The sequence below is a fragment of the Allobosea robiniae genome (assembly GCF_900102525.1).
Taxonomy (GTDB): Bacteria; Pseudomonadota; Alphaproteobacteria; order Rhizobiales; family Beijerinckiaceae; genus Allobosea; species Allobosea robiniae.
This window is the reverse complement of sequence record NZ_FNBZ01000009.1, coordinates 55,547-110,624: the sequence shown is the minus strand read 5'-3', so window position 1 is coordinate 110,624 and position 55,078 is coordinate 55,547. Positions and strand designations below refer to the sequence as shown.

Below are 55,078 nucleotides of genomic sequence, written 5' to 3'. Positions count from 1 at the left end.
GATCCTGTCGATGATGCCGAATTTCAGCAGGTCCTGCGCCGTGATCTTCATGCCGGTTGCGGCGTCCTGGGCGCGTGCGGTGTCACGCCAGAGGATCGAGGCCGCGCCTTCCGGCGAGATCACCGAATAGATCGCATGCTCCATCATCATGACGCGGCTGGCGGCGGCGATCGCGATCGCTCCGCCCGAGCCGCCCTCGCCGATGACGAGCGCGACGCTGGGGGTCCGCAGGCCGAGCCAGGCCTCGGTCGAGCGGGCGATGGCCTCGGCCTGGCCGCGCTCCTCCGCCTCGATGCCGGGATAGGCGCCGGCGGTGTCGACGAAGCTCAGGACCGGCAGGCCGAAGCGGTCTGCCAGTTCGGTCAGGCGCACCGCCTTGCGATAGCCCTCGGGCTTGGGCATGCCGAAATTGTGCCGGATGCGGGTCTCGGTCGAATCGCCCTTCTCCTGGCCGATGACGCAGACCGGCTCGCCCCGGAAGCGGCCGAAGCCGCCGACGATGGCCTCGTCCTCGCCGAAGGCGCGGTCACCGGCCAGCGGGGTGAATTCGGTGATCAGCCCGGCGCAGTAATCCTTGAAATGCGGACGCTGCGGATGGCGCGCGACCAGCGTCTTCTGCCAGGGCGTCAGCGCGGCGTAGAGGTCCTTGAGCACCTGGTTGGCGCGGGCGTCGAGCTTGCCGATCTCCTCCGACAGGGAGATGCCGTCGCCGCGTGCCTCCAAGGCCCGCAGCTCGTCCGCCTTCGCCTCCAGCTCGGCGACCGGTTTCTCGAAATCCAGATAGCTACGCATCGTGATCCAGTTCAGATTCCGCGCCAAAAGCGGGCGGAGCGGCGGTTTTACAGCAAACCGGGCTTGAAAAGCGGCGGACCTTGGCCGCGACCCGGCGAAATTGTCAACCCGTTCCTGGCCTCGCAGGCGGGTTTGCCGCACGCGGCGTCGGCGAGGCCTGCGGCAGGAGGACGGGTCTCAGCGCGAAACTGCGCCGCGTCGCGCGCAGGGGTGCGCGCCGGTAGAACTGCTTGGTGGCGTCGATGATATGGACGCCGGCGAAGGGCAGCGACAAGCCCGCACCGATCTGCTCCCACGCCCGGGCCGATCGCATCAGCAGCCGCTTTTGCAGAGGCGGGACATAGAGCGCCTCGGTCCAATGCTCGGGCGAGAATTCGGCGCCGCGCATCAGGGCGGAGAGCTGGCGGCGGCTGAAGGGGCGACCCTGGCCGAAGGGCGTGCCGTCCATGCGGGCCCAGAGCCCGCGCCGGTTGGGCACGACGAGAATCATCCGCCCGCCGGGATTGAGCACGCGCGAGACCTCTTCCAGCAGGTCGTCGGGGCTTTCGGTCTCCTCCAGCGCATGGACCAGCACGACCCGGTCGATCGAGGCGGTCGGCAAGGGCAGGAGCGTCGGCTCGACCAGTGCGGAGGCGGAGAGGCCGGGCGAGGGCCAGTTCACCACGCCCTGGGCTGCCGGCATGAAGGCGATGGTTCGCTCGGCCTGCATGCCGAGCACGGAGAGATAAGGCGTCGAATAGCCGAGGCCGAGCAGGCGCTGGCGCGCGCAATCCGGCCAGAATCGCAGCATCGCCCGGCCGATGAAGCGCCGGGCCACGTGGCCAAGCGGGCTCGCATAGAAGGCGCGCAGGTCGACGACGTCGAGAGGCATGGCGCCTGACATGGAACGCATGAGGCCCGAGCGCAAGGGCTGCCCCGAGACGATGCCGGGTTGATCGGCGGCCGGGCATGGCCCATGCAGGGCGCATGACCGCTCGCCGTTCCGGTGGGCCGACCCTGCCGGAGGAAGCCATGCCGCTCGACCTTCACGTCTTCCGCACGCTCAGCGACAATGCGGGCGCGCTGCTTCATGACCCCGCCAGCGGTGCCTGCGCCGCCATCGACGTGCCCGATGCCGGCGAGACGCTGGCCGCCGCGAAGGCGAAGGGCTGGACGATCAGCGACATCTTCATCACCCATGCCCATCACGATCACACGCAAGGCGTCGCCGAGGTGAAGCAGGCAACCGGCGCGAATGTCGTCGGCCCGGCCGATGCGCGGACCAGCGCGCCGCTCGACCGGGTCGTCGGCGAAGGCGATACCGTGGCCTTCGGCGGCGAGAATTTCGAGATCTGGCACACGCCGGGCCATTCAGACGGGCATCTCAGCTTCGTCGGGCGCGGCGCGAAACTGGCGCTGGTCGGCGACGTCGTCTTCGTGATGGGCTGCGGGCGGGTCCAGCCCGGCCAGATGGAGCGGATGTGGACCTCGCTCTCGCGCCTGATGGCTTTGCCCGGCGATACCCGCCTGCTCGGCGGGCATGACTACACCCTTGCGAACGCCCGCTTCGCCCGGTCGGTCGATCCGGCGAACGAGGCGCTCAAGGCGCGCTTCGCCGAGGCCGAGAAGGCCAAGGCCGAAGGCCGGTTCTGGGCGTTGACCACGGTCGCCGAGGAAAAGGCGACCAATCCGTTCTTCCGGGCCGGCGAGCCGGCGCTGGCCGCGGCCGTCGGGTTGGCCGGCGCTGCGCCGGGCGCGGTCTTCGCGGCGCTGCGTGACGCCAAGAACCGGTTCTGATCATGGCGATGCAGCTCGACGGACTGACGGCGGCGGAGGTCATTCGACTGCTCGACCTCAAGCCCCATCCCGAAGGCGGGCATTATCGCGAGACCTTTCGCGATCCGGCCGGGCCGGAGGGGCGGGGCTTCTCGACCGCGATCTACTATCTGCTTGATACGGGCGAGACCTCGGAATGGCATCGCGTCGATGCCGCCGAGATCTGGCACCATTATGCCGGGGCGCCACTGGTGATCACAGTTTCGCCTAACGGCCATGACGCTTCGGCCCATCATCTCGGTACCGAGCTTGCTGCCGGCCAGCGCCCGCAATTCGTGGTGCCGGCCGGCTGGTGGCAGAGCGCGACCTCGCTCGGCGCCTGGACGCTGGTCGGCTGCACGGTCGCGCCGGGCTTTGAATTCAAGGGCTTCGAGATGGCGCCGCCGGGCTGGCGGCCGACACCGCGGAAGCCATCCGGGGGATAGAATGCTGACAAAGACGGAAGACAGCGAAATCGTGCTCGGCTGCGAGCGGCGCATCATCAATGCCTGGCCGGCGCTGTCGACGCTCGTCGTCGGCGACTGGGTGCTGCGTTTCGCCAATGGCTATTCGGGCCGGGCCAATTCGGCGACGCCGCTGAGCTATGGCGCGGAACTCGACGGCGCGATGCTCGACCTGATCGAGGAGCTTTATCGTGCGGACGGGCTGACCCCCGCCATCCGCCTGACGCCGCTGGTGGCGGAGGCGACGCGCGCGGCGGTGCTGGAGCGCGGCTACCGGGTCAAGGACAAGTCCTTCGGCCAGATCTCACCGCTCGCCGGCTTTACGGCTTCGGAGGAGGCGGAATTGCAGATCGAGGCGCGGCCGAGCCAGGAATGGACGGCCGGCGCTGCTGCGCTGCAGAGCGGCAACAAGACCCATGCCGGCAATCTCGCGGCCGTCATCGAGCGGGTGAAGATGCCGGCCGCCTTCGGAACCTGGCTGGTCGAGGGCGAGGCGGTCGCCTTCGGCATGAGCGTCGCCGAGCGTGGCATGGCCGAGATCGGCCTGATTTGCGTCCATCCAGACCATCGCGGCCATGGCTATGGCCGCAGGATCGTGCAGGGGTTGATGGGCTGGGCCGGGGCGATGGGCTGCCACAGCGCCTATCTGCAGGTCGAACAGAGCAATGCGGTCGCGATCAGCCTCTATGGCAGTCTCGGCTTCCGCACACTCTACCAGTATGAGACGCGCATTCTCGATTGAAGCGCTTCAACGCGTCAGCAGCGCCGTGCCGTAGAGCCCGAGGCCGAAGATGGTGTGGCTGACGAAGTTCAGCAGCCGGATCTGGCCGGCATTCGGCTTCTTCGAGGCGGCGACGCCCATGCCCATTCCCGGCTGCAGGATGAACCAGCCGCAGCCGATCGTGACCCAGCCGACGATCAGCGCCGGCAGCAGGGTCGGGTTGCGAGCCCAATCGGCACCAGCTATTGCCAATACGATGCCGGCGAAGGCGATGCCGACGAGATAATGACAGATCCAGCCGATCACGAGCTCGCCGGCAACGGGCTCCGACCTCGCGATGTCGTCGTGCCGGATGCGGCCGCGCGGCAGATGCGCGAACCAGCGGCCGGGCATCGCCCAGTTCGGCTTGGGGAAGCCGAAGAGGCGTAGGAATTGAGCCCAGATATCGGTGAGCGCGGTCGCCCCCGCTCCGATGATCACCATCCGTAAAATCAGATCCGACACGTTCCATCCCCCAGGCCGCATCGAGGCAGCTTCCCTCCTGTTGGAGCGGCGTTCGCCCCGGCGGTCAACCGCCGGGGCGAGCCCGCTGCGCGCAGGCGGGCTGCATGCGGCGCATCGCCCCGCCGGCGGAACCCGGGCAGGCTCCGGCGGGTTGCCTCCGCTGATCCGCATCGACCGAGGGGGGAAGGACATGGCCACGGCGACCGCCGAGACGTCACGCAATGCGGCCAAGGCCGCAACAGGGCCGCATGGCGCGAGCGAGCTGCCTTCGGTGGTGGTCACCAGCTATAATCTGGAGGTGCGCGACGATGACGGCTTCGTCGGCGACAAGGCGAGCCGCGGCGCCTTCATCGAGCATCTCGACGCGCTGCGCAGTCATCTCAAGCGCAACGGCGACGATCCGCTCGAGGGCAAGACGGCCGACATCAGCAAGAAGGAACTCGACGCCCTGATCAAGGAGGGCGATGCGAGAGAGGCTGCACTGGTGCTCAGTGCCGTCGAAGGCTTTGCCCAGTCGCTCGCCTTTGTCATTCGCCGCTTCGCGCGGCTGAAGAGCTGGGCGGATATCGAGCGCATCGTTGTGGGCGGAGGTTTCCGCGAGAGCCGCGTCGGCGAGCTCGCCATCGCGCGTGCCGCCATCATCCTGCGGACCGACGGACGCGATCTCGATCTCGTCCCGGTCAGCCATCATCCCGACGAGGCCGGACTGGTCGGCAGCGCCCATCTCGCGCCGAAATGGATATTCGAGGCCTATGACAGCCTCGTCGCCGTCGATATCGGCGGTTCGAACATCCGCGCGGGGATCGTCGAGCTCAGGCAGAAGAAGGCGCCCGACCTGAGCAAGGCGCGGGTCTGGAAATCGGATCTCTGGCGCCATGCCGAGGAGGAACCGAGCCGCGACGAGGCGATCGAGCGGCTGGGCGAGATGCTGCGCGAGCAGATCGGCAACGCCGAGAAGGAGGGGTTGCGGGTCGCACCGTTCATCGGCGTCGGCTGCCCCGGCCTGATCCAGCCGGACGGCGCGATCGATCGCGGTGCGCAGAACCTGCCCGGCAACTGGGAAAGCAGCCGCTTCAATCTCGTCGACAGCATCCGCGCGCTTGTTCCGGAGATCGGCGAGCATGAGACCGAGGTCGTCATGCACAACGACGCGGTGATCCAGGGCCTGAGCGAGATGCCGGCGATGCAGGATGTCGAGAACTGGGCCGTGCTGACGATCGGCACCGGCCTCGGCAATGCGAGCTACCACAATCGTGTCAAGGCGAAGGGCAAGGGACGCGACTAACGGGCAAGCCGACAAAAGCGCTGCTTTCGCCATCTTCAGGTCGTGTTTTGCGGCGAAGAGGCGGCGGGGTCCGTCTCCCCACCCCGTTCCATCCGCAAGCTCGGAAGTCCTTCGTGCCGGTCGAATTCCGCTCTTCATCTTGCCTTGCGCGCATGGCTGTGCCGAGGGTCGAGTCGGAGCCGAATCATTCGGCCGGACAGGGCCTCACCACCATGGCAGCGCATAGGGCGCACGCATCGTTCAGGGGTCTGCAAGGCCTGCTGACGGCTTGCCTCGTTCTTCTGGTCTTGACGCTCTCTGTGGCGGGCCCGTCCTTCGCGCAGGCGCCGGCGGAGCCGGGCAGCCTTCGCGCCCGGCTGGACATCGTTCGCGCGGATCTCGCCCAGATCGAGGCGACGCTGGCCTCGCCCGATCCGAGCGACGCCGAATTGCAGCGGCAGCGTCTGCGGCTGCAACCCTCGCTCGACCAGCTGCGCCTGATCGTCGACGAGCAGACGCCGAAGGTCGACCAGGCCAAGCTCAGGCTCGACCAGCTCGGCCCCAAGCCGGAGGCGAGTGCGCCGGCCGAGAGCGCCGAGATCGTCCGGGACCGCGAGGCGCGCGCCAAGGCCTATGCCGACGCCGACGAGACGCTGAAGATCGCCAGGGCCTCGCTGCTCCAGGCCGAGCAATTGCAGAGCAGCATCGGCGACAAGCGCCGGGACATCTTCGCAAAGCAGCTGTTCGCCGCCGGCCCTTCCGTGGCGAACCCCGAGGTCTGGGGCAACGCGATCGCGACGGCGCCGGAAGACCTGCGCGCCTCCGGCTATATCTTCGGCGGCTGGCTGGAGGGCGTGAGCGATGCCTTTTCCGGCACGCGCGGCACCGTGGTCGCGCTCGCCCTGATGGGCGCTCTCCTGCTCTATCTGGCGCGGGCGCGCTATCTGCCGCGCTTCAAGGCGCGCTTCAGCAACACGCAGGACACCGGCAACCTGCACTGCCTCTATATCGCGCTCGCTCATATCATCGCCGGCGCGGCGCCCCCGGTGCTGGCGAGCTGGCTGATCTACAAGGCCCTGAACACGACCGGGCTTTTGCCGCCCCGCATCCAGCCGGTGATCTGGGCCGTCGTCGTGGGCCTGGCCTTCTTCGCCTTCGTGCAGGCGCTGGCCGATGCGCTGTTCGCACCGTCCAGCCCGCAGCGGCGCCTCGTCAAGGTGATGGATACGACGGCGCGCAGCGTCGTCTGGATCGCCGGTTCGCTTGCGGCCGTCATGTCCATCGGCAAGGTCTTCGAGGCCTGGCTGCAGGCCATCGCCGCCGGTCTGGCCGTCTCGATCATCGTCAAGGCGTTCTTCGCCATCCTGTTCGCGCTCGCCCTGATTGCCGGGCTCTACCGGATTCGCGACGATGACGACGTCGAGCAGGAAGCCTGCCTCGGTCCTTACGTCCCGGTCGATGGCGCGAGTCTGGGGCCGGTACGCATTCTCGGCTGGATCATCGGCTTCGGCATCATCGCGGCGGCACTCGGCGGCTATGTCATCTTCGCCGCCTTCCTGGCCGAGCAGGCGCTCTGGGTCGGCATCGTCGCCTGCCTGTTCCTGCTGGTCTTCCAGTTCATCGACCTCGGCATTCCGCGCCTGCTCAGCGGCAAGGGCCGCTTCGCCCTGACGCTGAAGGCGGGCATGGGCCTGCGCGCCGCCACGCTCGACAAGATCTCGGTCGTCAGCGTCGGCGTGCTGAAGCTGCTGCTGATCGCGGTGACGGTGCTGCTCGTCCTGGCGCCCTGGGGGTTGGAATCGAGCGATTTCCTCGTTTCGTTGCGCGCCGCCTTCTTCGGCTTCCAGGTCGGCGGCGTCACGGTCTCGCTTTCGACGATCGTCGTCGGCGCGATCGTCTTCGCGATGGGCATCGGTGCGACGCGGGCGATGCAGCGCTGGCTCGAGAACCAGTTCCTGCCGACGACCACGCTCGATCCGGGCCTGCGCAACTCGATCACCACGGCGTCCGGCTATATCGGCTATATCGCGGCTGCGGCGATCACCGTCACGGCTGTCGGCCTCAGTCTGGAGCGCTTGACGCTGGTGGCGTCGGCGCTTTCGGTCGGTATCGGTTTCGGCCTGCAATCGGTGGTGTCGAATTTCGTTTCGGGCCTGATCCTGCTCTGGGAGCGGCCGATCCGGGTCGGCGATCAGGTGCTGGTCGGCGACGTCGAGGGCATCGTCAAGCGCATCAATGTCCGCTCGACGGAGATCGCGACCTTCGACCGGGCGACCGTGATCGTCCCGAACTCGAACCTGATCTCCGGCGTGGTGCGCAACCGCGTCCGCAACGACCGGACCGGGCGCGTGCTGATCGCGCTCACCGTGCCGCGCTCGCTGGATGCCGGCCAGGTGCGGGCGATGCTGTCCGAGGTTGCGTCGAACCATGGCGATGTCATGCAGAAGCCGCCGCCGGCCGTGATGTTCAAGAAGTTGGGCACCACGACGATGGATTTCGAGCTCGTCTGCGTGGTCGGCGATGTCGAGATCACCGGCCGGGTCAACAGCGACCTGAACTTCGCGATCCACAAGCGCCTTGCCGAGATGGAGCCGGCCGCCTCCGTGCCCGAATTGATGGTGCGCGGTCTCGAGGGCGTCGAGCACTCGCTTGGCAGCATCGCCGCGGCGGTCGGCCGGGGAGATGGTCCGCGCAGCCGCGCGAAACGGGAAGCGCCCGCTCCGGTACGCCGCTCGCGCAAGCCGGTAGTGGCGGAGGAGCCCGAGGACGAGGAGGCCGAGGCTGCCACGCCTGCTCCCGCGCCCGAGCCCGCCAAGGACGACAGCAAGGAATGATCGGATGCCCAGCTTTCTGCGCCACATCGCGGCTTCGCGCGCGATGACCTGCCCGGCGGCGCTTGCCGGCGCGCTTGCTCTCCTCGGCGTGGCCGGCTGTGCCGAGCCGCAGCGCCAGGGCCAGCCGGCCTTCTATCGCGATCTCGGCTCGGCCTCGGCCCGTGTCGATACCGAGCAGGCGCGGGCGATGATCTCGGCCTACCGCCTCAATGCGGGCCTCGGCGCGCTGACGCTCGACCCGGCCCTCGTCGAGGCCGCCCAGCGCGAAGCGACCGTGATGGCCGGATCGGACAAGCCGGCCCAGGCCGATGCGGTCAAGGCGCGCCTCGCGCGGGAAGGCCAGGCCGGCGCCGAAGCCAATCTCTCGGCCGGCTACCGCCGTCTCGCCGAGGCCTTCTCGGGCTGGCGCGATTCGCCCCAGCATGATCGCGTCATGAAGGACGCGAAGGCCAAGCGCATGGGCATCGCCACGGCCTATGCGCCGGGCTCGAAATATCAGGTCTACTGGGCGCTGATCGTCGCGCCATAGCCGGCAGCAGCTCTGGTGGCGTCCGCCTTTGCCTGAGCAGCAAGCCTATGGACCGAGCGCGTATCAAGCCCGCAGCTTCATCCGCGACGCTCCCGCCAGTGGCTGTCAGCTGCGAAGCCCTCGGGGCCTTACCGAATGGTGCGGGTGCGGCTAGCCTGCTTCCCATGCCTCCGCGATCCCGCAAGCCGACCTCCCTTTCCGTCGAACAGGCCCGCCGCCTCTGGCTTCATGCCCAGCGGCTCGACCGGCGCGACCCTTTCGGGGCCGGGCCGGACGCCGCGTGCGCCGCGATCGAGCATCTCGGCTATGTCCAGATCGACACGATCAACGTGATCGAGCGCTGCCACCATCATATCCTCTATGCCCGCCTCCCCGCCTATCGCCGGGCCGACCTCGCCCATCTGCAATCAGTCGGGAAGAGCGTCTTCGAGTACTGGACGCATGCGCTGGCCTACGTGCCCACCCGTGACATCCGTTATTTCCTGCCGGCGATGAAGGCGCATCGCGAGGAGCCGAAGCGCTGGTCGGCGGTCGGCGCCCGTGAGGAGACGCGCAAGCTGCTCCGCCGCATCCGCAAGGACGGCGCGTTGTCGATCCGCGACATCGAGGAGGACCTGATCGAGAAGGCGCATCTCTGGGCCAGCAAGAAGCCGTCCAAGGGGCTGCTGGAACGGGCCTTCTACGATGGCGAGCTCGCGATTTCGGCGCGCGCCGGCATGGTCAAGACCTATGAACTGTTCGATCGGCATTTCCAGTGGGAGAAGAAACCGACCCCGGCGAGCGAGCGGCAGATCACAGCCTATCTGCTCGACCGGGCGCTCCGGGCGCAGGGGCTGGTCAGCCTCGATTCGATCTGCCATCTCGACGCGCCCTCGAAGAAGGCCGTGGCCGAACTGATCGCCGCCCGCGTCAAGCGCCGGGACCTCGTTCCGGTCGCCGTGGAAGGTGCCGGCAAGACGCAGCACTGGGCCTCTCCGGCCGCGCTGGAACCGCTTGCTGCGCCGGACGAAACGCTGATCCATATCCTCTCGCCCTTCGATCCGCTGATGATCCAGCGCAAGCGGGCGAAGCTCCTGCTCGACTATGCCCATGTCTTCGAGGCCTATCTGCCGAAGGAGAAGCGCGCCTATGGCTATTTCGGCCTGCCGGTCCTGGCGGGGGAACGGGTCGTCGCGGTGCTCGATCTGAAGACCGACCGGGCCGCCGGCAAGCTCCTGATGCAGCAATGGACCTGGCTCGAAGGCTGCGAGGCGTCCGCACTGAAGACGGCGATCGAGGAGGAACTGCAGCGTTTCGAGCGCTTCCAGCTCGGGCAGAACGAGGCCGTGGCCGAGCCATTGCCCGAGATCACAAAAATGCCGGCTTGATCGTCGCTGTTGCCCGACAAGGGAGCAGGGGCACAAGGCCGGATGACGAGGATAGCGCGATCGGCGGCGGCTGCCCGCGACAGGGCCGCGGTCTGAGCCATGGAGGTCGCGCTCCCGGCACGGCCCTCGATGCCCGCTCCCGGCCTGCCGGTCGCCGTGATCCTGCATGCGGGGCTCCTCGCGTGGCTGGCTGCTTTCGCGGTTCAGAGCTTCGATCTGGCGCCGGTCACCGAGCAAAGCATCGAGGTCGAGTTGCAGACTCCCGAGGAGTTCGAAGCGCTGACCCGACCCAGGCGGCCGCCGATCGTTGCCATTCCCGCCCCGGCAGCACCGGTGCTGCCGGACGCTCTCCCGAAGCCGGATGAGCCTGCTCCAAATGCCTTGTCTGCTCCAAGTGCCTCGCCTGCTCCGGTCGAAGCAGATGGCATGATCCATCCGCCGCGCATGCTGTCGCAGCGGGTTCTGGCCGATCCGCGCAGCCGCGAGACCGTCGCGCTGCTGCCGCGGCTCGCGCCGGACGAGCGCGTCGAACAGCTCTGCGGCCTGGAAGCGATGGGCCAGATCCATGACTGGCAGCGCAGCTTCGAGCCGGATCGCGTCACCGCCTATGCGCAGGCGAGCACGAAGCTCTCAGGCCGGGTCCTGACGGCGGAGGGCGCGGCCTTTCGCAGCAAGCGGAGCTGGTACGGCCTGCGCTTCGCCTGCACCGTCTCGGCCGACCTGAAGCGCGTCACCGCCTTCGCCTTCCATGTCGGCGAGCCGATCCCAAGGGAAAGCTGGGAGGCGCTCGGCCTGCCGGCCGTGCATTGAGTTTCAGGCGCCGAGCAGGTCGATCAGCGGCGGGATCAATGGCTCGTCGGCCGGCGGCATGGCCAGATCGCGCAACTTGCCGGGGCGGACCCATTTCAGCGCCTGGCCTTCGCGGGACATGGCCGTACCCTCCCAGCGCCGGCAGATATAGAGCGGCATCAGCAGATGAAATTCGGGATAGGCATAGCTCGCGAAGGTCAGCGGTGCGAGGCAGTTCTCCTTCACGGTGATGCCGAGTTCCTCGGAGAGCTCGCGGATCAGGGCCGGTTCCGGCCGCTCGCCGGGCTCGAGCTTGCCGCCGGGAAACTCCCACAGGCCCGCCAGCGCCTTGCCTTCGGGCCGCTGGGTGACGAGCACACGGTTATCGGCATCGATCAGGGCGCAGGCGACGACGAGGAGCAGCTTCACAGGAGAACTCAGTTGCCGGAGAGGATGACCTGGACGGGCTCGGTTTCCTTGCCCGTCAGCGTGACGCTGTCATAGACCGAGCCGCCCTCGCGCGAAAAGGCGGCCTCGTCTCCCCAGATCACCTGCGTGGTGAGGAAATAGGTTCCCGGCGCGACCTTCTCGAAGACGAAGCGGCCGTTGGACTCCGCCTTGGTCGTGCGGGTGTACCGCGCATAGGCCGGGTCGACCTCGTCGTCGCGCGGATAGGCGCTATGAGGGATGTATTTCCGCTTGCCGTAGAGATTGGCGAAGCGCTCGCGCGTGAAAGCCGTGGCCGGGATCAGGCGGACGACTTCGCCGGCCGCATTGACCACCGCCCCGCTCGGCTTGGTGCGGAAGGCGTGGCCGGTGACGACGCCGTTGCCCGGCTTGTTGATGAAGGCCGCTTCCTCTGCCGAAAAGGCCATCGTCGCCGGCTGGCGCGTGGCCTGGCAGCCTGCCATGACGGCGCCGGCCAGGGCGGCCGCCGCGAAAGTCCCGATCTTCATGACGTCCCCACCCTGCGTGGCGCCGTCGTGACGAGGAAGACGCCGGCCAGGATGATGCCGCCGCCGAGGACCTGCCGCAACTCCAGCGCCTCGTGCAGCACGACGACGCCGAGGATCACCGCCACGGTCGGGACGAGATAGCCGGTCATCGCCGCCCGGGTCGGGCCCGCGGCCCGGATCAGCCGCATGAACACCGTCACCGGAATGGCCGTGGCGACGACCCCGAGCATCAGCATCGCCGGCAGGTGGTTGCCGAGCGGCAGAAAGGCAGCCGGCCCAAGGATCGCGAGCGTCAGCGTCGTCGCGATCATGCCGGAGAGCATCTGCTGGCCCAGCGCCAGCCGGGCCGGGTCACCGGTGGCGGAGGGAACCGTCCGGACATAGATGTTGGCGGATGCATAGCTCAGCGTCGCCCCGATCATCGCCAAGACGCTGAGCGCGGTACCGCCGCCCTCGAACAGGCGCGGCCCGATCAGCAGAGCGACGCCGGCCATGCCGAGCAGGATGCCGCCGAGCCGACGCCGGCTCAGCCTCTCCTCCGAGAAGGCGAAATGAGCGATGAGCGCGACGACGAGAGGCCCTGCCGCCTGGATCATCGCTGCCGGACCGCTGGCGAGCTGCGTCAGCGCATAGGCGACCAGCACGTTCGGGAGCCAGCCATTGGTGGTGCCGAGGAAGATCCAGGGCAGGATCTCCGCCTTGCGCGGCAGCGGATTGCGCCCGCGCCACAGGCTCCAGAGCGACAGCGAGACCGCGCCGAGGATGCCGCGGCTGGCTGCGATGGTGAGAGCCGAGACGTCCCCGCTCATCAGCTTGATGAACAGATAGCTCGACCCCCACAGCAGGGAGCAGGTCAGCAGGTTGAAGGCGATGAAGCCGCGCCCGGGCTCCTGAGCCGGCGCAGCCTCAGGAGCGGTAGTCGCCATTGATCTCGACATAGGCCTTGGTGAGGTCGCAGGTCCAGACCGTGGCCTTGCCGCGCCCGATGCCGAGATCGGCGGTGATGACGATATTGTCGCCCTTCATATACTCGGATACCGCGTGCTCATCATAAGAAGCAGCACGCGCCCCCTGCCTGGCCACGACGATATCGCCGAAGCCGATATCGAGCCTGTCGCGGTCGGCCGGTTCGCCGGCCTTGCCGACGGCCATGACGACGCGGCCCCAATTGGCGTCCTCGCCGGCGATGGCGGTCTTGACCAGCGGCGAATTGGCGATCGAGAGCGCGACGCGCTTGGCCGAGCGGGCGGACGTCGCGCCGGTGACGCGCACCTCGACGAATTTCCGCGCGCCTTCACCGTCCTTGCAGACGAGATGGGAGAGTTCGAGCAGGATCGAATTCAGCGCGCGCTTGAAGCCGGAGAGCCTGGCGTCGTTGATCTCGGTGATCACCGGCACGCCGCGCGCGGCCGCCTTGCCGGTGGCGAACAGCATCAGCGTGTCCGATGTCGAGGTATCGCTGTCGACGGTGACCGCGTTGAACGAGCCCTTCACGCCCTTGGAGAGCAGCGCCTGCAGCACGGGTGCGGCGATCGGCGCGTCGGTGAAGACAAAGGAGAGCATCGTCGCCATGTCCGGCGCGATCATCCCGGCGCCCTTGGCGATGCCGGCGATGACCACGTCCTTGCCGTCGATCCTGGCCTTGCGGGTCAGCGCCTTCGGGAAGGTGTCGGTGGTCATGATCGCGCGGGCGGCGTCGATCCAGGGGCCATCAGTGGCGCGTTTGGCGCAGTCGTCGAGCACGCCCTTGAATTTGGTCGCGTCGAGCGGCTCGCCGATCACGCCGGTGGAGGCGATGAAGACTTCTTCAGGCTTGCAGCCGGCGGCCTTGGCGGCGATCTCGGCGGTGAGCTTGACGGCATCACGGCCTTTCAACCCGGTGAAGGCGTTGGCATTGCCGGAATTGACGACGACGGCGCGTGCCGAGCCCTGTTTCAGGTTCTCGCGGCACCAGTCGACCGGGGCGGAGGGGCATTTCGAGCGGGTGAAGACGCCGGCGACCTGCGTGCCCTGGTCGAGCAGCGCGAACCAGACGTCCTGGCGACCCTTGTAGCGGATGCCGGCCTCGGCGGTGGCGAAGCGCACGCCCGGCACGGCTGGAACCTTGGGCTGGCGCTTCGGCGCGAGCGGGGAAACGGGGACATCCTTGCCGGCCATCGGGCTTCCTCCAAATGAGGAGGCTGATCTGCCGTAGAGATCGTCAGAAAACAAGAGCGGCAGGCGAATCAAATAGCAGTTGCAACCTTCTTATTAATGCTGCAACTTTAAGTTGCATGAAAGGCATGCTTAGGGGAGGCGACATGTCGGATACTTTGCTGACGCCCGAGATCGCACGAGCACAGAAGAAACTGGAAGAAGCCATCGGCCACGCCGTCGGCGTTCTCGGCAAAGAGAACAAGGACGTTCTGCCGAAGGGGTGCACCTGGCAATGCTGGGTCGAAATCGGGCCAGATGGCAGGCCCGTCGTCAAATGCGGCATCAAATGCGGCTGAATGCTTAAAGACCATGCCGGCCGCGTAGCGGCCGGCATGGGCAAATCAGTTCTTCTTCGGCTCGGCCGGCTTGGCGGCGTCCGGAGCAGGGGGCGCCGGCGCCGCCGGCTTGTCGAGGCGCTCGACCTTGGCCTTCTCGCGCATGGCGAGGACGAGATCCTGCTGGGCCTTGCGCTCGAGATACTGGTCGATCTGCGGCTTCACGGCGGCGAAATCCGGCAGCGGCTTGGAGCGCTTGTCCTCGAGCTTGATGACGTGCCAGCCGAACTGGCTCTTCACCGGCTCGGAAATCTCGCCCTTCTTCAGCTTGAAGGCGGCTTCGGCGAATTCCGGCACCATGCGATCCTTGGTGAACCAGCCGAGATCGCCGCCCTCCTTGCCGGAGCCGGGATCCTTGGAAAGCTCGGCCGCGACCTTGGCGAAATCCTCGCCCTTCTTCAGCCGCTCGACCGCAGCCTTGGCCTGCGCCTCGTCCTCGACCAGGATGTGGCGGGCATGGGCCTCCTCCTCGGGGGTCATGGCCTTGGTGGTGTCGTCGAAGAGCTTCTTCGCGGCATCGGCCGTGACGGCCTTCTTGCCTTCGCGCGTCAGATACTCGTCGAGCAGCACCTTCTCGCGGTAATAGGCGAGGCGGGCGGCGAAATCGGGGGTATCGCCGATCTTGGCCTCGGCCGCGGCCCTGGCGCCGAGCTTGAGGTCGACGAGATAGTTCACGACCTCGTCGCGCTTGCGCTCCTCGGGGAGCTGGGCGAGGCGCTCGCCGAGATCCTCGGTGGCGAGCTGGACGTCCTTCTCGGTGATCGCGATGCCATCGACCTTGGCGACGACCTTGTCCGCCTGGGCGAAGGCCGGTGCCGCCAGCAGCGTGAAGCCGAGGACGGCGATGAAACGGGCTGAGTTCATGAATGACGGCCTTTCGTCGGAAACCCGAGACGCTTTGGCGGCTGCACTGCCCGATGAACGCGGCAAAGGCAAGGCGGTTCAAGCGATTGCGCCGGCCGCTCACGTAGCTTTGCGCTGCCCCCGATGCCGCAGCGGCGGGTGATCTGAGGTGCGGGCTCTTGGAAGCGGAGCGAAAAAACCCCACATCCGGAGCCGAATTCACTTGCCGTTTCGCTGCCAATAGGACGAAACGCACGCTGGACCCTGCCCGCGCTCGCGTCTAAACACGCGGTCGCAATTCGAGAATACCCGAGCTTTCGGTTCGCGCGCGACAACGCTACGCGCCGAGCGGAAGCTTGAAGCATCATCTGAAAGGCCCAACATGCTTGGCGCGCTCGCAAAGAAACTCTTCGGCTCGTCGAACGACCGCCGCGTCAAGGGCTACCAGCCCCGCGTCGCCGCGATCAACGCGCTCGAGACTGAGGTCGCCGCGCTGAGCGACGAGGCGCTCAAGGCGCGTACCGAGGAGTTCAAACAGCAGATCGCCGCCGGCAAGAAGCTCGACGATCTGCTGGTGCCCGCCTTCGCCACGGTGCGCGAGGCGGCCAAGCGCGTGCTCGGCCAGCGGCCCTACGACGTCCAGCTCGTCGGCGGCATGGTGCTGCACGAGGGCGCCATCGCCGAGATGAAGACCGGCGAAGGCAAGACGCTGGTCGCGACGCTGCCGACCTATCTCAACGCGCTCGAAGGCAAGGGCGTCCACGTCGTCACCGTCAACGACTACCTCGCCCGGCGCGATGCCGAGTGGATGGCGAAGCTCTACAACTTCCTCGGCCTGACCGTCGGCATCATCGTGCACGGCCTCGATGACGAGGAGCGCCAGCGCGCCTATGCCTGCGACATCACCTACGGCACGAACAACGAGTTCGGCTTCGACTACCTGCGCGACAACATGAAATACGACGTCGCGCAGATGAGCCAGCGCGGCCACCATTTCGCGATCGTCGACGAGGTCGATTCGATCCTGGTCGACGAAGCCCGCACGCCGCTGATCATCTCCGGCCCGCTCGACGACAAGTCGGACCTCTACGTCTCGATCGACAAGGTTCTGCCGAGTCTCGTCCCGGCCGATTACGAGGTCGACGAGAAGCAGCGCACGGTGGCGCTGACCGAGGCCGGCAACGATCATATCGAGGAGCTGCTGCGCGAGGTCGGCATCCTGACCGAGGGCGATCTCTACGACGCGCATAACGTCACGCTGGTCCATCACGTCAACCAGGCGTTGCGCGCCCATTCGCTGTTCACGCGCGACAAGGACTATATCGTCCGCAACGACGAGGTCGTGATCATCGACGAGTTCACCGGCCGCATGATGCCGGGCCGACGCTACTCGGAAGGCCTGCACCAGGCGCTGGAAGCCAAGGAGCACGTCACCGTCCAGCCCGAGAACGCGACGCTGGCCTCGATCACCTTCCAGAACTATTTCCGCCTCTACGCCAAGCTCGCCGGCATGACCGGCACGGCGGCGACCGAGGCCGACGAATTCTTCCAGATCTACAAGCTCGAGGTTGTCGAGATCCCGACCAACGTCCCGATCTCCCGCAAGGACGAGGACGACGAGGTCTACCGCACCTTCGAGGAGAAGGTGCGCGGCGTCATCCGCGAGATCCAGGCCGCGCAGGCCAACGGCCAGCCGCTGCTGGTCGGCACGACCTCGATCGAGCGCTCGGAGCTCATCGCCGAGATGCTGGAGAAGGAGGGCTACAAGCTTCTCGACTTCACCGATCCGACGGCACTGGAGCCGGTCTATGCCGCGGCTCGCGAAGGCAAGACGGTCAAGGCCTTCGCCGTGCTGAACGCCCGCTTCCACGAGCAGGAAGCCTATATCGTCGCACAGGCCGGCGTGCCCGGCGCGATCACCATCGCCACCAACATGGCCGGCCGCGGCACCGACATCCAGCTCGGCGGCAATGCCGAGATGCGGATCTCCCATGATCTCGCCGGCCTGGAGGAAGGTTCGGAGCGCGACGCGAAGGCCGCCGCCATCCGCGCCGAGGTCGCCGAATTCAAGCAGCGCGTGCTCAAGTCGGGCGGACTCTACATCGTCGGCACCGAGCGCCACGAGAGCCGGCGCATCGACAACCAGCTGCGCGGCCGCGCTGGCCGCCAGGGCGATCCCGGCCGCTCGAAGTTCTTCCTGTCGCTGCAGGACGACCTGATGCGCATCTTCGGTTCCGACCGGATGGACGGTATGCTGACCAAGCTCGGCCTCAAGGAGGACGAGGCGATCGTCCACCCCTGGATCAACAAGGCGGTCGAGAAGGCCCAGGGCAAGGTCGAGGCGCGCAACTTCGACATCCGCAAGAACATCCTGAAATACGACGACGTCATGAACGACCAGCGCAAGGTCGTGTTCGAGCAGCGTCGCGACTTCATGCGCCAGGCGAGCGTGCGCGAGACGATCGACGACATGCGCCATGGCGTCGTCGAGGATGTCGTCGCCCGCCATATCCCGGAGGAGGCCTATCCCGAACAGTGGGACAGCGCCGGCCTCAAGCAGGAGGTGATCCAGCACCTCAACCTCGATCTCCCGATCGAGGACTGGACCAAGGAAGAGGGCATCGCCGACAGCGAGATCCGCGAGCGCATCCGCAAGCTCGCCGACGAGGATTATGCCGGCCGCATCGAGCGCAACACCGAAGAGGTCATGACCTATGTCGAGAAGCAGGTGCTGCTGCAGTCGCTCGACCATCTCTGGCGTGAGCATCTGGTCACGCTCGATCATCTGCGCCAGGTGATCGGCTGGCGTGGCCTTGCCCAGCGCGACCCGCTGCAGGAATACAAGCAGGAGGCCTTCGAGCTGTTCGACGGGCTGATCGGGCATCTGCGCCAGCAGGTCACCGGCCATCTCTCGCGCATCGAGGTGCGTTTCGACCAGCCCGAGGATCAGGCGCCGGGCCAGGTGCAGGACGGCGCCGGCTCGGGCTTCGGGGATTATAGTGGCGGCGGCGTGCAGTTTGCCGCGACGGATGCCGATGTCGCAGTGCTCGACCGCAACCCGGATGATCCCGAAAGCTGGGGCAAGGTCGGCCGCAACGAGCCCTGTCCCTGCGGCTCGGGCAAGAAGTTCAAGCACTGCCACGGCCAGTTCGCCTGAGGCATTACCGCCCTGATACCTCCCGATGCCCGGCCCCGCGCCGGGCATCGTCGTTTTGGGGTTCGCAACGAGGCGTCGATTGCCTCACCCGGTCGCAGATTCCGGTTTCTTCGCTACGCGAAGCCCCGGGACGACAATCGTCCTGCGCCGGATCGACGCACGGATTGTTAGGGTCATGTTTACGCCTCGGTAACACTCTTCTTTCCAATTGGGTCGCGATGAGAGGAGATGAGACCATGTTCAAGACAGCGCTTTCGGCCGCCTGCCTCGCCATTCTGGCGAGCACGGGCGTAGAGGCGGCGAGCCCGAAATCCTTGGGCCAGTTCGGCGACTGGAACGCAGCCACTTACGCGAAGGGCGATCTGGCGCGCTGCTTCATCATGAGCAAGCCTTCGTCCGAAGAGCCATCCAATTTGCGTCACGGCGACGTTTTCTTCTTCGTGCAGACCGGCGAAAAGGCTACCGATACGGAATCGAGCTTCCAGACGGGTTACGACTTCGCCCGGAACTCGGTGGTCACCGTCACGATCGGCGATGACAGCTTCCGCATGCTGACCGAGGGCAGCAATGCCTGGCTCGAACGGCTGGAGCGCGAGCCGGCGCTGCTGGCGGCGATGCGGGGCGGAAGCAGCATGACGCTCGAAGCGCGCTCGCTGCGCGGCAACGTCACCAGCTATACCTTCTCGCTCGCGGGCGTGACCGCGGCCTCGCGCATGCTGGCGCGCTGCGATACCGACGCGACACAGAGCTGACGCCGAATTCGACGGTGAGGCGCCATGGGCGACTCACCGTTGCCGGCGCGGCTTGCATCCAGTCGCCGCAACCGCCAGTTTGACGCCTGCATAGCAGGATGGCGCATCGGCGTCGCTGGGGGACGAGATGGAACTGTCGGGCTTCAACATCGCCGTGATCGTCATCGTGGCGCTGGTCATCCTGACGATCGCGCGCGGCGTCCGCACCGTTCCGCAAGGCTACAACTACACCGTCGAGCGTTTCGGGCGCTATTCGCGGACGCTGAGCGCGGGCCTCGGGCTGATCGTGCCCTATATCGATCGCATCGGCCACAAGGTGAATGTCATGGAGCAGGTGCTCGACATTCCCTCGCAGGAGGCGATCACCAAGGACAATGCCGGCGTGCGCATCGACGCGGCCGCCTTCTACCAGGTACTCGACGCCGCCAAGGCCTGCTACGAGGTGTCGTCGCTCAACGACGCGCTGATGGTCCTGACCATGACCAATATCCGCACCGTCGTCGGCTCGATGGACCTCGACCAGTTGCTGTCGCATCGCGACGAGATCAACGAGCGGCTGCTGCGGGTGATGGATGCCGCCGCCTCGCCCTGGGGCGTCAAGGTCACGCGCATCGAGATCCGGGACATCCTGCCGCCGGCCGATATCGCCGGCGCGATGAACCGGCAGATGAAGGCCGAGCGCGAGAAGCGGGCGGCGATCCTCGAAGCGGAAGGCCTGCGTCAGGCCGAGATCCTCAAGGCCGAGGGTCAGAAGCAGTCGCAGATCCTCGCCGCCGAGGGCCGCAAGGAATCGGCGCTGCGCGACGCCGAGGCGCGCGAAAGGCTGGCGCAGGCCGAGGCAACCGCGACCGCCATGGTCTCGGAGGCGATCAGCCGCGGCGATATCCAGGCCGCCAACTTCCTGATCGCCGAACGCTATACCGACGCGCTGAAATCGATCGCGTCGAGCCCTAACAGCAAGGTCGTGATCGTGCCGATCGAAGCCGCCTCGCTGGCCGGCACGGTCGGCGGTATCGCACAGCTCACCAAGGCGGTATTCGGCGAGGATGCGGCTGCGCAGCGCCGTAGTGGGGCCGGCTCGGTGCCACCCTCCGGCCGCCCGGGCGCCTGACCGGAGGCTGCGATGCTCGACTGGTTCGTGAATCTGGGCGGCTGGAGCTGGGCCATTCTCGGGCTCGTGCTGGTCGGCGGAGAGATGCTGGCGCCCGGCATCTTCCTGATCTGGCTGGGTCTTGCCGCCCTTCTCACCGGCGTGATCGTCGGACTGTTCGGTATCGGCTGGCAGGCGGCGATGCTGGCCTTCGCCGTGCTCGCCGCGGCAAGCGTGCTCGCGGGGCGCCTGCTGACGCGTCGGAAGGGCGAGGAGCCGGACGCGGCGACCGGGCTCAACGACCGCGGCCGCCAGTTGATCGGCCGGGTTTTCCGGCTTGAGGCCACGATGACCGGCGGCGAGGGACGGGTGCGTGTCGGCGATTCGTCCTGGCGGATCGTCGGTCCGGAATTGCTGGCGGGAACCGAGATCAAGGTGGTGCGGGTCGAGGGCTCGACGCTCGTCGTCGAGAAGGCTTGACGCGCGCCATGAGGTTTTTGCATCCGTCGCGACGTTTTTCGCGATAGCGTTGCGTCCAGGGCGTTGGCCTCTGACGCTGCGGGGACTATAGCAACCGCTCCTCCAAGAGCGCGCCGTCATGACCAGCCCCAGCGAACGCCTTTCCCTTCCGAAGGACCGCATCAAGGTCCTGCTGCTGGAAGGTATCAACGATTCCGCCGTCGAACTGCTGCAGCAGGCCGGCTACAGCAATCTGGAACGGCTGCCGAAGGCGCTCGACCGCGAGGGCCTGCTCAAGGCGATCCAGGGCGTCCACGTCCTCGGTATCCGTTCGCGCACCCAGCTCACGCCGGAGATCTTCGCCGGGGCCGACCGGCTCTTCGCCGTCGGCTGCTTCTCGGTGGGGACGAACCAGGTCCATCTCGATGCAGCGCGGCTGCGCGGCGTGCCGGTCTTCAATGCGCCCTTCTCGAACACGCGCAGCGTCGCCGAACTCACCATCGGCGAGATCGTCATGCTGCTGCGCCGGATCCCCGACCGCTCCCGCTCCGCCCATGACGGCGGCTGGGACAAGTCGGCCAACGGCTCCTTCGAGGTGCGCGGCAAGACGCTCGGCATCATCGGCTACGGCAATATCGGCAGCCAGCTTTCGACGCTGGCCGAGGCGATGGGCATGCGTGTGATCTATCATGATCACACCGACCGGCTGCGGCACGGCAACACCGAGCCGACGAAGAGCCTGAACGCCCTGCTCGGCGCGGCCGACATCGTCTCGCTGCACGTGCCGGAGACGCCGCAGACCGCGGGCATGATCGGCGCGGCGCAGGTCGCCAAGATGAAGAAGGGCGCCTATCTCATCAACAATTCGCGCGGCACCGTCGTCGATCTGGACGCGGTCGCGGCGGCGCTGAAGAGCGGCCATCTGGCAGGCGCAGCGGTAGACGTCTTTCCGGTCGAGCCAGCTTCCAATGCCGAGCGTTTCGTCACGCCGCTGCAGGGGCTCTCTAACGTGATCCTCACCCCGCATATCGGCGGCTCGACCGAGGAAGCGCAGGAGCGCATCGGCGCCGAGGTTGCGCGCAAGCTCGTCGATTATTCCGATGTCGGCTCGACGGTGGGCGCGGTCAATTTCCCGCAGGTCCAGTTGCCGGCCCGCGCCATCGGCACGCGCTTCATCCATGTCCAGCGCAACGTGCCGGGCATGCTGCGGCGGCTCAACGACGTCTTCGCCAGCCGGCAGGTCAACATCGCCGCCCAGAACTACCAGACCGACGGCGAGGTCGGCTATGTCGTAATGGAGGCGGACGGCGTCTCGAGCGCCGTGGCGCGGGACATCCTCAAGGATATCCGCGCGCTCGACGGCACGATTCGCGCCCGCCTGCTCCACCAGCGCGATTGAGCCTCAGGCCGGTTTCTTCGCCTTGGCGCCGGGCTTGATCGGCGTCTGGGCCGCGACGGGGTCGCTGGCCGGGAAGGTGTCCTTCAGCGCGCGATTGAGCTCGGCGTCCTTGCCGTGCTCGCGCGCGGCCCGGCGCTGCTCCTTCTGCTCCTTGCGCAGGCTTTCCTTGGCAGGATTGGCGGTGGCGGTCATGGTCGCTCCCTTCGGCATGGCTGGTTCCTGCGATCAACGCGGCAGGGCCGAGCCCGTTCCGCCAGAACGTCAGCGCAGGCGCGCCATGACGAAGCGGGCCGCCCTCTGGACCGGGCGACCCAGCCTTCCCATCTGGTGAAGCCCAAGCCTTCCCCGCCGGCCTCCTTCCGGCGCCAGCCAGCAGGGGCCGTCATGGTCGCGATCTCCGTCCTCGATCTCGTTCCCGTCGTCGAAGGGGAGGGGCCGCGCGAGGCGCTGAAGAAATCCATCGACCTGATCCGCCATGCCGAGCGGCTCGGCTACACCCGCTACTGGGTGGCCGAGCACCACAACATGGTCGGCATCGCCAGCGCCGCGACCTCGGTCGTCATCGGCCAGCTCGCGGCCGCGAGCAGCACGATCCGGGTCGGCGCCGGCGGCATCATGCTGCCGAACCATTCCCCGCTCGTCATCGCCGAACAGTTCGGCACGCTGGAGGCTCTGTTTCCGGGGCGCATCGATCTTGGTCTCGGCCGCGCGCCCGGCACCGATCAGCTCACGCTGAGGGCCCTGCGTCGGAGCCCGATGTCATCGGACAGCTTCCCGCAGGACGTGCTCGAATTGCAGGCGCTGTTCGCGCCGGCAGGGCCTAACCAGGCGATCCGCGCCGTGCCGGGCGAAGGGCTCGAGGTCCCGCTCTGGATTCTCGGATCGAGCCTGTTCGGGGCGCAGCTCGCTGCCGAGCTCGGGCTGCCCTACAGCTTCGCCTCGCATTTCGCACCGGATGCGCTGATGCAGGCGCTCGCCGTCTATCGCGAGCGTTTCAAGCCGTCCGAGCAGCTAGCGACGCCCCATGCGATGCCGGGCATCAATGTCGTGGCGGCGGAGACGGACGAGGAAGCACGTCATCTCGCGACCTCGCTGCAGCAGCGCTTCGTCGGCATGGTCCGGGGCGCGCGCGGCAAGCTCCAGCCGCCGATCGAGGATATCGAGCAGTACTGGTCGCCGGCCGAGAAGGCGCATGTCTCCGGGATGCTGCGCTATGCCTTCATCGGCTCGCCGGAAACGCTGAAGCGTTCGCTCGGGGCCTTCGTGCGCGAGACTGGAGCCGATGAGATCATGATCACGGCGCCGATCTTCGATCACGAGAAGCGCAAGCGGTCCTATGAGCTCGTCGCGGAGATCGCGGCTGACCTGAAGAGATAGGAGGGCTGCTGTCCATCGGCTGCACCCGGGAAGGTCGAGCGGCCAGCCGTAAACGGCTTTATCACTATTGAAACTCATTTGCATGATTAATGCAAATGAGAATGATTTTCTTCTTGTCGGTTTTGCAATTGGCGGTCGGCATTGCTATGGCAAGGCATGACCGAAACCGACCGGCGCATTGCCGTTTTCGAGAGCCAGTTGAAGGGGGCCGGGCTGCGCATGACGCAGCAGCGGCGGCTGATCCTGCGCGTGCTGGCGGAAGCCGACGACCATCCCGATGCGAAGGGGATATTCACCCGCGCTTTCGCGCATGACCCGACCCTGTCGCTCTCGACCGTCTATCGGACGATGAAGGTGCTGGAATCGCAGGGCGCGATCGAGCGCCATGCCTTCGAGGACGGCATCTCGCGCTACGAACATGCCGACCAGGAGCATCACGACCACCTGATCGATGTCGATTCGGGCGAGGTGATCGAGTTCTCCTCGGATGCGATCGAGGAATTGCAGCGGCGGATCGCGGCCGAACTCGGCTATGAGCTCGTGCGCCATCGGCTGGAGCTCTACGGACGCAAGAAGCAGCCGGCACGCCGAGGCGGCCGCAAGGCTTCTTGATCCGTCGGCTCAGCCGTCGACGACGTCGTTATATTCGGGGTGCTTCGCGATCCAGCCCTTGAGGAATTCGCAGCGGACCACGGCCTTGCGCTTGCTCGCCCGCAGCAGTTCGAAGACGCCCTTCGCCAGCTTCGAGCCGACACCCTGCCCGGCGAACTGCTCGGGCACTTCGGTGTGGATCAGCACAAGCCGCTCGCCGTCGCGGCGATAGGCGACGAGCGCAGTGCCGCCGTCGAGCGATAGTTCAAAGCGGTTCTGTTCAACGTTCTCGACGACGTCCATCAGTTGGTTCCTTCAGGCTATCCCAGTTCAGCTAGCCCTGCGCTTCGGCGCGCCAGGGGTAGCTCCAGGTTTCGGTGAGCGCCTTGCCACCGCTGCGCAGGAAGGCGCGCATCTCGGCGAGCTGGCCGGGCTCGACCACGACGTCGATGAAGGCGCGGAAGCCCTCGGTCTTGCGGTTCGGCACGATGAAGGCGCGGTCGATCCGGCCATAGGCGATCGAGGGCACGATCTCGACCTTCTCGGGCTGCTTCAGATGGTAGTCGAGATCGCCGCCGGCGAAGTCGATGATGAAGCGGCGCGAGCCGTCGGTGACCGGCTCGCCGGAGCCCAGCGCCTTGGGCTTGGCCTGGTAGGTGTTGACGACACGCCCGCCCGGATGCAGGTCGCTGGAATCGAGCATCGAGATCAGCTTGTAGCCGAAGGAGAACTCCTTGCCGGGCTCCAGCGGCGTCTTCGGCGCCCAGAGCGCGACGATATTGTCGTTGGTCTCGTCGGTCGTCGGCATCTCGATCAGTTCGACGACGCCCTCGCCCCAGTCGCCCTGAGGCTCGATCCAGTAGGACGGCCTCAACTCATAGGAGAGGTCGAGGTCCTGGTAGTGCTCGAAGGTGCGGTCGCGCTGCATCAGGCCGAAGCCGCGCAGATTGCGCTCGACGAAGGAGGAGACGGCCTGCTGCTTCGGATTGCGCAGCGGGCGCCAGATCCATTCGCCGCTGCTGGAATGGATCATCAGCCCGTCGGAATCGTGCAGCTCGCTGCGGAAATCGTCGAAGAAACGGCGGTCGTTCTCGCCGGTGAAGAACATCGAGGTCAGCGGCGCGAGGCCGAGCTTCTCGATGGGCGCGCGCGGATAGAGGGTCGCCGCGACCTCCATGACGGTATCGAGATCGGGATAGATGGTGAAGCGATAGGCGCCGGTCACGGCCGGCGAATCGAGCAGGGTGTGGATGATGATGCGCTCGGCATTGGCTGCCGGCTGCTCGATCCAGAACTCGCGAAAAACCGGGAACTCCTCGGCTGTCGTGCCGGCGCCGATCGCCAGGCCGCGCGCCGAGAGGCCGTAACGCTGGCCGCGGCCGAGCACCCGGAAATAGCTCGCGCCGATGAAGGAGATCAATTCGTCGAAGACGCGGGGGTCGTTGAGCGGATAATGCAGGCGGAAGCCGGCGAAGCCGAGATTGACCGGCAGCGGCTTGTCGAACTTGACCCGGCCGTAGTCGAACAGGTTTGCCGCATAGGGCACCGGCATCGGCACGCCGTCGCGCACGACGTTGACCGTGACCGGCCGGGTGAAGAGGAAGCCCGGATGGAACATCTGCATGCGGAAGGGCGACCCGTTCTGCGCCAGCAGGGCCCGTTCCGGCCGGAAGCGGATGTCGCGCCAGGAATCGTAGTCGAGCTTCGCCAGCGCCTCCGGCAAGGGAGCGATCGGCTCGTAGGGAACCGCGGAGATCTCGCGGGCACGGCGCTGAACGTCCTCGAAGCCGAAGCGGGGCTGCGGCGCGGCGTTCTGCGGAGCCGGCGGTGGCTGCGGACCCTGCTGCTGAGGCTGGGGCTGCTGGGCCATGAGGACGGAGGGCGCCACCGAGAGGCAGAGCGCGGCTGAAAGTCCGCCCAGGACGCGGCGGCGATCTGTCGTGGTCATAAGTGGTCCGTGTTCCCTCGCGCGGCTCGCGAAACATCTGCGGCAGCCGAGACTTAAGGCCATCAAATGGGGCCGGTCTAGGGCATCCGCCATTGACAGGAGATGAACATCCCGCAACCTTTGCGGCCGGCCGGATGCGGCCAGCCGCTCGCGCCCCGAAAGGGCAAGGTGAACGCATCCAGATGAGACCTATCCTGATCCCGATCGACTCGTGGACGGATATCGGCAAGGCGAGCCCCGATCACGACCGTTCGCAGCGAAAAGGATCACGACGATGCGTAGCTTTCGCGATGCGAAGCTGATGGCCAGGAGCCTGCGCGACACCATGGCCGCCCGGCAGGTGATGCTTTCCCACTCCGAGACCCTCGAGATTGTGGCGCGCCAGTTCGGCTATGACGACTGGAACGTGCTCGCGGCGAAGATTGGCGAGGGCGCGCCCGCGGCGCCGCCAGAGAAGCCGGCGGAGGCGGTTCGCCTCCAGATGGGGATTCCGATCCTCCGGATCTTCGACGAGGCCAAGGCGAAGGAGTTCTATCTCGGCTTCCTCGGCTTCGCGATGGACTGGGACCATCGCTTCGGGCCGAACATGCCGCTCTACATGCAGGTGTCCCGCTCCGGCCTCGTGCTCCATCTCTCCGAACATCATGGCGATGCCAGCCCCGGCTCGACCGTCTTCGTCTGGATGGAGGGCGTCGATGCCTATCGCGCCGAGCTGATCGGGAAGCGCTACACCTACTCCAAGCCCGGCATCCAGGAGGAGGGACCGGGCGGCCGGACGCTCGAAGTGCCCGACCCGTTCGGCAACAGAATCCGCTTCTGCGAGAAGCGCGACTAACTCATAGCCGGCGAAGGGCTTTTTCCGGTTAACCCGTCCCCGAACGGACGCGGATCGGCCTTGAAAAAAAATGCGGCTCCGGGCCCACAAAACACTTGTGGTCCGGGGCGAGCGTCCGTATATCGCGTTCACCCAATTCGCACGTGCCTGTGGCCGCGTGCTGGTCGGTGGGCATCCGGACAAGAGGCCGGACAGCCGCCAGGGGTTGGAGGACGGATGGAGGGGATGGACATCCCTCAAATCACGCCTCCCAGTCTCCGCAAGGAGATTGTTCCCCGACACAGACCGGCAGCCGGAGGCAAAACCGGCGAACCCCGAATCTCCACGGGGGACGCAGCTTAAAGCAACGACGGAGCGGGCTTTTTTGGTCTCGCCGGCTTTCCACAGGCCGGCACCGAAGAGGCTTGTCCTTCATTGCCGGCCGTGCGGGGTCTTCCCCAATCGAACGGTGTTTCGGGTCCGGACGGCTCGTCCGTTGTAGCAGGCGTCTCCACAGCGCCGCGCGACAGCGACGATTCACTCCGGCGATACATCGCATCGACGCCGCTTGCGTCGTAGGGGAGTCGCGTCTCATGACCGACCGCATCCGTGAGTTTCTTCGTACCCGACGTGAGGACGGGCCCTGCGTCGTCATCGACACCGATGTCGTGCGCGAGAACTATCATGCCTTCGCCCGTGCGCTGCCCGACACCCGCGTCTTCTACGCGGTGAAGGCCAACCCGGCGCCGGAAGTGCTCGCGCTGCTGGCCCGCCTCGGCTCCTGCTTCGACTGCGCCTCGGTCGTCGAGATCGAGCTCGCGCTCGCCGCCGGCGCCACGGCTGACCGCATCTCCTTCGGCAACACCATCAAGAAGGAGCGCGACGTCGTGCGCGCCATGGAGCTCGGCGTGCGCCTGTTCGCCGTCGACTGCACGGCCGAGGTCGAGAAGGTCGCCCGTTCCGCCGAGAAGACCGGCACCAAGGACGCGCGTATCTTCTGCCGCATCCTTTGCGACGGTGCCGGCGCCGACTGGCCGCTCTCGCGCAAGTTCGGCTGCGTGCCCGAAATGGCCGCGGACGTGCTCGAGCACGGCCATCGCCTGGGCCTCCTGGCCTATGGCATCTCGTTCCATGTCGGCTCGCAGCAGGCGAATGTGAACGCCTGGGATTCGGCCCTGGCCTCGGCCTCGGCGATCTTCAAGGAATGCGCCACCCGCGGCATCGGCCTGTCGATGGTCAATCTCGGCGGCGGTTTCCCGGCGCGTTACCTGAAGCCGATTCCGGGCGTGCCGTCCTATGGCGACGCGATCTTCCGGGCGCTGTCGAAGCATTTCGGCAACCAGCTGCCCGAGACGATCATCGAGCCGGGCCGCGGCATGGTCGGCGAAGCCGGCCTGATCGAGGCCGAGGTCGTGCTGATCTCGAAGAAGGCCGAGTCGGATGAAGTCCGCTGGGTCTATCTCGATATCGGCAAGTTCAACGGTCTCGCCGAGACCATGGACGAGGCGATCCGCTACCCCATCCGCACCGTGCGCGATGGCGATGCGACCGTCCCGTGCGTGCTCGCCGGCCCGACCTGCGACTCGGTCGACGTCATGTACGAGAAGACCCCGTACATGCTGCCCTTCTCGCTGGAGATCGGCGACAAGGTGCTGATCGAGGGCACGGGCGCCTATACGACGACCTATTCGGCCGTCGCCTTCAACGGCTTCCCGCCGCTGAAGCAGTACGTCATCTGACGTCGGAAGGAGCGAAAGCTCCTTCCTGATCCCATCGGGTCCGGCGAAGCGCCCTGCCGCAAGGCAGGCCATCCGACGCTAAGTCGGGTGGAGCGTTCGTATCTCCAGAATGGAGGTATGGGCGTGGCTCCCGCCGGACCCCTCTTCCCCACATCGTTCCATTGTGGCCGCGCGCGAGCGTGGCGCCGGGTAGACCCATGAGGATGGGCGCTCCGGCAGGAGGTGCGTCATGATCACGATCCGCGACGAGGTCGCCAACGACATTCCCGCCCGCGAGGCGCTGCTCGACCGTTGCCTGGGCGAGCGCCGCACCGCCAAGTCGAGCGAACGCCTGCGCGAGGGCCGTTTGCCGGCTGAGGGCCTTGCCCTGACGGCCGAGCGTGCCGGCGAACTGCTCGCGACGGTCCGCCTTTGGCATGTGGAAGCCAATGGCGTGCCTGCGCTGCTGCTCGGCCCGCTCGCGGTCAAGCCGGAGCTGCAGGGCGAGGGGCTCGGCAAGGCGATGATGCGCGAGGCGCTCTGGCGGGCGGCCTGCCGTGGGCACGGCGCCGTCATCCTCGTCGGCGACGCGCCCTATTACGCCCGCTTCGGCTTCGATCCGGCGCTGACCCGCGACCTCGCCATGCCCGGCCCGGTCGAGCGCGAGCGTTTTCTCGCGATCGAGCTGCGCGAGGGCGCACTCGATGGGGCAAGCGGCGTGCTGGTTGCGAGCGGCGTTGCCATCCCCGCAGCCTTCGAGGCGGACGAGGTGGCGCGGGCCGCCTGACCCTTCCGACCCATCGTCATCGCGCCGTCATCGCCCGGCGCTTTCCATGCGTTTCACCCGCATGGGAGGCGTCCCCGGCGATTGACGGCGCGATTTTGCGCCCATACGACCCTTTTGAGCTTTTTTACCCCCAGAACCCAGGAGTTACAGAGAATGACGAATTGGCCCGTCTACGGCGAGATCACCGGCCCGATCGTGATGATCGGTTTCGGCTCGATCGGCCGCGGTACGCTGCCGCTGCTCGAACGGCACTTCAAGTTCGACAAGAGCCGCTTCGTCGTCATTGCTCCCGATGATTCCAACCGCCATCTGCTCGACGAGCGCGGCATCCGCTTCATCCAGGAAGCCGTCACCATCGAGAACTACAAGACGATGCTGGAGCCGCTGCTGACCGCCGGCGGCGGACAGGGCTTCTGCGTCAACCTCTCCTGCGACACCGGCTCGCGCGACATCATGGAGTTCTGCTCCAGTCTCGGCGCGCTCTATATCGACACGGTCAACGAGCCCTGGCTCGGCTTCTATTTCGACGAGAGCAAGGGCCCGGCCGAGCGCTCGAACTATGCGCTGCGCGAGATGACGCTGGCCGCGAAGCGGGCGCGCCCGGCCGGCACGCCGACGGCCGTCTCCTGCTGCGGCGCCAATCCCGGCATGGTCTCCTCGCTGGTGAAGCGGGCACTGACCAACCTCGCCGCCGATATGCGTCTCAACGCGACGCAGCCGAACACCCGCGAGGAATGGGCGGCGCTGATGCAGCGCGTCGGCGTCAAGGGCATCCATATCGCCGAGCGCGACACGCAGCGTTCGAAGAACCCCAAGCCGCCGGGCGTCTTCGTCAACACCTGGTCGGTCGAGGGCTTCATCGCCGAAGCCGTGCAGCCGGCCGAACTCGGCTGGGGCACCCATGAGAAGTGGATGCCGGCGAACGCCCATGGCCACGAGACCGGCTCGCAGGCGGCGATCTACCTGATGCAGGCCGGCGCCGAAACCAAGGTCCGGAGCTGGTGCCCGACGCCGGGGCCGCAATACGGCTTCCTGGTCACGCATAACGAGTCGATCTCGATCGCGGACTATTTCACCGTGCGCGACGAGGCCGGCAAGGCCGTCTTCCGGCCGACCTGCCACTACGCCTATCACCCGGCGAACGATGCCGTGCTCTCGCTGCACGAGATGTTCGGCAATGCCGGCCGCCCGCAGGAAGAGCACCATATCCTCGAGGAGAAGGAGGTCGTCGACGGCATCGACGAGCTCGGCGTGCTGCTCTACGGCCACGAGAAGGGCGCCTACTGGTTCGGCTCGCAGCTCTCGACCGAGGAGGCGCGCTCGCTCGCGCCCTACCAGACCGCGACCGGTCTGCAGGTGACCTCTTCCGTGCTCGCCGGCATGGTCTGGGCGCTGGAGAACCCGCGCGCGGGGATCGTCGAGGTCGAGGAGCTCGATTTCAACCGCTGCCTCGAGATCCAGCGGCCCTATCTCGGGCCGGTGAAGGGCTACTACACCGACTGGACACCGCTCGACGGCCGCCCGGGGCTGTTCCCGGAGGATATCGACACCAGCGATCCCTGGCAGTTCCGGAACATCCTGGTCCGCTGAAGGCGGTTATTTGAAGAGTGTCATCCCGCGCGCGCTGCGGCACGTCAGTGCTGCTGCGCAGACACGGGACCGTTTTCCGGTAAGGGCGCCTTCTCATGCAGGGAGGCGCCCTTTCGCTTGAAGGGAGCCTTCTCGTCGCGCGGTCCCGCATCTGCGCAGCAGCACTGAGGTGCCGCAGCGCGTGCGGGAAGACACTCTATGATCTAAGGCGCCCTACGCCTTGCGGGTGACCTTCACGCCGGCCAGCAGCGCCGCACCCGCCAGGAAGAAGACGATCAGCACGGCCAAGCCTGCCCGCTGGCTGGCGAAGATCGTCGTCGCGAGCGCGACCAGCGTCGGCCCCATGAAGGACGTGACCTTTCCCGAGAGGGCGAAGAGCCCGAAGAACTCGCCGATGCGCCCCTGGGGCGCGAGCCGCGCCATCAGGCTGCGCGAGGCCGCCTGCATCGGCCCGGCGACGAGGCCGATCAGCAGGCCGAGGCCGAGATAGACCCGCTCCGGCAGCGAGGCGAAGAGACCATCGCCGGCCACGGGTGGCGCAGCGGGGATCACGAACAGGATATGGTCGGTACTGAGCGAGAGGATGCCAATACAGGCGAAGAGCAGGCAGGCGATCGAACCAAGCACGACCGGCTTGCCGCCGATGCGGTCGTCGAGCTTGCCGCCGAGCCAGGCGCCCAGCGTGCCGGTGACGGTGAGCAGGATGCCGAAGATGCCGAGCTCGATCGTCTGCCAGCCGAAGACGCCGGCCGCATAGATGCCGCCGAAGGCGAAAAGCGCGACCAGCGCGTCCTGGTAGATCATGTTGGCGAGCAGGAAGCGGCCGAGCGAAGGCAGTTTCGGCAATTCGGCGAGCGTGTCCCTGAGCCGGCCGACGCCGCCGTTGGCGGCCTCTGAGAGGCTCAGACCCGTCTTGCTGGAATCCGGCGTGAGCAGGAACATCGGCGTGACGAAGACGATGAACCAAAGCGCGGTCAGCGGGCCGGAGAAGCGATCGCCCTCGCGGGCGGCGGCATCGAGCCCGAGGATCGGCGCGATGCCGATGAGCGTCTTGCCGGTCTGCGGATCGGCGGCGAGCAGCCCGAGCGTGATCGCAAGCGACAGAAGGCCACCGAGATAGCCGATCGCCCAGCCGGTGCCGGAGAGCCAGCCGAGGCGCTCCGGGGGCACCAGCCGCGTCATCATCGCATTGTTGAAGGTGGTGGCGAATTCGGCCCCCACAGTCGCGATGACGAAGCCGGCGAGCGCGATCGGCACCGCGGTCGCTGACCCCGGCACGGCGAACCAGAGCATTCCCGCGCCGATGACCAGGAGCGCGCCGAAGGCGGCGATCCAGGGCTTGCGCGGCCCGGTCCGGTCCGCGATGCCGCCGAGCAGGGGCGAGAGCAGGGCGATGCAGAGGCCCGCGAAACCGGTAGCATAACCCCAGAGCGCCTGCCCGTCGGCGGCGTCCTTCGCCAGCGCCGAGGCGAAGAACGGCGCGAAGACGAAGGTGGTGATCAGCGTGAAGAAGGGCTGCGCCGACCAGTCGAAGAACAGCCAGGCGGTGACCGCGCGGCGCGGCGGCCAGACGGTGGGCGGTGCTTCGGCAGGCGGCGTCGCTGGCGTCACTGCAGGGTCGTGTCCGGATCGCCGCCACCGCGGGCGAGCTCGATCTCGGTGATCGCGACCAGCACCTCGGCGCGGTCCTTCAGCGTCTGCGCCTCCAGCAAGGCCTGCTTCTCGCGCGGCCCGAACGGGCACATCATCGAGAGCGCGTTGACCAGGGCCTCGTTGGGCGCCTCGTTGACGCCCTTCCAGTCGATCTTGAGGTCGTTGGCCTTGGCGAAGTCCCTGAGCGCCTTGAGCAGGCCTTTACGGTCCACCTCCTCCTCGCCGGAGCGGGCGACGAAATCGGCGGCGAAGGCGTCATAGCCGACGCGGCCCTGGCGATAGGGCGTGGTGACCGACAATTCGTCGAGCAGCCGGAAGCGGCTGATGCCGGTCAGGGTGATGATGTAGCGGCCGTCGCCGGTCTCGGAGAACTGGGTGATGCGGCCGAGGCAGCCGACCTTCAGCAGCGGCGGGATCTCGGGCTGCCGCCCGGTTTCCGGCTCGGGCTGGATGATGCCGATGACGCGCTCGCCCTTCAGCGCATCGTCGATCATGGCGAGGTAGCGCGGTTCGAAGATGTTGAGCGGCATCTGGCCGCGCGGCAGGAGCAAGGCGCCACCCAGGGGGAAAAGCGGGATCGCCGTCGGGCAATCCTTGGCTCCCTCGTAGACGGCGTTCATGCCCATGCGCGCCTTGTCCTTATCGCCGGTCAGGAGAACAGCAGGGTCGAAAGCTTGCGGCGCCCGGTGACGCTCGCCTCGTCCATCGGGCCCCAGGCCTCGAAGAACTGAAGGAGCTGCTTGCGCGCGCCGTCATCGTTCCACTTCCTGTCGGCCTTGATGATGGCGACGAGATGGTCGACCGCCTCCTCCCGCTTGTCACGGGCGCTGAGCGCCAGCGCGAGATCGAAGCGAGCCTGGTGATCTTTCGGGTTCGCCGCAACCTTGGCTTCGAGCTCGGCGGTGTCGCCGAGCGAGGCGGCCTGTTCGGCGAGCTCGATCGCGGCACGCACGGCCGTGATCGCCGGATCGGTGGCCTTGTCCTGCGGCGCCGTGCCGAGGATGCCCCTGGCGCCCTCGATATCGCCGCTGTCGAGATGCAGCCGCGCCAGCCCGGCGATGGCCGCGAGGTTGTCGGGCTCGATCTCGAGCACGCCGGCATAGAGCTCGCTCGCACCGGCGGGGTCGCCGGCCGCGATGGCGGCCACGGCGGCCTCGATCAGCTCGGCGGTCTCGCCCGGACCCATCGGGCCCACAAGACGCTCGATGAAGACCTTGATCTGGCTTTCGGGCTGGGCGCCCATGAAGCCGTCGATGGGCTGGCCCTGTTTGAAGGCGATGACGGCGGGAATCGACTGGATGCCGAGCTGGCCGGGGATCTGCGGATGCTCGTCGATATTCATCTTGACGAGCTTGACCTTGCCGCCGGCGGCCTTGACCACCTTCTCGATGACGGGCGTGAGCTGCTTGCAGGGCCCGCACCAGGGCGCCCAGAAATCGATCAGAACCGGCTGGTTCATCGATTCGGCGATGACGTCCTCGCGGAAGCCCTGGGTCGTGGTGTCCTTGATCAGGCCGGGTTGCCCGGTCGCCTCGCCATTGACCAGCATGGGTCGTCCTTCGTGATGTTTCGTAGAGGCGCAGGCGTGCCGATGCGGCCGTCCGCGCGGTTGCCCCATAGATGGGGTGCTTCAGCCGTTCTGTCCATCAGGCGGGACGGGCAAATCGACGATCAGCGGCTCGTGGCCCGTGCTTCGGAAGAAGGCCAGCAGATCGTCGCGGCCGACCCGGAGCGTCGCCGTGTTGATCAGCGGATGGAAATTGACGTCCTCGCCGGTCGTCAGAATGGCGTCCAGCACCATGGTCACCTCGCCCGCGCGATCATTGATCACGGCGAAGGCGGTGACGGAGCCCGGCGTGACGCCGAGCTTCTCCATCAGGAGCTCGGCCGAGCCGAAGGAGAGCCGCCCACTAGCGCCGATCCGCTCGTGCAGGCGCTTGAGGTCGATGCGCGCATGCGCTTCGGCCGAGACCAGGAACAGCCGCCCCTTCTTGTCCTTGAGGAACAGGTTCTTGGTGTGATGGCCGACCATCTCGCCGCGATGCGGCGCCGTCTCGGCAACGGTGAACACAGCCGGATGGTCGGTGCGGTGGAAGGCAATGCCTTTCTCGGTGAGATAGGCGCAGAGCTGGTCGGGCGTGACGGGCGCGGTCATGGCTGGGCGATCGGCAGGGTTCGGGTTCGAAGCAGCACTGAAAAGCACCCGCCGAAACGGCAGGAACGGGCCAAGCGATGCCTAGCCGTGCAAGGCTGCGGCAGCAAGATGGAAGGCGCGAATCCAGGCTTTTGTGGAAGGCGGCAAAAAAACTTTCCCTGAGGTCCTTGCGCTTCGCGGCGCTTTGGGGCAATAACCCGGCCGCGCCGCCAACACGGCGCGACTGTCTCGGATGCGGGTGTAGCTCAGGGGTAGAGCACAACCTTGCCAAGGTTGGGGTCGAGGGTTCGAATCCCTTCGCCCGCTCCAGACAATCTCAAGGCTTGAGAAGCATGCAAGCGTCGGATCTTCCGGCGCTTTTTGCTTTTTGGACTGTAATTCTTCGATTTGCCGGAAACCGCCAGGCTTCAAACGCAAGAGGGCGCCGTCTGGCGCCCTCTGCAGGTGTTTTCGAAGCTCTACGCGTTCACGTCAATTCCGCGCCGCGCTTCTCGGGGATGAGGAGCCACATGGCGATGAGGTCGAGGATGTAGAGCGTGGCGAGCAGCGCGATGGCGGTCTGGAAGCCGTAAGCCGCGGCGATCGCGCCGACCACGACCGGGCCGAAGCCACCGACGCCGCGGCCGATGTTGAACAGCACGTTCTGGGCGGTGGCGCGCGCCGCCGTCGGGAAGAGTTCGCTGATCAGCGCGCCATAGCCGCCGAGCATGCCGTTGACGAAGAAGCCCATCACCGCGCCGGCGACGAGCAATTGCATCGGATCAGTCAGGCGCGAATAGACCACGACCATTACCGCGGCGCCGATCATGTAGCCGAAGAAGGCCGGGCGGCGCCCGATGCGGTCGGCGATATGGCCGAAGGCGAAGATGCCGAGCGCCATGCCGCCGATGGTTACCGCCGTCCACACCGCCGATTGGGTCAGCGCGAAGCCGAACCGGGTGGCGAGATAGTTCGGCAGCCAGATCATCACGCCGTAATAGCCGAAGTTCTGGACCGAGCAGAGGATGACCATGCCGAGGCTGAGCTTGGCGGTCTCGCGGTCCTTGACCAGCAGGCGCAGCGCCGATTCCTTCGGCCGGTCCTTGGAGCGGGCGACGAAGACCTCGGGCTCGTGCAGGGAGTGGCGGATGAAATAGGCCGCGATCGCCGGCAGGATGCCGATGGCGAACATGCCGCGCCAGCCGATCGTGGGCAGCAGGATCGGGGTGGCGATGGCCGCGGCGAGCACGCCGACCTGCCAGCCGAGCCCGACATAGGAGGAGGCGCGCGCCCGCTTCGAGGCCGGCCAGGCCTCGGCGACCAGCGCCATGCCGATGCCGAACTCGCCACCGAGCCCGAGGCCGGCGATGGTGCGGTAGATCAGCAGGTCCCAGTAGCCCTGCGCCAGTGCGCACATGCCGGTGAAGACGGCGAAGAGGACGATGGTCCAGGTCAGCACGCGGACGCGGCCGATACGGTCCGACAGCATGCCGAAGCCGATGCCGCCGAGCACGGCACCAACCAGCGTCGCGGTGACCAGCGAGGCGGCCTGCGCCTGGCTGAGCTGGAGGTCGGCCGAGATCGCCCGCAGCATGAAGCCCAGGATCAGCAGGTCGAACCCGTCCATCGCATAGCCGATCGCCGCGCCCCACAAGGCCTTCCGCGCCTTGCCGTCCACTTCCGTTGGTGCGGCGGCTGCCGCTTGAAGATCGCTCATGATGAAAGCCCCTTGTCTGCTCCGGCCAAGCCCAGCGGAGCGGCGATGCGGCATGGCGTCGCCCGTATTCAGATGGTTTGGCATCTCATGCGGCCTGGGTCGGCGCAATGAGCGTCCGCGTCCCAGCCTGTGGATGTCGTGGGAAACCCTGTCATGAGCGTTTTTCGGGAACGCCGGGGTCATCCTGCGGTCCGGCTGGCGGCTGGAGGGAGATGCAGCGGAGCAGGGTTGCAGATCGCGGTGAAAATCGCCGGGCAGAGGGATTGACCTGCCGGGCCGAGGCGATCAGAAGAGGCCGTTTGCCAATTCGACCAGCCCTTGCGCCCTTGCCGTTCCCGGCGAGCGGCGTCGCTCAGCCCGGAGAGACCGCGCCATGTCCCACCTGTTCACCCCCACCGACAGGACCGTGATCGCGCGCGAAGCGGCCAAGATGCTGCTCGAAATCAAGGCTGTCCACTTTTACAGCGACAAGCCCTTCTTCTTCACCTCGGGCTGGGCGAGCCCGGTCTATATCGACTGCCGCAAGATCATCTCCTATCCGCGCCTGCGCTCGACGCTGATCGATTTCGCGGCGACGACGATCGTGCGCGATATCGGCTACGAGTCGCTCGACATCATCGCCGGTGGCGAAACAGCGGGCATTCCCTTCGCGGCCTGGATCTCCGATCGGCTGTCGCTGCCGATGCAGTATGTCCGCAAGAAGCCGAAGGGTTTTGGCCGCAACGCCCAGATCGAGGGCTCCGTCGTCGAGGGCGCGCGCACCCTGCTGGTCGAGGATCTCGCCACAGACGGCCGCAGCAAGGTCAATTTCGCCGAGGCGCTGCGCAATGCTGGCGCCGACGTGCAGCACTGCTTCGTGCTGTTCTACTACGACATCTTCCCGAAGAGCCGCGAGCTGATGGCCGAGATCGGCGTCAACTTGCACTATCTTACCACCTGGTGGGACGTGCTGGCCGTGGCCAAGGAGAGCGGCCATTTCGAGCCGAAGATCCTGGCCGAGGTCGAGAGCTTCCTGAACGACCCGGCGAGCTGGTCGGCCAAGCATGGCGGCATCTCCGCCTTCGGCGAGGAGAAGAAGCCGGCCTGAGCCATGGCGCGCGAGCTGCAACTGCGCCTCGATCGCGAGAACGCGCAACTACTCGACGGGCGCGGCCGGATCTTCGATCCGGCGACCCGGCGTTGGAGCGAGGCGAGGGCAACGGCGGGGCGGGGAGAACCCGCCTCTCTGGCCGGCGCCGTGCATTGGCTCCAGCGCGACAGCGGGATGCCGCTGCGAACACCCGTCGCCGTGATCGGGACGCGCACGCCGACCGCTGCGCAGGAAGCCGCCGCCTTTGCGATGGGGCGACGGCTCGCAGAGCATGGCGTCACCGTTTTGTGCGGCGGCCGTGCCGGGGTGATGGAAGAGGTCTGCCGGGGCGTGGCGGAAGCCGGCGGCCTGTCGATCGGCCTTCTGCCGGATGACGAGCCGGAGGCGGCCAATCCCTACGTCACCGTCCCACTCGCGACCGGCATCGGCGTCGCCCGCAACGCGCTGATCGCTCGGGCCGCCTGCTGCCTCGTCGCGATCGGCGGCGGCTACGGCACCTTGTCCGAGATCGCTTTCGCCTTGCAGTTCAAGCGCCCGGTCTTCCTGCTGGAAGGCGCTCCCGCGGTGGATGGTGCGCAGGCCTGCACTGACGCGGACGCCGCGCTCGACGCGGTGGCGGGGGTGATCCTGGCGCTCTGAGCGCGCCGGAATTTACGGCTTCTCGGGGCGGCTCGTTGCCGCGCCGCCACGCGCTTCGAGCGCCTTGCCGACGCGGCGCATCGCCTCGCCGGCGGCATTGCATTCCTCGTCACTCAAGACCTGCATCATCGCCTCGATCTCGGCGACATGGACCGCCATCGCCTTGCGGGTCAGCGCCTCGCCGGCGGAGGTGAGCCAGAGGCGGCGCAGGCGCCGGTCGGTCTCGTCGTTGCGGCGTTCGATCAGGCCGCGCTTCTCCAGCACGGGCAGCAGCATGCTCATCGCGCTGCGTCCGACCAGGAGCTTCTCGGCAAGCGCCTGCTGTGAGAGGCCGGGGACATGGAAGATATTGGCGAGCACGTCGTAATGCGCGAGCTGGATGTCGAGCGGCGCTAGGGCCTCGGTGAAGACCTTCTCCCAGAGGCTGTGCGCGCGGGCGACGGCGATCCAGTTGCGGAAACGCGGCAATTCCCAGGGCAGGACCTGCGCTTCAGGCGAAGCAGAAGGGGCTTGTGTTTTGTTCATGACTGAACATAATGGTTCAGCGCTGAACAAGATCGGGTCTTCGCCATGACCACTGCCACCCTTCGCTACATGCGCCCGCTGGTCCGGGCCGCGAGCTTCATAGCTCCGCGCACAGCCGGCCGGCTGGCCTTCCGCCTCTTCTGTACCCCGCCGAGGCCGTCGACGCGAAACGGAAACGGCAAGATGGGGCAGCCGCCGCGGCTGCAGCAAGCGAGCTTGCGCGCGATACCGTTTCCGTGCGGGAGCGTGCAGGCCTATGTCTTCGAGCCTGAGGAGCGGGCGCCGATCCGGACGGTGCTGCTGGTCCATGGCTGGACCGGCGATGCGGCCTCGATGACGGGCTTCGTCGAGCCGCTCCTGACGGCGGGTTTCCGAGTGGTCGCCTTCGACCTGCCCGGCCATGGCGCCTCGACGGGGCGGGAGCTCAATATTCCGCTCGGCGTCGCGAGCCTTGCGGCGGTCGCGCGGGTGTTCGGGCCATTCCACGCGATCGTCACCCATTCCTTCGGCGGCGCGATCACGCTGGCCGCACTGGCGGGCTCGGTCAGGGGACAGCCGGTGGTCAGCGCGGATCGGCTCGTGCTGATCTCGGCGCCGTCCTCGATCACCCGGATCACCCGGCAATTCGGCCATGCGATCGGTCTCGGCCGGCGCGGGCAGGCGGCGCTGGAGCGGCGCATCCACATTGTCGCCGGCAATCCGGTCGAGGCTTTCGAAGGGCCGCTCCAGCTCAAGGCGATCGGCTTGCCGACGCTGGTGATCCATGATCGGCAGGATCGCGAACTGGGCTTCGCGCATGCCGAGGCGTTGGAGCAGGCCGGCCCGTTCGTCCGGCTGGAAGCGACGGACGGGCTCGGCCATCGCCGCATCCTGAAGGCGCGGCCGGTGGCCGAGAGCGTGGCGTGCTTCGTCGCAGGCGAAGGCTAGCTCAGAGCCAGCCCATCAGCTCGCGCTGGACGACTTCGGCGATGGTGTCGATGCCTTCGGGGGAATCGTTGAGGCAAGGCAGATAGGCGAATTTCTCGCCGCCATTGTGCAGGAAGATCTCGCGGTTCTCCCCGTCGAGTTCTTCCAGCGTCTCCAGGCAATCGGCCGAGAAGCCCGGTGCGACGATCGCCATCGATTTCCTGCCGGCCTGGGCCAGGGCCTTCACCGTTTCGTCGGTATAGGGCTGGAGCCACTCGTCCGGCCCGAAGCGCGACTGGAAGGTCAGCGGGAACTGCTCTTCGGAGAGGCCGAGCTCGGCGCGCAGCAGGCGCCAGGTCTTCACGCACTGGCAGTAATAGGGGTCGCCCTTCAGCAGATACTCCTTCGGCATGCCGTGGAAGGAGCAGAGGATGACCTCCGGCGCGAAATCGAGCTTCGCCAGCGAGGCGCGCATCGAGCGGGCGAGCGCGCCGATATAGACGGGGTCGTCGTGATAGGGCGGGGCGACGCGCACCGAAGGCTGCCAGCGCATTTGCATCAGCGCGCGAAAAGCCTGGTCGCAGGCGGTCGCCGAAGTCGGCGCGGCATATTGCGGATAGAGCGGCACCAGCAGGATGCGATCGCAGCCCTGATCGAGCAGTGCCTTCAGGCGGCTCTGCACATCGGGAAAGCCGTAGCGCATGGCCCAGTCGAAGACGACGCGCTCTCCGGCCAACGGCTTCAAACGCTCAGCGAGCTGTTCGGTCTGCGAGCGGGTGATGGTCTTGAGCGGGCCCTCGTCACGCTCCTTGTTCCAGATCGAGGCGTAGTCCTTGCCCTTCCGGCCCGGCCGCGTTGACAGGATGATCAGGTTGAGGATCGGCCACCATTTCCAGCGGGGCTCCTCGATCACACGGCGGTCGGAGAGGAACTCCTTGAGATAGGCGCGCATCGGCCAGTAGCCGGTGCCCTCCGGCGTGCCGAGATTCATCAAGAGCACGCCGATGCGGCCGTACTGTACCTTGGGATGGTCGGGTGGCAGGGAAGCGGCCTCGCGGGCCGGCACTGCGGCGATGTCAGCGGTCATGAACGCGTGCACTCCTTGGCGTCGTGATTTAGACGAGTTCGCGCTTTCGTCCAGCCTTGAAGCTTCTCGAATGGCAGGGGTGCGACACTGCTTCCCGCCGTCGGGCGGCCCGAAACCCCTCTGGTCAGCGCCTCGCTCCTCTTGCTAGTCTGGAGCGGTTCTCAGGACATAGGGACGCTCGCCATGACGAAGCTCACCCGCCGCAAGGCTCTCGGTGTCCTGGCGGCGCCAGTGACGCTCGCTGCGACTGCGCCGGTGGCGATGGCGCAGCAGCCGGCACCGAGCTTCACGCTGCTGCTCGTCAACGACATCTACAAGATGGGCGACGACAAGGGCCGCGGCGGCTTCGCGCGCGCCGCCGGCATCGCCAAGGCCGAGCGCGCGAAGGGCGTGCCGGTGCTGTTCTGCCATGCCGGCGACTGCTACTCGCCCTCGCTGATGTCGGGCTTCGACCAGGGCGCGCATATCGTTGCGATGCAGAACAAGATGGGTATCGACGTCTTTGTGCCCGGCAACCACGAATTCGATTTCGGCAAGGAGAACTACCTCAAGCTGACGGCGGCGCAGAGCTACCCGACCTTCGCCGCGAACCTGCGTGACGCCGCCGGCAGCATCCTGCCGCATCACAGGGATTCGCAGATCTTCGAGCTCGGCGGCATCAAGGTCGGCGTCATCGGCGCCGCCTTCGAGCCGACCCCGCAGGTTTCCTTCCCCGGCGACCTGAAATTCTCCTCGACCATGGAGGCGCTGCGCCGCGAGGCCAAGGTTTTGAAGGGCGAGGGCGCCGATATTCTCGTCGCCGTCGTCCATGCCGACCGGAAGACGGATTACGAGATCGTGCGCTCTCGCGTGGTCGATATCGTGCTCACCGGCCACGACCACGATCTCGCCATCGCCTATGACGGCAAGGTGGTGATGGTCGAGTCGAACGAGGAGGGCAATTACGTCACAGCGATCGACATCGCCGTCAGCGTCAAGGGCGAGGGCACGGCGCGGCAGGTCTCGTGGACGCCGACCTTCCGCGTCAACGATTCCCGCGCAGCGACGCCGGACCCGGATATCGCCGCCATCGTCAAAGGCTATGAGGGCGAGCTATCCAAGGAGCTCGACGTCGACATCGCGACGCTGGCCGCGCCGCTCGATTCCCGCACCGGCGTCATCCGCACACAGGAGACCGCGATCGGCAACCTGATCGCCGATGCGATCCGCTCCGCGACCGGCGCCCAGCTCGCCATCACCAATGCCGGCGGCATCCGCGCCAACAAGCAATACGCGGCCGGGCAGAAACTGACGCGCCGTGACGTGCTGAGCGAACTGCCCTTCGGCAATGCGACCGTGATGGTCGAGATCACCGGCAAGGACGTGAAGGACGCGATCGAGAACGGCCTGCGCGATGCGCCGCAGGGCGCCGGGCGCTTCCCGGTGGTGTCCGGCCTGACATTCGAGGCCGATCTCAAGCAGCCGCAGGGTTCGCGCGTGGGTGCCGTCACTGTCGACGGCAAGCCGATCGATCCGGCCGGCAAATACACCGTCGCCTCCAATAACTTCATGCTGGAGGGCGGCGACGGCTACACGGCGCTGAGCCGCGGCAGGACGCTGATCGGCCTCACCGACGGCAAGCTGATGGCCAATGAGGTGATGGTCTATGTTCGTAAGCTCGGCACGGTCGATGCCAGGGTCGAAGGCCGGGCGGTCCTGAAGTGAAATGTGCTGAAGCGCTCGCAGCCTTCCTGGCGAGCGGGAATTCAGCCGGCTGGCGCGAGCTGCCGGTCTTCGCTGCCGACGGGGCTGCCGCTCGTGCCTGCGCGGCGGTCGATGCCGAGCGGGCGGCCGGGCATGTGGTGGCCCCGGTGCCGGAGCGGGTCTTTGCCGCGCTGGCGCTGACGCCGCTCGATGCGGTCCGGGCCGTCATCCTGGGCCAAGACCCATATCCGACGCCGGGCCATGCCAACGGGCTCGCCTTTTCCTATGTCGGGCCGGCGCCGCTGCCGCGCTCGCTCGTCAATATCTACAAGGAGCGAGCTGAAGACCTGGGAGAGCCCACACCCGCGGACGGCGACCTGACGCGCTGGGCGAAGCAGGGCGTCTTGCTGCTCAACACGGCGCTGACGGTGCGCGAGGGAGCGAGCAAGGCCGGCTCGCATCTCTCGCTCGGCTGGGGAGCGGTGACCGATGCGGTGATCGCAACGGTCTCACGCGAGCGAGCGCATGTCGTCTTTCTGCTCTGGGGCAATCCAGCGCAGACGAAGCGGCCCCTGATCGACGAGAGCCGACATCTGGTCATCGCCAGCGCGCATCCCTCGCCGCTGTCGGCGCGGCGAGGGTTCTTCGGCTCGAAGCCGTTCAGCCGGGCCAATGCCTGGCTGGACGAGCAGGGGGAGAAGCCGATCGCGTGGTGACGCGCGGCGTCACCCCACGGGGCGTTCGTCGGCGATGACCTTGCCGTCGTTCGGCAGCGCGCCGAGCGGGAGGATTTCGACCGCACCCTTCAGCTTCGTCACTTGCTGCAAGGTCGAGGACACCGCATCGATCAGGCCGGCGGCCTCAGTGTAGGTCTCGGCCTTCAGCGTCATCGTGTCGGTCTCGTTGGCACGGCCGACGACGAGGCGGAGTTTTGCGATCTCGGCATGGCGCCTGGCGATCTCGGCGACCTGCTCGGGCCGCACGAACATGCCCTTGATCTTGGCAGTCTGGTCGGCGCGGCCCATCCAGCCCCTGATCCGGGTGTTGCTGCGACCGCAGGCGCTCGCGCCCGGCAGGATGGCGGTGAGGTCGCCGACCGCGAGCCTGATCTGGGGATGATGCGGGTCGAGATTGGTGATCACGACCTCCCCGACCTCGCCCTCGGGAACGGGATCGCCGGTGCCCGGCCGGACGATCTCGACGATCAGGTTCTCGTTCAGCACCATGCCTTCGCGCGCCGCCGTCTCATAGGCGATGACGCCGACATCGGCGGTGGCATAGAGCTGGTAGGCATCGATGCCGCGCTCCCTGACCCAGGCCTGCAGCGAGGGCGGGAAGGCGGCGCCGGAGACCACCGCGCGCTTGATCGAGGAGATGTCGACGCCGCGCGTCTCGGCCGCCTCGATCAGGATCTTCAGGAAGTCGGGCGTGCCGGCATAGGCGCTCGGGCGGTAGGCGGAGATCACCTCCATCTGCTGCTCGGTATTGCCGGGACCTGCCGGGATCACGGTGCAGCCCACCGCGCGTGCGGCGGAATCCATGATGAAGCCGCCAGGCGTCAGGTGATAGCTCAGCGTGTTCAGGACGATATCGCCCGGCCGGAAGCCGGCGGCGTAGAGGCCGCGTGCGGCGCCCCAGGCGTCGGCAGCGGTGCCTTCAGGCTCGAAGATCGGACCGGGAGACGTAAAGAGCCGACCGAAGGAGTTAGCTGCCTCCGAGACGAAGCCGCCGAAGGGCAGGACCGCCTTCTGAAGGGCCGGGAGTTCCGCCTTGCGCAGGATGGGCAAGCCAGTCAGTGCCTTGCGGTCAGTGATCGCGTCGGGGTCGATGCCGGCGAGCCGTTCGGCATAGGCCGGCGCTTTCAGGGCTGCTGCCAGCACCGCTGGCAGCCTTGCGAAGAGGTCGGCCTCGCGCGCGGCAGGCGAACGGGTTTCGAGCGCGTCGTGGTGCTCTGTCATGGCGGGGTCTCGTCTGTCGGGTGCGGTGCCGGATCGTGCGTTCACGACAGCCAGCGCTTGCGGCGCTTGTAGCTTTTCACTTCGCGAAAGGACTTCTTGTTGCCCTCGGCGACGCCGAGATAGAATTCCTTCACGTCCTCATTCTCGCGCAGCATCTTGGCCTCGCCGTCCATGACGACGCGCCCGGTCTCCATGATGTAGCCGTAGGTCGCATAGCGCAGCGCCATATTGGTGTTCTGCTCGGCGACGAGGAAGGACACGCCCTCGTCGGCATTGAGCCCGCGGACGATCTCGAAGATCTCCTCGACGATCTGCGGGGCGAGGCCCATCGAGGGCTCGTCGAGCAGGATCATCTTGGGGTTCGACATCATGGCGCGGCCGATGGCGCACATCTGCTGCTCGCCGCCGGAGGTGTAGCCGGCCTGCGACGAGCGGCGCTGCTTCAGGCGTGGAAACAGGGTGTAGATCTTCTCGAGGTCGCGCTTGATCGCGGCATTGCCGTCGCGGCGGGTGAAGGCGCCGGTCAGCAGGTTTTCCTCGATCGAGAGATGGCCGAAGCAGTGCCGGCCTTCCATGACCTGAATGCAGCCGCGCCGGACGAGCTCGTTCGGGGACATCTTGTCGACGCGCTCGCCGTCGAAGACGATCGAGCCCTTGGTGACCTCGCCGCGCTCGGCCTTGAGCAGGTTGGAGATCGCCTTCAGTGTCGTGGTCTTGCCGGCGCCGTTGGCACCGAGGATCGCGACGATGCCCTGGCGCGGCACGGTGAGCGAGACGCCCTTCAGCACCAGCACGACATGGTCGTAGATGACCTCGATATTGTTGAGCGACAGGATGGTGTCGCTCGCGGTCGCGGCGGCCTGCTTTTCGAGGGTGGCGGTCGACATCGGCCTCTCCCGGACAATCGGTATCGATGGGGTGCCGGCGGCGGGGGAGCCGCCGCCGGCTGCCGTCAGATCAGGACGACTTTTCGCAGGGCTCGGTGCGCTTCGGCCAGTTGCCGGCCTTCTCGATATAGTCCTTGGCGTTGGCCTCGATCAGCGGCCGGACCTCGTCCTTCAGAGGCTCGACCCAGTCGCCCTTCTTGGTCCACTTGGTGCCGTCCCATTCCGAGACGAACATCTTGCTGTGGCCAGAATGGTCGGTGCAGGAGATCGTGGTCGGCGTGACGAAGCCGCCAAGCCCGATCTCCTTGAGGCGCGCCTCGGTGAGATTGAGGGATTCCAGGCCGCGGCGCATGTCCTCGGCGGTGATCACCTTCTTGCCGGTCAGCTTCTGCGCGTTGCGCACGGCCTCGACGACGAGCATCGCGTTGTAGACGCCGCGGTTGTAGAGCGCTTCGCCGACCTTCTCCTTCGGCGTCGTGCTCTTGCCCTTGTCGACCACGTATTTGAGGATGTCCTGCATGGCGGGCGCCTCGGTGCCGGCGAGCGTCCAGCTCAGCGACTTGTAGCCCTTGGCCTGCTCGCCGCCGGCGCGGGCATCGTCATCGCCGCCGGCCCACCAGACGCCGACCAGCTTGTTCATCGGGAAGTTGTTCTTGGCCGCTTCCTTGACCGCGGTCGGGTTCATCGCGCCCCAGCCCTGGTTGTAGAGGAAGTCCGGCCGGTCGCGGCGGATCGAGAGCCAGAGCGAGCCCTGGTTCTGCATGTCGGCGGCGGCCACCGGATAGAGCTTGAGCTCGAAGCCGTATTTCTTGGCGAGGTTCTCGAGGACCGGGATCGGCTCCTTGCCGAAGGGCGCGTCGAGATGGATCAGGCCGAGCTTCTTGCCCTTGAGCTTGTCCATGCCGCCGAGCTCGGCCGCCATGTGCTTCACCATGACGGAGGCGCCGTCCCAGTAGGTGAAGGGCGGGATGAAGACCCAGGGGAAGTTGGTGCCGTCGGCTGAGGAGGACAGGCCGTAGGCCATCGACAGGATCGGGATCTTGTCGACATGAGCGCGCGGGATCGCGGCGAGCGTCGCGCCGGTCGACCAGGGCGAATAGACGATGGTGTTCTTCGACTTGGCCTGCTCGTAGCACTCGATCGACTTCTTGGTGTCGTAGCCGGTCTCGCATTCCTCATAGATGACCTTGACGCCGTTCACGCCGCCGTCGCGCTCGTTGATCATCGTGATGTAGTCGCGCATGCCGTCGCCGATCGGGATGCCCGAGCCCGAGAACGGGCCGGTGCGATAGGCGTTGTTGGCGAAATAGACGCTGTCCTGCGCCATGGCCGGGGCAAGCGCACCGGCGGCGAACAGGGCTCCGAGCGCTGCACCCTTCAACAGATTGCTGGTCTTCATGGACTTCCTCCGTTCGTTTCCTCCGGGCCGGTTCCAGCCGGTCCCGTCTTGTTTTCGCCGGCGCTTCTGTCGTGCCGGTCGTTTCTTGGGCTCTCTCCCGCGTCAGTACGGGAAGGGCCACGTCCGCAATTTCTGCTTCCCGATCTGCCAGAGCCTGGCGAGGCCGTGCGGCTCGACGATCAGGAAGATGATGATCAGCGCGCCGACCAGCATGAAGGTGACATGTTCGGCCGCCGCACCCTGGATCGGGATGCCCAGCGCCGGCAGGCCGAATTTCAGCGCCGTCGGCAGGATCGACAGGAAGGCCGCGCCGAAGAAGGAGCCGATCAGGGAGCCGAGGCCGCCGATGATGACCATGAACAGGATGTTGAAGGAGAGGCGGATCGAGAACACGTCCGCCGCCTCGCCGCCGCCGTACCAGAGGAAGATCATCATCGCGCCGGCGACGCCGCAGAAATAGGAGGAGACGGCGAAGGCGGCGAGCTTGGCATTGAGCAGCTTGATACCCATCAGCTCGGCGGCGATATCCATGTCGCGCACCGCCATCCAGGAGCGGCCGAGCTTGCCGTGGACGATGTTGGAGGCGAACCAGGTCAGCACCACGACGAGGCCGAGGCAGACGAAATAACGGGTCTCCGGGGTCGCGGACGCACCCGTCAGGGGGATGTCGAAGAGCGTGCGCTGCGGCACCTCGATCGCGCCCGAGGCGTTGTAGTTGAACAGCCAGGGCACGCGCACGAAGGCCCATTGCAGGAAGAACTGCGCGGCGAGCGTCGCGACCGCCAGGTAGAAGCCCTTGATGCGCAGCGAGGGCAGGCCGAAAAGCACGCCGATGCCGGCCGAGAACAGGCCCGAGACGAGGATCAGGACGATGATGTTCACGCCCGGGAAGATCGTGGTGAGCTTGTAGCAGCTATAGGCGCCGACACCCATGAAGGCGGCGGTGCCGAGCGAGATCAGCCCGGTATAGCCGGTGAGGATGTTGAGCCCGACCGCCGCCAGCGAGAAGATCAGGAACGGGATCATCACCGAGGCGATGAAGAAGTCGCTGCCCAGGAAGGGGATGGCGACCAGCGCGACGCCTAAGATGACGGCGATGCCGATCCGGTCTTCCCTGAGGGGGAAGACCGCCATGTCGGCGGAATAGGTGGATTTGTATTGGCCGGCCTCGCGGTAGAGCATGTCGTCCGGCTCCTCAGATACGTTCGATGATCTTGTCGCCGAACAGGCCCTGCGGCCGGAACAGCAGGAAGCCAAGGGCGATGAAATAGGCGAGCCAGCTCTCGATGCCGCCGCCGATCAGCGGGCCCCAGTAGAACTCGCCGAGCTTCTCGCCGATTCCGATGATCAGGCCGCCGACGATGGCGCCGGGGATCGAGGTGAAGCCGCCGAGGATCAGCACCGGCAGGGCCTTGAGCGCCACGATCTCCAGCGCGAAGGACACGTCCGAGCGGGCGCCCCACATGATGCCGGTGATCAGCGCGACGATGCCGGCGGTGAACCAGACGATGACCCAGATCTGGTTGAGCGAGATGCCGACCGAGAGCGCCGCCTTGTGGCTGTCGGCCACCGCTCGCAGGGCTCTTCCGATGCGGGTGTACTGGAAGAAGGCGGCGAGCGCGGCAATCATCAGCGAGGCGATGAGGGCGGCGGCGATATCGATCTTCTGGAGCGAGACCAGCCCGCCGAGGATCTGCAGGTCGACCGCGCCTTTCGGCAGGTAGAGCTGCTCGGCAATCATCTGCTTGGGATTGCCGCCGAAGAGCGCTTCGCCGAAGCCGATCAGGAAATAGGTGATCCCGAAGGTCGCCATGAACAGGATGATGTCGGGCTGGTTGACCAGCGGGCGCAGCACCACGCGTTCGATGGTGACGGCGAGCGCGAACATCACGCCGAGCGTCAGGATGACCGCGAGGAAGGCCGGCACGCCCTTCTCGTAGAGGCCGACCAGGGTCAGCGCCGCGAACACCACCATGATGCCCTGGGCGAAGTTGAACACGCCCGAGGCCTTGAAGATCAGCACGAAGCCGAGCGCGATGAGCGCATAGAGCACCCCGGAGACGAGCCCCTCCCAGACGGTCTGCACCAGCAGGTCCGGCGCCTGCGCCATCTGCTGGAACGGGTCGACGAAGATCGCATAGAGTGTGTTGGTCGGGTCGAGCCGGACTCCGATCGCGAGCGCCGCTATGACGGCGGCGAAGATCAGGCCGGCCTTGACCAGCGGGTTGGCGAGAAGGTTCGGGGCGGGGCGGGTGGCGATGTCGCTCATGTCTCCACGCTCCTCAATGCGCCACGCCGAGATAGGCGTCGATGACCTTCTGGTTCGCCTTGACCTCGTCAGGCGTGCCGTCGGCGATCTTGCGGCCGTATTCGAGCACGACGACCCGGTCGGAGAGGTCCATCACCACGCCCATGTCGTGCTCGATCAACGCAATGGTGGTGCCGAACTGGTTGTTCACGTCGAGGATGAAGCGGCACATGTCTTCCTTCTCCTCGAGGTTCATGCCGGCCATCGGCTCGTCGAGCAGCAGCAGCTCCGGCTCCATCGCGAGCGCGCGGCCAAGCTCGACGCGCTTCTGCAGGCCGTAGGGCAGCTTGCCGACAGGCAATTTGCGGATGTGCTCGATCTGCAGGAAGTCGATGATGTCCTCGACGACGCGGCGATGCGCGATCTCCTCCTGCATCGCCGGGCCGTGGCGCAGGGCCTGCCAGAAGAAGCCCTTCTTCATCTTGAGCGTGCGGCCGGTCATGATGTTGTCGAGCGTCGACATGCCCTTGAACAGCGCGACGTTCTGGAAGGTGCGGGCGATGCCGCCGGCGGCGGCGCGATGCGGGCGCATCTTGGCGCGGCGCTCGCCCTTGAAGACGATCTGGCCTTCCTGCGGCTGGTAGAAGCCGTTGATGCAGTTCAGCATCGAGGTCTTGCCGGCGCCGTTGGGGCCGATGATAGCGCGGATCTCGCCCTTGCGGATGTCGAAGGAGACGTCGGTGATCGCCTTCACGCCGCCGAAGCGCAGCGAGATGTTCTCGACCGAGAGCAGGACCTCGCCCTTGTCGCGGACGGGCACGCCGGTCACGTTGATCGGTTCCGCGTTCATGCCGCCTTCGCCGCGGACGGCGCCCCCTCGACCGTGACGGGATAGAGCCTGGCGTCGCGCACCTTGACGCGGGCCGAGATCACCCCCTTGCGGCCATCCTCGAAGGTGACTTCCGTCGAGATGTCGGCGGCGTCCGAGCCGTCATAGAGTGCGGTGACCAGCGGGGCGTAACGCTCGGCGATGAAGCCGCGGCGGACCTTCTGGGTGCGGGTGAGCTCGCCGTCGTCGGCATCGAGCTCCTTGTGCAGGATCAGGAAGCGCTTGATCTGGGCGCCGCCCATCATCGGCTCGGAGGCGAGCGAGCGGTTCACCTCGTCGACATGCTTGGCGATCATGTCGTAGACGAGATCGTGGCCGGCGAGCTCCTGATAGGAGGCGTAGACCACATTGTTGCGCTCGGCCCAGTTGCCGACGGCGATGAGGTCGATATTGAGCGCGACGGTGGCGTAGTCGCGGCCCTGGCCGAAAGCCACGACCTCCTTGATGTTGGGATAGAACTTGAGCTTGTTCTCGATGTATTTCGGCGGGAAGAGGTCGCCGCTGTTGAGCTTCCCGACATCCTTGGCGCGGTCGATGATCTTGAGGTGGCCGCCGTCGTCGAAGAAGCCGGCATCGCCGGAGCGGACATAGCCGTCGGCGGTCATCGTCTCCGCGGTCTTGTCGGGGTCCTTGTAATAGCCGCCGAAGATCGAGGGCGAGCGGTAGAGCACCTCGCCATTGTCGTCGATGCGGATATCGACCATCGGCGCGGGCTTGCCGACGGTGTCGGCCTTGATCTCGCCGTTGGGCTGCATGGTGATGTAGACCCCGGCCTCGGTCTGGCCGTAGAGCTGCTTCAGGTTGATGCCAATCGAGCGGTAGAAGCGGAAGAGCTCGGGGCCGATCGCCTCGCCGGCGGTGTAGCCGACCTTGATATTGGTCAGGCCGAAGCGGTTGCGCAGGGGGCCGTAGACCAGCATGTCGCCGAGCTTGTAGAGCAGGCGGCCCTTCAGCGGCACGCTCTCGCCGTTCAGGATCTGCTCGCCATAGCGCTTCGCGACGTCGAGGAAATAGTGGAACATCTTCCGCTTGAGCGCGCCGGCATCCTCCATGCGCACCATGGTCACGGTCAGCATGTTCTCGAAGACGCGCGGCGGGGCGAAGGCATAGGTGGTGCCGACCTCGCGGCGGTCGTCGATCACCGTGTCCGGACTTTCCGGGCAATTGACGCAGAAGCCCGCCAGCATCGCCTGCGCATAGGAAAACACATGGTCGCCGACCCAGGCGATCGGCAGATAGGCAATGACCTCGTCGGTCTCGTTCAGCCCGTCGAAGCCGCAGCCGATCTCGGCGGCGATCAGGACGTTGAAATGGCTGAGCATCACGCCCTTGGGCCGTCCGGTCGTGCCGGAGGTATAGAGAATGATGCCGAGATCGGAGCCCTGGCCCTGTTCCATCTCCCGGGCCAGCGCGGCCTCGATCTGCGGGTCTTTCAGCGCCTTGGCGCCGGCCTCGATCACCGTCTCGATGGCGTGGAGCTTGCTGTGGTCGTAGTCGCGCAGGCCCCGGGGCTCGTCATAGAGCATGTGCCTGAGATGCGGCAGGCGCTCGGTGATCGAGAGCAGCTTGTCGACCTGCTCCTGGTCCTGCACCACGGCGATGACCGCCTCGGCATGGTCGAGGACATAGGCCATCTCCTCGGCGACGCCGTCGGCATAGACAGGCACGGGAATCGCGCCGAGCCACTGCGCCGCGCACATCGACCAGTAGAGCTTCGGCCGGTTCTGGCCGATGATCGCGACCTTCTCGCCGCGCTTCAGGCCGAGCTGCCGCAAGCCCTCGGCGAAATCGCGGACATGGGTCGCGACCTCGGCCCAATTCCAGGACTGCCAGATGCCCAGGTCCTTGTGGCGGAAGGCCACGCGCGAGGCGCGCTCCCTTGCATTGCGCAACAGCAATTTCGGAAAGGTATCCGCCTCGCCGGCGGTGCCGCTTGCCACGATTGCGTTCTCCCTGTCGAGCCGCCATGCGTCGTGGCGACTTCCGCGGGCCGGTTTCCGGCCTCGTTCTCATGCAAGACTTGCAGGCGGCCATCATCTTCGCAAGGACCCGCTTGACAGACAATTCGCCTTTTGGTGATTATCGTCCCGCCGAAGTCTGCTTCTCACGCAGATGTGTTGCGTGCGCTTTTGCTTCGGCCCTGATTTTCCTCACGAATTCGGCAGATTGAATCGGCGGGCGGAACCGTGCCTGCGACGGCGGCGGACAGACTCATGCTTCATCATCTGTCTTTCGGCGTTGCCGATATCGAGCGTGCCTGCACCTTCTACGACGCGGTGCTGGCGCCGCTCGGCTATGTCCGGGTCTGGTCGGACCTGCGGCCCGGCGAGATCGGGCAGGCGGTCGGTTACGGCTCGCCGGGCGCGGGCGACAAGCTGGCGCTGAAGCTCAAGCCCGAGGGACAGAGGCCGCCGGGTCCCGGTTTCCATCTTGCCTTCGCCGCGCCGGATCGGGCGGCGGTTGCCCAGTTTCATGAGGCAGCCCTTCAGCATGGCGGGCGCGACAACGGCGCGCCAGGGCTGCGCGCCCATTATGGCCCGCATTACTACGCCGCCTTCGTGATCGATCCCGACGGCTACGCGATCGAGGCGGTGTTCAACGAGCTCGTGTAGCGGCTTCCAACGAACGCCGGCGCTATCAGCATCTCAAAAAAGCGACCGAGGGCCGCTTCGCGAAAACAACGGTAGTCCAACACTTGTCGGCCCTAACCATGAAGTGATCAGCGCATTGGCTCGCGTCCCGTTGCTGTGGCACTGTGCCGGAATGACTTCGATATCAGATCAAGGACGACTTTGGCTTGCGGCTGGTAAGCGCATGGGATTTGAGGTCGTCGCACCTTGCAAGGTCACACTGGGTGACGGCTCATTGGTCGAAGCTACCGCTCTTGTGAAAGTCGGGCCACCTAATGGAATGGTGATAGATCCTGACTGGCGCGTCATCAAACCCTTTGCTGACAAACTCATCGCAGAGGGCTTCGGCTACTCAGCAGTAGAGATCAGCGGGAAGGACGAAGATCTGGTCGATGTGATCCGCGACTGGAGTGGAGACTGACAACACCCCTCCATCTCCCACTGAGCCATGGGTGTCGGGCGACTCCTATGGCTCAATAGAGAGCCCGCCTCATGGGACGACAAGCTACCGGAGGCGTGGCGCGCTACCCTTGAAGTCAGCGCCTGTGCTTCGTGTTGCGTACAGCCGCACAACCCAGCACATACTGGTCAGCACGAATCTTCACAGGCTTGCAGGCGTGGAAGGGGTCGAGCCAATTGCCCCAGATGCGGCGGGCGATCTCGGACTGCGCGGTGGCGTATTCGACGATCTGGTCGTTGACCCGTTTCGTCATGAGGTTGAGGAGGCCAAACATGGCGGCGGTTCCTTTCTCAGCCTGGGCTGTTCGGAAGAAGGAACGCGCGAAACGCGATTTGGTGCCCTGCAGCAATTTTCAACCTTCGTAGCGGGCGAGCTTGTCGAGGTCGCGGATGGTGATGCTGCCATGCCCGAGCTCGATCAGGCCGAGATCGGCGAGCTTGGCCAGCCCCTGGTTCGCCATCTGCCGGGAAATGCCGGCGAGCATGCCGAGCTCCTCCTGCGAGATCGCCAGCGTGCGCCCGAGATCGGGATAGAGGATCGGATTGAACAGCCAGGCGAGGTTGCGGGCCAGCCGGCCGGTGGAATCCAGCGTACGCTCGGTCTCGGCGAGCGAGATGAACTGGGCGAGGCGCTCGTTGAACTGGTGGACGAGGAAGCGGTTGAACGCAGCCGAATGCTCGAACAGCCAGAGGAAGGTCGAGCGCCGCATCAGCGCGATCCGGGATTCGCGCAGCGCCACCAGCTCGTAGCGGCGTGCCTCGGCCTTGATCACGGTGCCTTCTCCGAACCAGGCGCCGGAGCGCAGGCCGGCGAGGGTCGCCGTCTTCCCGGATTTCGAGGTGGTCGCCATCTTGACCAGTCCGTCGGCGACGCCGGTCCAGGATTCCAGCCGGTCGCCGACATGGCAGATCGAGGCGCCCTTGCCATAGCTCTTGAAGGAGATGCCGCGCCGCGCCTCCTCGAATTCCGCCTCGGAAAGATCATGGGACCAAGAGGCGATGGCGCGCAGTTCCTCGGGGGTGATCACAAGCAATCCTTGAAGCCGGCTGTCGGCTCAATATGGCGTGCGGTGGCAATCGGACTCAAGTTGAACCAAAGAGGCGCCGAAAGCTCCTTGCCTCATTCGGCAGCCTGCGGCAACGCGGCATCAGAGCCACCCTCGCGCAACTGCCCAAGCAGCATCGCCTCCTCAGCCTTCGCCGCCTTGAGATTCCGCTCCTTGACGTGGCCGAAGCCGCGGATTTTCTCCGGAATCGCGGCCAGTGCCACGCAAAGCGCATGGTTCTCGGGCGTGATCCGGGTCAGCAATTCGTTCAGCAGCACTTCGTAATCCGCGATCAGCCGGCGCTCGGTACGGCGTTCGGCGGTATAGCCGAAGAGGTCGAGAGCCGTCCCGCGCAGGCCCTTGAGCTTCGCCAGCACCGAGAAGGCGCCCATCATCCAGGGGCCGAAGCTGATCTTGCGCGGCAGGCCGGTATTCGGGTCGCGCCGGGCCAGCAGCGGCGGGGCGAGATGGAATTCGTAGCGCAGCGGCTTGCCCTCGCTGCCCTCGGCCTCGAAGGTCGCGGCGACCTGCTTGCGGAAGGCACCGTCGCTGTAGAGCCGGGCGACTTCGTATTCGTCCTTATAGGCCATCACCTTGAACAGGTTGCGGGCGACGGCCTCGCTGAGCGAGGTCTGGCCCGGCATCACTGCCGCCTCCCGCGTCTGGGCGCGGGCGACGAGATGGCGGTAGCGCGCCGCATAGGCTGCGTTCTGATAGGCGGTGAGGAAGGCGACGCGGCGCTCGATGATCTCGTCCAGCGTCTGCGAGAGCTGGCGGGCCGGCGTCGCCGCCTTGCTTTGCGAGAGCAGGCCGGCGAGCGCTTCGGGATCATGCGCGGCGCGGCGGCCGAGCTCGAAGGCCTGCTTGTTCATGGCGACGGCCTCGCCGTTCAGCTCGATCGCCTTGAGCAGAGCCTCGCGCGAGAGCGGGACGGCGCCGAGCTGCCAGGCGTGGCCGAGCATGAACATGTTGGCGGCGATGGCATTGCCGAGGAAGGCGACAGCTGCGGCGGTCGCGTCGATGAAATGCGTCTGCTCGCGGCCGGCGGCCGAGAGGAT

The 55,078-nt window shown here is 66.5% G+C and carries 54 protein-coding genes, 1 tRNA gene and 2 pseudogenes (2 of these 57 cut by a window edge); 29 read left to right on the top strand and 28 right to left on the bottom strand.

Going from position 1 to position 55,078, the window contains the following annotated elements; all coding sequences use genetic code 11:
• A protein-coding gene (locus BLQ70_RS22740; RefSeq protein ID WP_091862017.1) for an acetyl-CoA carboxylase carboxyltransferase subunit alpha crosses the window boundary here: on the bottom strand, positions 1-792 show its 5' portion. It extends 162 nt beyond the left edge of the window; the window shows 792 of its 954 coding nt (coding positions 1-792); its start codon is at positions 790-792; its stop codon lies off the left edge, out of view.
• Between the two features lie 103 nt (positions 793-895).
• On the bottom strand, positions 896-1,663 hold the full coding sequence (locus BLQ70_RS22735; RefSeq protein ID WP_061966063.1) for a class I SAM-dependent methyltransferase: 768 nt from the start codon (positions 1,661-1,663) through the stop codon (positions 896-898).
• A 140-nt stretch (positions 1,664-1,803) separates the two neighbouring features.
• On the opposite strand from BLQ70_RS22735, the gene gloB reads away from it, so the two are divergent.
• From gloB to BLQ70_RS22720, 3 genes are read left to right on the top strand one after another with little or no spacing between them, the layout of a single operon-like run.
• Positions 1,804-2,568: a hydroxyacylglutathione hydrolase gene (gene gloB, locus BLQ70_RS22730; RefSeq protein ID WP_091862014.1), complete on the top strand. Its 765-nt coding sequence runs from the start codon at positions 1,804-1,806 to the stop codon at positions 2,566-2,568.
• Positions 2,569-2,576: 8 nt separating this feature from the next.
• The gene (locus tag BLQ70_RS22725; RefSeq protein ID WP_061966066.1) at positions 2,577-3,032 is read left to right on the top strand and encodes a cupin domain-containing protein; all 456 of its coding nucleotides are present in this window, start codon (positions 2,577-2,579) and stop codon (positions 3,030-3,032) included.
• A 1-nt stretch (position 3,033) separates the two neighbouring features.
• Entirely contained in the window at positions 3,034-3,792 is a 759-nt protein-coding gene (locus BLQ70_RS22720; RefSeq protein WP_091861704.1) for a GNAT family N-acetyltransferase, read from the top strand.
• Positions 3,793-3,798: 6 nt separating this feature from the next.
• On the opposite strand, the gene BLQ70_RS22715 is transcribed toward BLQ70_RS22720, so the two are convergent.
• Positions 3,799-4,275 (bottom strand): DUF2938 domain-containing protein, encoded by a 477-nt coding sequence (locus tag BLQ70_RS22715; protein WP_091861701.1) that lies wholly within the window; start codon positions 4,273-4,275, stop codon positions 3,799-3,801.
• 190 nt (positions 4,276-4,465) lie between these two features.
• Here BLQ70_RS22715 and BLQ70_RS22710 point away from each other — a divergent pair, with 190 nt between their 5' ends.
• The 5 genes from BLQ70_RS22710 (at position 4,466) to BLQ70_RS26055 (ending at position 11,079) form a co-directional block, all read left to right on the top strand.
• Positions 4,466-5,560 (top strand): ROK family protein, encoded by a 1,095-nt coding sequence (locus tag BLQ70_RS22710; protein WP_091861698.1) that lies wholly within the window; start codon positions 4,466-4,468, stop codon positions 5,558-5,560.
• Between the two features lie 287 nt (positions 5,561-5,847).
• Positions 5,848-8,373, top strand: a complete 2,526-nt coding sequence (locus tag BLQ70_RS22705) for a DUF3772 domain-containing protein (protein ID WP_139163622.1) — start codon at positions 5,848-5,850, stop codon at positions 8,371-8,373.
• Between the two features lie 4 nt (positions 8,374-8,377).
• A complete protein-coding gene (locus tag BLQ70_RS22700; RefSeq protein WP_244512125.1) occupies positions 8,378-8,902 on the top strand; it encodes a CAP domain-containing protein in 525 nt (174 codons plus the stop codon).
• A 164-nt stretch (positions 8,903-9,066) separates the two neighbouring features.
• Positions 9,067-10,269, top strand: coding sequence for a winged helix-turn-helix domain-containing protein (locus BLQ70_RS22695; protein ID WP_091861693.1), 1,203 nt, complete (start codon positions 9,067-9,069; stop codon positions 10,267-10,269).
• Between the two features lie 99 nt (positions 10,270-10,368).
• Positions 10,369-11,079, top strand: a complete 711-nt coding sequence (locus BLQ70_RS26055) for a DUF930 domain-containing protein (RefSeq protein WP_244512124.1) — start codon at positions 10,369-10,371, stop codon at positions 11,077-11,079.
• A 3-nt stretch (positions 11,080-11,082) separates the two neighbouring features.
• Here the strand turns inward: BLQ70_RS26055 and mutT are convergent, their stop codons facing one another.
• Genes mutT through argJ form a run of 4 tightly spaced genes read right to left on the bottom strand, consistent with a single transcriptional unit; the run spans position 11,083 to position 14,171 of the window.
• Positions 11,083-11,499 carry an 8-oxo-dGTP diphosphatase MutT gene (mutT, locus tag BLQ70_RS22685; RefSeq protein WP_061965863.1) on the bottom strand — a complete coding sequence of 139 codons (417 nt, stop codon included), beginning with the start codon at positions 11,497-11,499 and terminating at the stop codon, positions 11,083-11,085.
• Entirely contained in the window at positions 11,496-12,014 is a 519-nt protein-coding gene (locus tag BLQ70_RS22680) for a peptidase associated/transthyretin-like domain-containing protein (protein WP_091861690.1), read from the bottom strand. The genes mutT and BLQ70_RS22680 overlap by 4 nt, the downstream gene beginning before the upstream one ends.
• Positions 12,011-12,940, bottom strand: coding sequence for a DMT family transporter (locus BLQ70_RS22675; protein ID WP_170843503.1), 930 nt, complete (start codon positions 12,938-12,940; stop codon positions 12,011-12,013). Before BLQ70_RS22675 ends, BLQ70_RS22680 begins: the two co-directional genes overlap by 4 nt.
• A complete protein-coding gene (argJ, locus tag BLQ70_RS22670; RefSeq protein WP_091861685.1) occupies positions 12,921-14,171 on the bottom strand; it encodes a bifunctional glutamate N-acetyltransferase/amino-acid acetyltransferase ArgJ in 1,251 nt (416 codons plus the stop codon). The genes BLQ70_RS22675 and argJ overlap by 20 nt, the downstream gene beginning before the upstream one ends.
• A 116-nt stretch (positions 14,172-14,287) precedes the next feature.
• Here argJ and BLQ70_RS22665 point away from each other — a divergent pair, with 116 nt between their 5' ends.
• A complete protein-coding gene (locus BLQ70_RS22665; RefSeq protein ID WP_139163621.1) occupies positions 14,288-14,506 on the top strand; it encodes a hypothetical protein in 219 nt (72 codons plus the stop codon).
• A gap of 45 nt (positions 14,507-14,551) precedes the next feature.
• On the opposite strand, the gene BLQ70_RS22660 is transcribed toward BLQ70_RS22665, so the two are convergent.
• Complete coding sequence (locus tag BLQ70_RS22660) at positions 14,552-15,409, bottom strand: peptidylprolyl isomerase (RefSeq protein WP_091861679.1); 858 nt, start codon at positions 15,407-15,409, stop codon at positions 14,552-14,554.
• Positions 15,410-15,770: 361 nt separating this feature from the next.
• On the opposite strand from BLQ70_RS22660, the pseudogene secA reads away from it, so the two are divergent.
• The 6 genes and pseudogenes from secA to serA all read left to right on the top strand — a co-directional run.
• Positions 15,771-18,315, top strand: a pseudogene (gene secA / locus BLQ70_RS22655) (preprotein translocase subunit SecA); the annotation flags it as partial.
• Positions 18,316-18,377: 62 nt separating this feature from the next.
• A pseudogene (locus BLQ70_RS26275) lies at positions 18,378-18,545 on the top strand (SEC-C metal-binding domain-containing protein); the annotation flags it as partial.
• Between the two features lie 236 nt (positions 18,546-18,781).
• Positions 18,782-19,297 carry an invasion associated locus B family protein gene (locus BLQ70_RS22650; RefSeq protein WP_061965877.1) on the top strand — a complete coding sequence of 172 codons (516 nt, stop codon included), beginning with the start codon at positions 18,782-18,784 and terminating at the stop codon, positions 19,295-19,297.
• Positions 19,298-19,424: 127 nt separating this feature from the next.
• Positions 19,425-20,408, top strand: coding sequence for an SPFH domain-containing protein (locus BLQ70_RS22645; protein ID WP_091861673.1), 984 nt, complete (start codon positions 19,425-19,427; stop codon positions 20,406-20,408).
• 12 nt (positions 20,409-20,420) lie between these two features.
• Positions 20,421-20,867, top strand: a complete 447-nt coding sequence (locus BLQ70_RS22640) for an NfeD family protein (protein WP_061965881.1) — start codon at positions 20,421-20,423, stop codon at positions 20,865-20,867.
• A 118-nt stretch (positions 20,868-20,985) separates the two neighbouring features.
• Positions 20,986-22,245 (top strand): phosphoglycerate dehydrogenase, encoded by a 1,260-nt coding sequence (gene serA / locus BLQ70_RS22635; protein ID WP_061965883.1) that lies wholly within the window; start codon positions 20,986-20,988, stop codon positions 22,243-22,245.
• A gap of 3 nt (positions 22,246-22,248) precedes the next feature.
• Here the strand turns inward: serA and BLQ70_RS22630 are convergent, their stop codons facing one another.
• Positions 22,249-22,455, bottom strand: coding sequence for a hypothetical protein (locus tag BLQ70_RS22630; RefSeq protein WP_091861670.1), 207 nt, complete (start codon positions 22,453-22,455; stop codon positions 22,249-22,251).
• A 174-nt stretch (positions 22,456-22,629) separates the two neighbouring features.
• Here BLQ70_RS22630 and BLQ70_RS22625 point away from each other — a divergent pair, with 174 nt between their 5' ends.
• Together BLQ70_RS22625 and BLQ70_RS22620 are read left to right on the top strand one after the other, a co-directional pair.
• On the top strand, positions 22,630-23,622 hold the full coding sequence (locus BLQ70_RS22625) for an LLM class flavin-dependent oxidoreductase (protein WP_091861667.1): 993 nt from the start codon (positions 22,630-22,632) through the stop codon (positions 23,620-23,622).
• Positions 23,623-23,778: 156 nt separating this feature from the next.
• On the top strand, positions 23,779-24,234 hold the full coding sequence (locus BLQ70_RS22620; protein WP_091861663.1) for a Fur family transcriptional regulator: 456 nt from the start codon (positions 23,779-23,781) through the stop codon (positions 24,232-24,234).
• Positions 24,235-24,243: 9 nt separating this feature from the next.
• On the opposite strand, the gene BLQ70_RS22615 is transcribed toward BLQ70_RS22620, so the two are convergent.
• Together BLQ70_RS22615 and BLQ70_RS22610 are read right to left on the bottom strand one after the other, a co-directional pair.
• Positions 24,244-24,516 carry a GNAT family N-acetyltransferase gene (locus BLQ70_RS22615; RefSeq protein ID WP_091861659.1) on the bottom strand — a complete coding sequence of 91 codons (273 nt, stop codon included), beginning with the start codon at positions 24,514-24,516 and terminating at the stop codon, positions 24,244-24,246.
• Between the two features lie 31 nt (positions 24,517-24,547).
• Complete coding sequence (locus BLQ70_RS22610) at positions 24,548-26,161, bottom strand: OpgD/OpgG family glucan biosynthesis protein (RefSeq protein WP_091861655.1); 1,614 nt, start codon at positions 26,159-26,161, stop codon at positions 24,548-24,550.
• A gap of 274 nt (positions 26,162-26,435) precedes the next feature.
• Here BLQ70_RS22610 and BLQ70_RS22605 point away from each other — a divergent pair, with 274 nt between their 5' ends.
• From BLQ70_RS22605 to BLQ70_RS22590, 4 genes are all read left to right on the top strand, one after another.
• Complete coding sequence (locus BLQ70_RS22605; RefSeq protein WP_091861652.1) at positions 26,436-26,996, top strand: glyoxalase superfamily protein; 561 nt, start codon at positions 26,436-26,438, stop codon at positions 26,994-26,996.
• 572 nt (positions 26,997-27,568) lie between these two features.
• The gene (locus tag BLQ70_RS22600; protein ID WP_091861648.1) at positions 27,569-28,714 is read left to right on the top strand and encodes a type III PLP-dependent enzyme; all 1,146 of its coding nucleotides are present in this window, start codon (positions 27,569-27,571) and stop codon (positions 28,712-28,714) included.
• A gap of 229 nt (positions 28,715-28,943) precedes the next feature.
• Entirely contained in the window at positions 28,944-29,480 is a 537-nt protein-coding gene (locus tag BLQ70_RS22595) for a GNAT family N-acetyltransferase (protein WP_091861644.1), read from the top strand.
• A 153-nt stretch (positions 29,481-29,633) separates the two neighbouring features.
• Positions 29,634-31,070 carry a homospermidine synthase gene (locus BLQ70_RS22590; protein ID WP_091861641.1) on the top strand — a complete coding sequence of 479 codons (1,437 nt, stop codon included), beginning with the start codon at positions 29,634-29,636 and terminating at the stop codon, positions 31,068-31,070.
• A gap of 213 nt (positions 31,071-31,283) precedes the next feature.
• Here the strand turns inward: BLQ70_RS22590 and BLQ70_RS22585 are convergent, their stop codons facing one another.
• The 4 genes from BLQ70_RS22585 to BLQ70_RS22570 all read right to left on the bottom strand — a co-directional run bounded on the left by BLQ70_RS22585 (position 31,284) and on the right by BLQ70_RS22570 (position 34,878).
• Positions 31,284-32,681, bottom strand: coding sequence for an MFS transporter (locus BLQ70_RS22585; RefSeq protein ID WP_091861637.1), 1,398 nt, complete (start codon positions 32,679-32,681; stop codon positions 31,284-31,286).
• On the bottom strand, positions 32,678-33,349 hold the full coding sequence (locus tag BLQ70_RS22580; RefSeq protein ID WP_091861634.1) for an LON peptidase substrate-binding domain-containing protein: 672 nt from the start codon (positions 33,347-33,349) through the stop codon (positions 32,678-32,680). The genes BLQ70_RS22585 and BLQ70_RS22580 overlap by 4 nt, the downstream gene beginning before the upstream one ends.
• 23 nt (positions 33,350-33,372) lie before the next feature.
• On the bottom strand, positions 33,373-34,272 hold the full coding sequence (trxA, locus tag BLQ70_RS22575; protein WP_091861631.1) for a thioredoxin: 900 nt from the start codon (positions 34,270-34,272) through the stop codon (positions 33,373-33,375).
• Positions 34,273-34,353: 81 nt separating this feature from the next.
• Positions 34,354-34,878: a prolyl-tRNA synthetase associated domain-containing protein gene (locus BLQ70_RS22570; RefSeq protein ID WP_091861628.1), complete on the bottom strand. Its 525-nt coding sequence runs from the start codon at positions 34,876-34,878 to the stop codon at positions 34,354-34,356.
• A 234-nt stretch (positions 34,879-35,112) separates the two neighbouring features.
• Between BLQ70_RS22570 and BLQ70_RS22565 the strand changes: the two genes are divergently transcribed.
• A tRNA-Gly gene (locus BLQ70_RS22565) sits at positions 35,113-35,187 on the top strand.
• Between the two features lie 157 nt (positions 35,188-35,344).
• Here the strand turns inward: BLQ70_RS22565 and BLQ70_RS22560 are convergent.
• Positions 35,345-36,574, bottom strand: a complete 1,230-nt coding sequence (locus BLQ70_RS22560; RefSeq protein ID WP_091861625.1) for an MFS transporter — start codon at positions 36,572-36,574, stop codon at positions 35,345-35,347.
• 373 nt (positions 36,575-36,947) lie between these two features.
• Between BLQ70_RS22560 and BLQ70_RS22555 the strand changes: the two genes are divergently transcribed.
• Complete coding sequence (locus BLQ70_RS22555) at positions 36,948-37,661, top strand: orotate phosphoribosyltransferase (protein WP_061965910.1); 714 nt, start codon at positions 36,948-36,950, stop codon at positions 37,659-37,661.
• 3 nt (positions 37,662-37,664) lie between these two features.
• On the top strand, positions 37,665-38,303 hold the full coding sequence (locus BLQ70_RS22550; RefSeq protein ID WP_210184339.1) for a TIGR00725 family protein: 639 nt from the start codon (positions 37,665-37,667) through the stop codon (positions 38,301-38,303).
• Positions 38,304-38,315: 12 nt separating this feature from the next.
• On the opposite strand, the gene BLQ70_RS22545 is transcribed toward BLQ70_RS22550, so the two are convergent.
• Complete coding sequence (locus tag BLQ70_RS22545) at positions 38,316-38,828, bottom strand: MarR family winged helix-turn-helix transcriptional regulator (protein WP_091861622.1); 513 nt, start codon at positions 38,826-38,828, stop codon at positions 38,316-38,318.
• Between the two features lie 246 nt (positions 38,829-39,074).
• On the opposite strand from BLQ70_RS22545, the gene BLQ70_RS22540 reads away from it, so the two are divergent.
• Entirely contained in the window at positions 39,075-39,755 is a 681-nt protein-coding gene (locus BLQ70_RS22540; RefSeq protein ID WP_170843502.1) for an alpha/beta fold hydrolase, read from the top strand.
• 1 nt (position 39,756) lies between these two features.
• Here BLQ70_RS22540 and hemH read toward each other — a convergent pair whose 3' ends face one another.
• Positions 39,757-40,821, bottom strand: a complete 1,065-nt coding sequence (hemH, locus tag BLQ70_RS22535) for a ferrochelatase (RefSeq protein WP_091861616.1) — start codon at positions 40,819-40,821, stop codon at positions 39,757-39,759.
• A 183-nt stretch (positions 40,822-41,004) separates the two neighbouring features.
• On the opposite strand from hemH, the gene BLQ70_RS22530 reads away from it, so the two are divergent.
• Positions 41,005-42,525 carry a bifunctional metallophosphatase/5'-nucleotidase gene (locus BLQ70_RS22530; protein ID WP_091861613.1) on the top strand — a complete coding sequence of 507 codons (1,521 nt, stop codon included), beginning with the start codon at positions 41,005-41,007 and terminating at the stop codon, positions 42,523-42,525.
• Positions 42,522-43,220, top strand: coding sequence for a uracil-DNA glycosylase (gene ung, locus BLQ70_RS22525; protein ID WP_091861610.1), 699 nt, complete (start codon positions 42,522-42,524; stop codon positions 43,218-43,220). Before BLQ70_RS22530 ends, ung begins: the two co-directional genes overlap by 4 nt.
• 9 nt (positions 43,221-43,229) lie before the next feature.
• On the opposite strand, the gene BLQ70_RS22520 is transcribed toward ung, so the two are convergent.
• The 7 genes from BLQ70_RS22520 to BLQ70_RS22490 all read right to left on the bottom strand — a co-directional run bounded on the left by BLQ70_RS22520 (position 43,230) and on the right by BLQ70_RS22490 (position 51,828).
• The gene (locus tag BLQ70_RS22520; RefSeq protein ID WP_091861606.1) at positions 43,230-44,462 is read right to left on the bottom strand and encodes a phenylacetate--CoA ligase family protein; all 1,233 of its coding nucleotides are present in this window, start codon (positions 44,460-44,462) and stop codon (positions 43,230-43,232) included.
• Positions 44,463-44,503: 41 nt separating this feature from the next.
• Entirely contained in the window at positions 44,504-45,349 is an 846-nt protein-coding gene (locus BLQ70_RS22515; protein WP_091861600.1) for an ABC transporter ATP-binding protein, read from the bottom strand.
• A 70-nt stretch (positions 45,350-45,419) separates the two neighbouring features.
• Positions 45,420-46,748: an ABC transporter substrate-binding protein gene (locus BLQ70_RS22510; protein ID WP_091861597.1), complete on the bottom strand. Its 1,329-nt coding sequence runs from the start codon at positions 46,746-46,748 to the stop codon at positions 45,420-45,422.
• Positions 46,749-46,850: 102 nt separating this feature from the next.
• Complete coding sequence (locus tag BLQ70_RS22505) at positions 46,851-47,930, bottom strand: branched-chain amino acid ABC transporter permease (protein WP_091861594.1); 1,080 nt, start codon at positions 47,928-47,930, stop codon at positions 46,851-46,853.
• 13 nt (positions 47,931-47,943) lie between these two features.
• Positions 47,944-48,858, bottom strand: a complete 915-nt coding sequence (locus tag BLQ70_RS22500) for a branched-chain amino acid ABC transporter permease (protein WP_061966074.1) — start codon at positions 48,856-48,858, stop codon at positions 47,944-47,946.
• A gap of 172 nt (positions 48,859-49,030) precedes the next feature.
• Positions 49,031-49,846, bottom strand: coding sequence for an ABC transporter ATP-binding protein (locus BLQ70_RS22495; protein ID WP_061965930.1), 816 nt, complete (start codon positions 49,844-49,846; stop codon positions 49,031-49,033).
• Positions 49,843-51,828 carry an AMP-dependent synthetase/ligase gene (locus tag BLQ70_RS22490; protein WP_061965932.1) on the bottom strand — a complete coding sequence of 662 codons (1,986 nt, stop codon included), beginning with the start codon at positions 51,826-51,828 and terminating at the stop codon, positions 49,843-49,845. The genes BLQ70_RS22495 and BLQ70_RS22490 overlap by 4 nt, the downstream gene beginning before the upstream one ends.
• 270 nt (positions 51,829-52,098) lie before the next feature.
• Between BLQ70_RS22490 and BLQ70_RS22485 the strand changes: the two genes are divergently transcribed.
• The gene (locus BLQ70_RS22485) at positions 52,099-52,497 is read left to right on the top strand and encodes a VOC family protein (protein ID WP_091861591.1); all 399 of its coding nucleotides are present in this window, start codon (positions 52,099-52,101) and stop codon (positions 52,495-52,497) included.
• Between the two features lie 202 nt (positions 52,498-52,699).
• Positions 52,700-52,936: a hypothetical protein gene (locus BLQ70_RS25465; RefSeq protein WP_139163620.1), complete on the top strand. Its 237-nt coding sequence runs from the start codon at positions 52,700-52,702 to the stop codon at positions 52,934-52,936.
• A gap of 115 nt (positions 52,937-53,051) precedes the next feature.
• Here BLQ70_RS25465 and BLQ70_RS22480 read toward each other — a convergent pair whose 3' ends face one another.
• The 3 genes from BLQ70_RS22480 to BLQ70_RS22470 all read right to left on the bottom strand — a co-directional run.
• Positions 53,052-53,324, bottom strand: coding sequence for a hypothetical protein (locus BLQ70_RS22480; RefSeq protein WP_091861588.1), 273 nt, complete (start codon positions 53,322-53,324; stop codon positions 53,052-53,054).
• 3 nt (positions 53,325-53,327) lie between these two features.
• The gene (locus tag BLQ70_RS22475; RefSeq protein ID WP_091861585.1) at positions 53,328-54,002 is read right to left on the bottom strand and encodes a Crp/Fnr family transcriptional regulator; all 675 of its coding nucleotides are present in this window, start codon (positions 54,000-54,002) and stop codon (positions 53,328-53,330) included.
• Between the two features lie 92 nt (positions 54,003-54,094).
• On the bottom strand, positions 54,095-55,078 hold the end of the coding sequence (locus tag BLQ70_RS22470; protein WP_091861582.1) for an indolepyruvate ferredoxin oxidoreductase family protein. Its footprint extends 2,574 nt past the window's final position; only the last 984 of its 3,558 coding nucleotides appear in the window; its start codon lies beyond the right edge, outside the window; the stop codon is at positions 54,095-54,097.

Excerpts from the sequence above, each read along its gene's own strand:
- BLQ70_RS22735 (WP_061966063.1), bottom strand. The coding sequence starts at position 1,663 with ATGCCTCTCGACGTCGTCGACCTGCGCGCCTTCTATGCGAGCCCGCTT.
- gloB (WP_091862014.1), top strand. The coding sequence starts at position 1,804 with ATGCCGCTCGACCTTCACGTCTTCCGCACGCTCAGCGACAATGCGGGC.
- BLQ70_RS22725 (WP_061966066.1), top strand. The coding sequence starts at position 2,577 with ATGCAGCTCGACGGACTGACGGCGGCGGAGGTCATTCGACTGCTCGAC.
- BLQ70_RS22720 (WP_091861704.1), top strand. The coding sequence starts at position 3,034 with ATGCTGACAAAGACGGAAGACAGCGAAATCGTGCTCGGCTGCGAGCGG.
- BLQ70_RS22710 (WP_091861698.1), top strand. The coding sequence starts at position 4,466 with ATGGCCACGGCGACCGCCGAGACGTCACGCAATGCGGCCAAGGCCGCA.
- BLQ70_RS22700 (WP_244512125.1), top strand. The coding sequence starts at position 8,378 with ATGCCCAGCTTTCTGCGCCACATCGCGGCTTCGCGCGCGATGACCTGC.
- BLQ70_RS22695 (WP_091861693.1), top strand. The coding sequence starts at position 9,067 with ATGCCTCCGCGATCCCGCAAGCCGACCTCCCTTTCCGTCGAACAGGCC.
- BLQ70_RS26055 (WP_244512124.1), top strand. The coding sequence starts at position 10,369 with ATGGAGGTCGCGCTCCCGGCACGGCCCTCGATGCCCGCTCCCGGCCTG.
- BLQ70_RS22680 (WP_091861690.1), bottom strand. The coding sequence starts at position 12,014 with ATGAAGATCGGGACTTTCGCGGCGGCCGCCCTGGCCGGCGCCGTCATG.
- BLQ70_RS22675 (WP_170843503.1), bottom strand. The coding sequence starts at position 12,940 with ATGGCGACTACCGCTCCTGAGGCTGCGCCGGCTCAGGAGCCCGGGCGC.
- argJ (WP_091861685.1), bottom strand. The coding sequence starts at position 14,171 with ATGGCCGGCAAGGATGTCCCCGTTTCCCCGCTCGCGCCGAAGCGCCAG.
- BLQ70_RS22665 (WP_139163621.1), top strand. The coding sequence starts at position 14,288 with ATGAAAGGCATGCTTAGGGGAGGCGACATGTCGGATACTTTGCTGACG.
- BLQ70_RS22660 (WP_091861679.1), bottom strand. The coding sequence starts at position 15,409 with ATGAACTCAGCCCGTTTCATCGCCGTCCTCGGCTTCACGCTGCTGGCG.
- BLQ70_RS22650 (WP_061965877.1), top strand. The coding sequence starts at position 18,782 with ATGTTCAAGACAGCGCTTTCGGCCGCCTGCCTCGCCATTCTGGCGAGC.
- BLQ70_RS22645 (WP_091861673.1), top strand. The coding sequence starts at position 19,425 with ATGGAACTGTCGGGCTTCAACATCGCCGTGATCGTCATCGTGGCGCTG.
- BLQ70_RS22640 (WP_061965881.1), top strand. The coding sequence starts at position 20,421 with ATGCTCGACTGGTTCGTGAATCTGGGCGGCTGGAGCTGGGCCATTCTC.
- serA (WP_061965883.1), top strand. The coding sequence starts at position 20,986 with ATGACCAGCCCCAGCGAACGCCTTTCCCTTCCGAAGGACCGCATCAAG.
- BLQ70_RS22630 (WP_091861670.1), bottom strand. The coding sequence starts at position 22,455 with ATGCCGAAGGGAGCGACCATGACCGCCACCGCCAATCCTGCCAAGGAA.
- BLQ70_RS22625 (WP_091861667.1), top strand. The coding sequence starts at position 22,630 with ATGGTCGCGATCTCCGTCCTCGATCTCGTTCCCGTCGTCGAAGGGGAG.
- BLQ70_RS22620 (WP_091861663.1), top strand. The coding sequence starts at position 23,779 with ATGACCGAAACCGACCGGCGCATTGCCGTTTTCGAGAGCCAGTTGAAG.
- BLQ70_RS22615 (WP_091861659.1), bottom strand. The coding sequence starts at position 24,516 with ATGGACGTCGTCGAGAACGTTGAACAGAACCGCTTTGAACTATCGCTC.
- BLQ70_RS22610 (WP_091861655.1), bottom strand. The coding sequence starts at position 26,161 with ATGACCACGACAGATCGCCGCCGCGTCCTGGGCGGACTTTCAGCCGCG.
- BLQ70_RS22605 (WP_091861652.1), top strand. The coding sequence starts at position 26,436 with ATGCGTAGCTTTCGCGATGCGAAGCTGATGGCCAGGAGCCTGCGCGAC.
- BLQ70_RS22600 (WP_091861648.1), top strand. The coding sequence starts at position 27,569 with ATGACCGACCGCATCCGTGAGTTTCTTCGTACCCGACGTGAGGACGGG.
- BLQ70_RS22595 (WP_091861644.1), top strand. The coding sequence starts at position 28,944 with ATGATCACGATCCGCGACGAGGTCGCCAACGACATTCCCGCCCGCGAG.
- BLQ70_RS22590 (WP_091861641.1), top strand. The coding sequence starts at position 29,634 with ATGACGAATTGGCCCGTCTACGGCGAGATCACCGGCCCGATCGTGATG.
- BLQ70_RS22580 (WP_091861634.1), bottom strand. The coding sequence starts at position 33,349 with ATGGGCATGAACGCCGTCTACGAGGGAGCCAAGGATTGCCCGACGGCG.
- trxA (WP_091861631.1), bottom strand. The coding sequence starts at position 34,272 with ATGCTGGTCAATGGCGAGGCGACCGGGCAACCCGGCCTGATCAAGGAC.
- BLQ70_RS22570 (WP_091861628.1), bottom strand. The coding sequence starts at position 34,878 with ATGACCGCGCCCGTCACGCCCGACCAGCTCTGCGCCTATCTCACCGAG.
- BLQ70_RS22560 (WP_091861625.1), bottom strand. The coding sequence starts at position 36,574 with ATGAGCGATCTTCAAGCGGCAGCCGCCGCACCAACGGAAGTGGACGGC.
- BLQ70_RS22555 (WP_061965910.1), top strand. The coding sequence starts at position 36,948 with ATGTCCCACCTGTTCACCCCCACCGACAGGACCGTGATCGCGCGCGAA.
- BLQ70_RS22550 (WP_210184339.1), top strand. The coding sequence starts at position 37,665 with ATGGCGCGCGAGCTGCAACTGCGCCTCGATCGCGAGAACGCGCAACTA.
- BLQ70_RS22545 (WP_091861622.1), bottom strand. The coding sequence starts at position 38,828 with ATGAACAAAACACAAGCCCCTTCTGCTTCGCCTGAAGCGCAGGTCCTG.
- hemH (WP_091861616.1), bottom strand. The coding sequence starts at position 40,821 with ATGACCGCTGACATCGCCGCAGTGCCGGCCCGCGAGGCCGCTTCCCTG.
- BLQ70_RS22530 (WP_091861613.1), top strand. The coding sequence starts at position 41,005 with ATGACGAAGCTCACCCGCCGCAAGGCTCTCGGTGTCCTGGCGGCGCCA.
- BLQ70_RS22520 (WP_091861606.1), bottom strand. The coding sequence starts at position 44,462 with ATGACAGAGCACCACGACGCGCTCGAAACCCGTTCGCCTGCCGCGCGC.
- BLQ70_RS22515 (WP_091861600.1), bottom strand. The coding sequence starts at position 45,349 with ATGTCGACCGCCACCCTCGAAAAGCAGGCCGCCGCGACCGCGAGCGAC.
- BLQ70_RS22510 (WP_091861597.1), bottom strand. The coding sequence starts at position 46,748 with ATGAAGACCAGCAATCTGTTGAAGGGTGCAGCGCTCGGAGCCCTGTTC.
- BLQ70_RS22505 (WP_091861594.1), bottom strand. The coding sequence starts at position 47,930 with ATGCTCTACCGCGAGGCCGGCCAATACAAATCCACCTATTCCGCCGAC.
- BLQ70_RS22500 (WP_061966074.1), bottom strand. The coding sequence starts at position 48,858 with ATGGCGCAGGCGCCGGACCTGCTGGTGCAGACCGTCTGGGAGGGGCTC.
- BLQ70_RS22495 (WP_061965930.1), bottom strand. The coding sequence starts at position 49,846 with ATGAACGCGGAACCGATCAACGTGACCGGCGTGCCCGTCCGCGACAAG.
- BLQ70_RS22485 (WP_091861591.1), top strand. The coding sequence starts at position 52,099 with ATGCTTCATCATCTGTCTTTCGGCGTTGCCGATATCGAGCGTGCCTGC.
- BLQ70_RS25465 (WP_139163620.1), top strand. The coding sequence starts at position 52,700 with ATGGGATTTGAGGTCGTCGCACCTTGCAAGGTCACACTGGGTGACGGC.